This is a genomic window from Streptomyces sp. NPDC005811, assembly GCF_040630405.1.
In the GTDB taxonomy this organism is placed as follows: Bacteria; Actinomycetota; Actinomycetes; order Streptomycetales; family Streptomycetaceae; genus Streptomyces.
Window position 1 is genome coordinate 165,810 of sequence record NZ_JBEXXK010000009.1, and the last position, 57,274, is coordinate 223,083.

Annotated in this window: 50 protein-coding genes and 1 pseudogene (2 of these 51 only partly in view); 36 read left to right on the top strand and 15 right to left on the bottom strand. The window is 72.0% G+C overall.

Annotated elements, in window-relative coordinates:
• Window positions 1–1,357: the 3' portion of a recombinase family protein gene (locus ABZ490_RS12585; protein WP_358988528.1), read on the top strand. 107 nt of this gene lie to the left of the window's left edge; the window shows 1,357 of its 1,464 coding nt (coding positions 108–1,464); its start codon lies beyond the left edge, outside the window; it ends in the stop codon at window positions 1,355–1,357.
• Between the two features lie 373 nt (window positions 1,358–1,730).
• On the opposite strand, the gene ABZ490_RS12590 is transcribed toward ABZ490_RS12585, so the two are convergent.
• Entirely contained in the window at window positions 1,731–1,916 is a 186-nt protein-coding gene (locus ABZ490_RS12590) for a hypothetical protein (RefSeq protein ID WP_358988398.1), read from the bottom strand.
• A 705-nt stretch (window positions 1,917–2,621) separates the two neighbouring features.
• On the opposite strand from ABZ490_RS12590, the pseudogene ABZ490_RS12595 reads away from it, so the two are divergent.
• Window positions 2,622–2,983, top strand: a pseudogene (locus tag ABZ490_RS12595) (sigma factor-like helix-turn-helix DNA-binding protein); the annotation flags it as partial.
• Between the two features lie 36 nt (window positions 2,984–3,019).
• Here ABZ490_RS12595 and ABZ490_RS12600 read toward each other — a convergent pair.
• The 3 genes from ABZ490_RS12600 to ABZ490_RS12610 form a co-directional block, all read right to left on the bottom strand.
• Window positions 3,020–4,036 carry a Yip1 family protein gene (locus ABZ490_RS12600; protein WP_358988400.1) on the bottom strand — a complete coding sequence of 339 codons (1,017 nt, stop codon included), beginning with the start codon at window positions 4,034–4,036 and terminating at the stop codon, window positions 3,020–3,022.
• 100 nt (window positions 4,037–4,136) lie between these two features.
• On the bottom strand, window positions 4,137–5,507 hold the full coding sequence (locus ABZ490_RS12605) for an FG-GAP and VCBS repeat-containing protein (protein WP_358988402.1): 1,371 nt from the start codon (window positions 5,505–5,507) through the stop codon (window positions 4,137–4,139).
• Between the two features lie 103 nt (window positions 5,508–5,610).
• Entirely contained in the window at window positions 5,611–7,893 is a 2,283-nt protein-coding gene (locus ABZ490_RS12610; RefSeq protein ID WP_358988404.1) for a heterodisulfide reductase-related iron-sulfur binding cluster, read from the bottom strand.
• Between the two features lie 187 nt (window positions 7,894–8,080).
• Here ABZ490_RS12610 and ABZ490_RS12615 point away from each other — a divergent pair, with 187 nt between their 5' ends.
• From ABZ490_RS12615 to ABZ490_RS12635, 5 genes are all read left to right on the top strand, one after another.
• Window positions 8,081–9,310: an MraY family glycosyltransferase gene (locus ABZ490_RS12615; RefSeq protein WP_358988406.1), complete on the top strand. Its 1,230-nt coding sequence runs from the start codon at window positions 8,081–8,083 to the stop codon at window positions 9,308–9,310.
• A gap of 78 nt (window positions 9,311–9,388) precedes the next feature.
• Window positions 9,389–11,224 (top strand): molecular chaperone DnaK, encoded by a 1,836-nt coding sequence (dnaK, locus tag ABZ490_RS12620; protein ID WP_358988408.1) that lies wholly within the window; start codon window positions 9,389–9,391, stop codon window positions 11,222–11,224.
• Window positions 11,221–11,877, top strand: a complete 657-nt coding sequence (grpE, locus tag ABZ490_RS12625) for a nucleotide exchange factor GrpE (protein WP_358988410.1) — start codon at window positions 11,221–11,223, stop codon at window positions 11,875–11,877. Before dnaK ends, grpE begins: the two co-directional genes overlap by 4 nt.
• 42 nt (window positions 11,878–11,919) lie before the next feature.
• Complete coding sequence (dnaJ, locus tag ABZ490_RS12630) at window positions 11,920–13,092, top strand: molecular chaperone DnaJ (RefSeq protein WP_358988411.1); 1,173 nt, start codon at window positions 11,920–11,922, stop codon at window positions 13,090–13,092.
• A 5-nt stretch (window positions 13,093–13,097) separates the two neighbouring features.
• Entirely contained in the window at window positions 13,098–13,559 is a 462-nt protein-coding gene (locus ABZ490_RS12635; protein ID WP_358988413.1) for a helix-turn-helix domain-containing protein, read from the top strand.
• A gap of 58 nt (window positions 13,560–13,617) precedes the next feature.
• Here the strand turns inward: ABZ490_RS12635 and ABZ490_RS12640 are convergent, their stop codons facing one another.
• Complete coding sequence (locus ABZ490_RS12640; RefSeq protein WP_358988415.1) at window positions 13,618–15,318, bottom strand: PA14 domain-containing protein; 1,701 nt, start codon at window positions 15,316–15,318, stop codon at window positions 13,618–13,620.
• A 310-nt stretch (window positions 15,319–15,628) separates the two neighbouring features.
• On the opposite strand from ABZ490_RS12640, the gene ABZ490_RS12645 reads away from it, so the two are divergent.
• Window positions 15,629–16,738, top strand: coding sequence for a substrate-binding domain-containing protein (locus tag ABZ490_RS12645; protein ID WP_358988417.1), 1,110 nt, complete (start codon window positions 15,629–15,631; stop codon window positions 16,736–16,738).
• Window positions 16,739–16,766: 28 nt separating this feature from the next.
• Here ABZ490_RS12645 and ABZ490_RS12650 read toward each other — a convergent pair whose 3' ends face one another.
• The 3 genes from ABZ490_RS12650 to ABZ490_RS12660 are packed head-to-tail and all read right to left on the bottom strand — an operon-like array spanning window position 16,767 to window position 20,088.
• Entirely contained in the window at window positions 16,767–17,609 is an 843-nt protein-coding gene (locus tag ABZ490_RS12650; RefSeq protein ID WP_358988419.1) for a transglutaminase family protein, read from the bottom strand.
• A 2-nt stretch (window positions 17,610–17,611) separates the two neighbouring features.
• Window positions 17,612–18,544, bottom strand: a complete 933-nt coding sequence (locus ABZ490_RS12655; RefSeq protein WP_358988421.1) for an alpha-E domain-containing protein — start codon at window positions 18,542–18,544, stop codon at window positions 17,612–17,614.
• A complete protein-coding gene (locus tag ABZ490_RS12660) occupies window positions 18,541–20,088 on the bottom strand; it encodes a circularly permuted type 2 ATP-grasp protein (RefSeq protein WP_358988423.1) in 1,548 nt (515 codons plus the stop codon). Before ABZ490_RS12660 ends, ABZ490_RS12655 begins: the two co-directional genes overlap by 4 nt.
• Window positions 20,089–20,440: 352 nt before the next feature.
• Between ABZ490_RS12660 and ABZ490_RS12665 the strand changes: the two genes are divergently transcribed.
• Entirely contained in the window at window positions 20,441–21,583 is a 1,143-nt protein-coding gene (locus ABZ490_RS12665) for a LuxR C-terminal-related transcriptional regulator (protein WP_358988425.1), read from the top strand.
• Here the strand turns inward: ABZ490_RS12665 and ABZ490_RS12670 are convergent.
• From ABZ490_RS12670 to ABZ490_RS12680, 3 genes are read right to left on the bottom strand one after another with little or no spacing between them, the layout of a single operon-like run.
• Window positions 21,528–22,535: a helix-turn-helix transcriptional regulator gene (locus tag ABZ490_RS12670; protein WP_358988427.1), complete on the bottom strand. Its 1,008-nt coding sequence runs from the start codon at window positions 22,533–22,535 to the stop codon at window positions 21,528–21,530. The genes ABZ490_RS12665 and ABZ490_RS12670 overlap by 56 nt on opposite strands.
• Complete coding sequence (locus ABZ490_RS12675) at window positions 22,532–23,527, bottom strand: helix-turn-helix transcriptional regulator (RefSeq protein ID WP_358988429.1); 996 nt, start codon at window positions 23,525–23,527, stop codon at window positions 22,532–22,534. The genes ABZ490_RS12670 and ABZ490_RS12675 overlap by 4 nt, the downstream gene beginning before the upstream one ends.
• 25 nt (window positions 23,528–23,552) lie before the next feature.
• Window positions 23,553–24,539 (bottom strand): helix-turn-helix transcriptional regulator, encoded by a 987-nt coding sequence (locus ABZ490_RS12680; protein ID WP_358988431.1) that lies wholly within the window; start codon window positions 24,537–24,539, stop codon window positions 23,553–23,555.
• Between the two features lie 156 nt (window positions 24,540–24,695).
• Between ABZ490_RS12680 and ABZ490_RS12685 the strand changes: the two genes are divergently transcribed.
• The 4 genes from ABZ490_RS12685 to ABZ490_RS12700 all read left to right on the top strand — a co-directional run bounded on the left by ABZ490_RS12685 (window position 24,696) and on the right by ABZ490_RS12700 (window position 28,802).
• Window positions 24,696–24,857 (top strand): hypothetical protein, encoded by a 162-nt coding sequence (locus ABZ490_RS12685; protein ID WP_358988433.1) that lies wholly within the window; start codon window positions 24,696–24,698, stop codon window positions 24,855–24,857.
• 5 nt (window positions 24,858–24,862) lie between these two features.
• Window positions 24,863–25,201 carry a hypothetical protein gene (locus ABZ490_RS12690; RefSeq protein WP_358988434.1) on the top strand — a complete coding sequence of 113 codons (339 nt, stop codon included), beginning with the start codon at window positions 24,863–24,865 and terminating at the stop codon, window positions 25,199–25,201.
• 325 nt (window positions 25,202–25,526) lie between these two features.
• A complete protein-coding gene (gene clpB, locus ABZ490_RS12695) occupies window positions 25,527–28,136 on the top strand; it encodes an ATP-dependent chaperone ClpB (protein ID WP_358988436.1) in 2,610 nt (869 codons plus the stop codon).
• A gap of 126 nt (window positions 28,137–28,262) precedes the next feature.
• The gene (locus ABZ490_RS12700; protein ID WP_358988439.1) at window positions 28,263–28,802 is read left to right on the top strand and encodes a YbjN domain-containing protein; all 540 of its coding nucleotides are present in this window, start codon (window positions 28,263–28,265) and stop codon (window positions 28,800–28,802) included.
• 72 nt (window positions 28,803–28,874) lie between these two features.
• Here the strand turns inward: ABZ490_RS12700 and ABZ490_RS12705 are convergent, their stop codons facing one another.
• Entirely contained in the window at window positions 28,875–30,071 is a 1,197-nt protein-coding gene (locus ABZ490_RS12705) for a pyridoxal phosphate-dependent aminotransferase (protein WP_358988440.1), read from the bottom strand.
• A gap of 141 nt (window positions 30,072–30,212) precedes the next feature.
• Between ABZ490_RS12705 and ABZ490_RS12710 the strand changes: the two genes are divergently transcribed.
• From ABZ490_RS12710 to ABZ490_RS12815, 22 genes are all read left to right on the top strand, one after another.
• Window positions 30,213–30,599: a hypothetical protein gene (locus ABZ490_RS12710; protein ID WP_358988442.1), complete on the top strand. Its 387-nt coding sequence runs from the start codon at window positions 30,213–30,215 to the stop codon at window positions 30,597–30,599.
• 334 nt (window positions 30,600–30,933) lie between these two features.
• A complete protein-coding gene (locus tag ABZ490_RS12715) occupies window positions 30,934–31,491 on the top strand; it encodes a DUF2617 family protein (RefSeq protein ID WP_358988443.1) in 558 nt (185 codons plus the stop codon).
• A 68-nt stretch (window positions 31,492–31,559) separates the two neighbouring features.
• On the top strand, window positions 31,560–33,164 hold the full coding sequence (locus ABZ490_RS12720; RefSeq protein ID WP_358988444.1) for a polyamine aminopropyltransferase: 1,605 nt from the start codon (window positions 31,560–31,562) through the stop codon (window positions 33,162–33,164).
• Between the two features lie 87 nt (window positions 33,165–33,251).
• Complete coding sequence (locus tag ABZ490_RS12725) at window positions 33,252–34,526, top strand: SRPBCC domain-containing protein (protein WP_358988446.1); 1,275 nt, start codon at window positions 33,252–33,254, stop codon at window positions 34,524–34,526.
• 39 nt (window positions 34,527–34,565) lie between these two features.
• Entirely contained in the window at window positions 34,566–35,354 is a 789-nt protein-coding gene (locus ABZ490_RS12730) for an aldose 1-epimerase (protein ID WP_358988448.1), read from the top strand.
• Between the two features lie 10 nt (window positions 35,355–35,364).
• Window positions 35,365–35,919 carry an orotate phosphoribosyltransferase gene (gene pyrE / locus ABZ490_RS12735; protein WP_358988450.1) on the top strand — a complete coding sequence of 185 codons (555 nt, stop codon included), beginning with the start codon at window positions 35,365–35,367 and terminating at the stop codon, window positions 35,917–35,919.
• Between the two features lie 150 nt (window positions 35,920–36,069).
• Entirely contained in the window at window positions 36,070–37,092 is a 1,023-nt protein-coding gene (gene fbaA, locus ABZ490_RS12740) for a class II fructose-bisphosphate aldolase (protein ID WP_358988452.1), read from the top strand.
• A gap of 59 nt (window positions 37,093–37,151) precedes the next feature.
• Window positions 37,152–38,621 (top strand): MFS transporter, encoded by a 1,470-nt coding sequence (locus ABZ490_RS12745; protein ID WP_358988454.1) that lies wholly within the window; start codon window positions 37,152–37,154, stop codon window positions 38,619–38,621.
• A gap of 32 nt (window positions 38,622–38,653) precedes the next feature.
• Window positions 38,654–39,067, top strand: coding sequence for a DUF3151 domain-containing protein (locus tag ABZ490_RS12750; protein WP_358988456.1), 414 nt, complete (start codon window positions 38,654–38,656; stop codon window positions 39,065–39,067).
• 154 nt (window positions 39,068–39,221) lie between these two features.
• Window positions 39,222–40,061 (top strand): tryptophan 2,3-dioxygenase family protein, encoded by an 840-nt coding sequence (locus ABZ490_RS12755; protein WP_358988458.1) that lies wholly within the window; start codon window positions 39,222–39,224, stop codon window positions 40,059–40,061.
• Window positions 40,054–41,238, top strand: coding sequence for a kynureninase (gene kynU / locus ABZ490_RS12760; protein WP_358988460.1), 1,185 nt, complete (start codon window positions 40,054–40,056; stop codon window positions 41,236–41,238). The genes ABZ490_RS12755 and kynU overlap by 8 nt, the downstream gene beginning before the upstream one ends.
• 257 nt (window positions 41,239–41,495) lie before the next feature.
• Complete coding sequence (locus ABZ490_RS12765; RefSeq protein WP_358988462.1) at window positions 41,496–42,380, top strand: alpha/beta hydrolase; 885 nt, start codon at window positions 41,496–41,498, stop codon at window positions 42,378–42,380.
• Between the two features lie 222 nt (window positions 42,381–42,602).
• Window positions 42,603–43,562: an alpha/beta hydrolase gene (locus ABZ490_RS12770; RefSeq protein ID WP_358988465.1), complete on the top strand. Its 960-nt coding sequence runs from the start codon at window positions 42,603–42,605 to the stop codon at window positions 43,560–43,562.
• A complete protein-coding gene (locus tag ABZ490_RS12775; RefSeq protein ID WP_358988467.1) occupies window positions 43,555–44,769 on the top strand; it encodes an acyltransferase in 1,215 nt (404 codons plus the stop codon). The genes ABZ490_RS12770 and ABZ490_RS12775 overlap by 8 nt, the downstream gene beginning before the upstream one ends.
• A gap of 4 nt (window positions 44,770–44,773) precedes the next feature.
• Complete coding sequence (locus ABZ490_RS12780) at window positions 44,774–46,261, top strand: sensor histidine kinase (protein WP_358988530.1); 1,488 nt, start codon at window positions 44,774–44,776, stop codon at window positions 46,259–46,261.
• Complete coding sequence (locus tag ABZ490_RS12785; protein WP_358988469.1) at window positions 46,258–46,935, top strand: response regulator transcription factor; 678 nt, start codon at window positions 46,258–46,260, stop codon at window positions 46,933–46,935. Before ABZ490_RS12780 ends, ABZ490_RS12785 begins: the two co-directional genes overlap by 4 nt.
• Before the next feature lie 96 nt (window positions 46,936–47,031).
• Window positions 47,032–48,384, top strand: a complete 1,353-nt coding sequence (locus ABZ490_RS12790; RefSeq protein ID WP_358988471.1) for a histidine kinase — start codon at window positions 47,032–47,034, stop codon at window positions 48,382–48,384.
• On the top strand, window positions 48,381–49,046 hold the full coding sequence (locus ABZ490_RS12795; protein ID WP_358988473.1) for a response regulator transcription factor: 666 nt from the start codon (window positions 48,381–48,383) through the stop codon (window positions 49,044–49,046). The genes ABZ490_RS12790 and ABZ490_RS12795 overlap by 4 nt, the downstream gene beginning before the upstream one ends.
• A gap of 57 nt (window positions 49,047–49,103) precedes the next feature.
• Window positions 49,104–49,829: a response regulator transcription factor gene (locus tag ABZ490_RS12800; RefSeq protein ID WP_358988475.1), complete on the top strand. Its 726-nt coding sequence runs from the start codon at window positions 49,104–49,106 to the stop codon at window positions 49,827–49,829.
• A complete protein-coding gene (locus tag ABZ490_RS12805; RefSeq protein ID WP_358988476.1) occupies window positions 49,826–51,331 on the top strand; it encodes an ATP-binding protein in 1,506 nt (501 codons plus the stop codon). The genes ABZ490_RS12800 and ABZ490_RS12805 overlap by 4 nt, the downstream gene beginning before the upstream one ends.
• Window positions 51,332–51,512: 181 nt before the next feature.
• A complete protein-coding gene (locus ABZ490_RS12810) occupies window positions 51,513–52,847 on the top strand; it encodes a DUF3500 domain-containing protein (protein ID WP_358988478.1) in 1,335 nt (444 codons plus the stop codon).
• A 95-nt stretch (window positions 52,848–52,942) separates the two neighbouring features.
• Window positions 52,943–53,653 carry a leucine-rich repeat domain-containing protein gene (locus tag ABZ490_RS12815; protein WP_358988480.1) on the top strand — a complete coding sequence of 237 codons (711 nt, stop codon included), beginning with the start codon at window positions 52,943–52,945 and terminating at the stop codon, window positions 53,651–53,653.
• 2 nt (window positions 53,654–53,655) lie between these two features.
• Here the strand turns inward: ABZ490_RS12815 and ABZ490_RS12820 are convergent, their stop codons facing one another.
• A complete protein-coding gene (locus ABZ490_RS12820; protein WP_358988482.1) occupies window positions 53,656–54,171 on the bottom strand; it encodes a GNAT family N-acetyltransferase in 516 nt (171 codons plus the stop codon).
• A gap of 97 nt (window positions 54,172–54,268) precedes the next feature.
• On the opposite strand from ABZ490_RS12820, the gene ABZ490_RS12825 reads away from it, so the two are divergent.
• Complete coding sequence (locus ABZ490_RS12825; protein WP_358988484.1) at window positions 54,269–55,486, top strand: cytochrome P450; 1,218 nt, start codon at window positions 54,269–54,271, stop codon at window positions 55,484–55,486.
• 21 nt (window positions 55,487–55,507) lie between these two features.
• Here ABZ490_RS12825 and ABZ490_RS12830 read toward each other — a convergent pair whose 3' ends face one another.
• The gene (locus ABZ490_RS12830) at window positions 55,508–55,732 is read right to left on the bottom strand and encodes a hypothetical protein (RefSeq protein ID WP_358988486.1); all 225 of its coding nucleotides are present in this window, start codon (window positions 55,730–55,732) and stop codon (window positions 55,508–55,510) included.
• An 83-nt stretch (window positions 55,733–55,815) separates the two neighbouring features.
• Window positions 55,816–57,274 carry the 3' portion of an ABC transporter permease gene (locus ABZ490_RS12835; RefSeq protein WP_358988488.1) on the bottom strand. It continues 110 nt past the right edge of the window, so 1,459 of the gene's 1,569 nt are visible here — the last part of the coding sequence; the start codon falls outside the window, past its right edge — the gene reads right to left on this strand; its stop codon occupies window positions 55,816–55,818.

Consider the following 57,274-nt stretch of genomic DNA (forward strand, 5'->3'; position numbering starts at 1 on the left):
GGCGCGTCAGCGAGAGGACTGCGAGCGTCTGGCGGATCTCCGTGGCTGGGACGTCGCGAAGGTGTACGAGGACAACGACGTCTCAGCGTTCAAGCGCAACGTGCGGCGGCCCGAGTTCGAGCTGATGTTGAGTGACCTGGCGGCCGGCCTCATCGATGGCGTCGTGGCGTACGACCTCGACCGACTTGCCCGCCAGCCGAAAGACCTTGAACGGCTCATCGATCTGTACGACGCGCACGCTCGGCGGCTGTTCGCCACAGTCACCAACGATGTGAACCTCGCAACGCCGGACGGCCGAACCATGGCCCGGGTCATGGTGGCCTTTGCCAACAAGTCCTCGCACGATGCCTCGCGTCGGATCCAGCGCAAGCACCTTGAGCTGGCGAGACAGGGCAAGTCGAGCGGGGGGCCGGCACCCTTCGGATGGCTGAAGGGTGGGCTCAAGCTCGACCCCGAAGCTGTCGAGCACATCCGCGCGGCACAGAAGCAGCTACTGGCAGGCGTTCGCATCGGGACCATCCGTTCGGACTGGCAACGGCGGGGGGTGGCACACCCCAGGCGGGGGACCACCCGCCTGCCGCACCACCTTGTCGAGCAGATGCTGACCAATCCTCGGCTCTGCGGCTACCGCACCTACAAGGGTGAAGTCCTCTTCGAGGAGGACGGCCAGCCGGTCATCGGCGAATGGGAGGTGATCAACACCGTTGAAGAGTGGGAAGCGGTCTGCGCGGTGGTCGCGGAACGCAAGCGGAAGTACCCGGGCCGGTCGCTCGCGCGGAAGTATCTGCTGTCCGGCATCGCCCGCTGCGGGTTGTGCCATTCCAAGATCCGAGGTCACGTCAACAGCCGGCGGAAACCTGGATCCGACTCCGCCGCTTTCAAGTACCAGTGCTCATCTACGAACGGTGGATGCGGGAAGGTGGCCCGTGTGGGCGAACCCGTGGACGAATTCGTCATCAGTCTCGTCCTCGCTGAGCAGCGGCAGCGGGCTGCCGTCAGTGCCGTAGCCCCGGCTGACCAATGGCCGGGGGCGGACGAACTTGTCGGCGTTGAAGCCGACATCGTGGAGCTGACGCAGGCCGCGAAGGCGAAGGAGATCACCGTCTCGACCCTTCTCCAGCTTCTCCCGGATCTGGAGCGGCGGCGCGACGAACTGAAGCTGGAGCGCGGACGCTTCAATAAGCAGCGGCATCAGGCCGAGTCCCTGAGCGCCGACATCGACGAGGACTTCCGGAGCCTTCCCATCGAGCGCCAGCAAGCGCTGATCCTGCACAGCCTGTCGGCCGTGCTGATCCACCCGGTCGGGCGGGGGCGGCGCAAGTTCGACCCGAGCCTGATCGAACCGGTTTGGCGCTGACCTGCGGCGACATCGACAGTTGGTAGGCAAGGACCCGGCCTTCGTGCCGGGTCTTTCCGTTGCTCGGACGACGCGACGACCGAGTAACCCCATTGAGTCAACAAAGCCTGGAGCGTGCTGCCGCCGGTGCGGGCGGCCGGGGAGCCTGTTCCGCCGTCCACCGAAGCGCTCTGAGTCGTCTCCTTCTCAGTTGCCGGCCGCTGTTCGACACGGGATGGTCGGAGCGGGTGTAGACGACCAGGTTGCCGTCCGTTCAGGGGTTCCGGGGCGGTCTCGGGGCCGCCTGCTGGGTTTCCCGAGTGGGGGTGGGGCGGTGCGGTGATCGCCGTCGGCCAGGAGGAGGGGGCCGAGGAGGGGTGGAACACCGGCACATCTAACAGGACCAGGCCATCTGGTCCGCCGACACCAGCCACTGACCCGGCAGCCGGTCCGCCCGCCACGCGGCGAGCACCGCGGCCCGCGTCTCCTCGACCGACTCGGCCTCGACACCGACGCTCACGTCCGTGCCCACGCCGGCCCCGACGCCGTACTCCCCCTCGGTTTCCTTCTCCTCCGTCATGCTCCGCTCCGTTCCGTTCGACCCGTCACGATCACTCCGGGCGGCCGTCCCACCGGCCCCCCGGCCCAGCCGGTCCCGGCCCTGGGCAGCCGCGCCAGCTCGTCCACCGTGCTCTCGTCCAGCCACGAACAGGTATCCGCGCCGCCGCCACTTCATGCCGGTTCCTGCGGGAACAACTCCCGCATCAGGACCAGCGGACCGCGGCCCCCATCCGTCACCCGCACACACCAGGAACACCGGCACCCCCCTCCACCCCCCTGCACCCACCCCCGACACCGCCGTCCCCGCCCAGACCCCCCGCTCGGTGACGACCCGCCGCCCCCGGTACCAGCCCGCCCCCCGGCCGCCGCCGAGGACGTCTCCCGGCCCCCGCCAGGCCCGCAGCCCCGACGCCACGCACCGCGCGAACGGCAGATGCTCCCCCGCCTCGCCCCAGGGCAGCGTCTTGTTGAACCGGGCCATCCGGCCGACCACGGACGCGGCGTTCCGGAACCGCTCCCCGTACCGGGCCCCCACCCGCAGCCGGTCCCGGGCGATGCCGATCCCGCCCGTCGGCACGATCCGCGCCGCCGCCTCCGTCACCGGCTGTGCCCGTTACGCCGTAACGCCGTAACGCCATACGGACACGTACCGCGGACTGCTGCCCGGTCAAGGTCATGCCCCAACCCCAGGAACGCCCCGCCCCGACCAGGCCCCGCGCCCACCGACCGGGCCGCTCTCGACGCCCCGTTGCCGGCCATCCGCCCCGGAAGTGCCGCGCCGCCGCGGCCGTTTCCTGGCCTGCCGCGAGGACGCCGAGGAGGCCGCGCAGGACGTGCTGCTCCAAGTGGCGCGCCGGATCGGCATGTTCGAGGGCTGCAGCCCGTTCAGCACAAGGCGGTCGCCGACTGCACCCGGGAGAAGTACCGCGCGCTGACCCCGACCGTCCCGCCGGTCTACCGGGACATCTGCCAGCTGGCGTACGCCGAGACAGCCGAGCGCACCGGCCTGCCCCCCCCGGCACCGTCAAGTCCCGTCTGTACTCGGCCCGCCGGTACATACGGCAATGGCTGGCCCTCACGCCCTGAACGGACGCGGGAGGACCAGCCACGGATGCCGGAGAGCTAGAACGTGCCCAGCTTCACGATCGACAGCAGCGCGATCAGCTGGATCGCGGACGCGCCCAGCGCCTTCGGCCACGGCAGGTCGTGCGACCTGCTCACCATCATGGTCAGCAGCGCGCCCGCCGCGACCCAGGTCACCCACCCCAGGACCTGCACGAACGTCGCGTCGCCGCCCGCGAACATCGCGACGAGCAGCCGTGGCGCGTCGGTCAGCGACATGATCAGCATCGACAGCCCGACCGTCGGCTGCCACGCGCCGTTCCCGCCCAGCTGACGGGCCAGGGTGTGCGTGACCGCGCCCAGCACGAAGGAGCTGATCACCAGCGCGACGGCCGTCGTCAGGACGATCGGGATCGCGTTGGAGATGGTGGCCTTTATGGCGTCGTCACGGGTGTCGTCGAACCCGAAGACCGCGAGCAGGCCGTACAGGAAGGTCACGACGAGGGCGGGGCCCCACATCGTGTAGTCGCGCATCCGCAGGAAGGTCTGGTCGGGGGAGAGGACGATCCCGCGCAGCAGCTCCTTCCAGTGCAGCCGGGGCCCGACCGGCCCGGCGGGCGCGGCCGCACCCGCGTGGTACGTGTCGCCCTGGCTGTACTGCTGGTGGTCGTCGACCGAGAACGCCTGGGTGTGCCCCGGGTTGTTCGCCGCGTACGGGTCGTGCGGGGCGCCGCCGCCGAAGTACTCCGGCTCGTCGCTGCCGCCGCCGTTGCCCTGCGACGGCCACTGACCGCTGCCGCCACCGCCGTACGGCGGCTGCTGTCCGCCGCGGAACTGCGGCGGGTACGGCTGCTGCGCCGGCGGCGCGTAGCCGTGCGACGGCCCCGCGGGGCCCTGTTGGCCCTGCGGCGCCTGCTGCCCGTACGGAGGGTGTTGCGGTCGCGCTTGGGGGGCACGGTTGTCCCGGCCGCCACGTCCGATCCTGAATCCAGCCACGTCGTCGAACGTACCTGGTCCGACCGACGGACGTGCCGGAGCCGGCCTCGGGGACCCCCCTTTGCGGCCGAGCTGTGACATCCCCTAAGGGATGTCATGGTGCTGTGTCAGTGGTTCGTCAGGGGCCGCCGCGCAACCCCGGGTGGGGTACGGGAGTCCGGGCGGGAACGCGGGCGCCGGGTCAGTCGATGAGGTTCGAGCCGAAGTCCGGGAGCACGGTCGCGCCGGTCGCCGTCGGGACCGTGTTCGTGCCGGGCAGGAGTACGCCGCCCTCGTACGAGCCGATCGCCAGGTCCGCCCTGCCGTCCCGGTTCAGGTCGCGCAGCCGGACGGCGTAGCCGAAGGAGGCGAGGGCGGCGGCGGGGCCCTGGACGGTCTGCGGGATCCAGGAGGAGCGGGCGCCCGAGAGGCCGCCGGGGCCGCCGCGGAAGAGGGTCACCCCGCCCTGGTCGTTCCGCCCGCCGGCGCCGTTCTCGCCGGGGACGCCTACCGCGAGGTCGGCGTAGCCGTCGCCGTTGGCGTCCGCCGCCGACAGGCTCTGGCCGAAGACGTCGCCGGTCGCGGCGGTGCCGGGGACGCCGGTGGTGTTCTGGGTGTACGTCGCCGAGCCGCTCGGTCCGGCGGAGGTGCCGCGCCACACCGTGACCGCGCCCTTGTCGCCGTTCAGGCCCGGCAGGCCGATGGCGATGTCGCCGTAGCCGTTCTTGTCGAAGTCGCCGATGACGGCCTCCGGGTCGAGGCCGTTGTTCGCGTCGCCGAGGGTCTTGGCGGGGCCCGAGGAGAGACCGGAGGCGGTGCCCTTGAGGAACCAGGCACGCTCCTTGATCCTGCTGCCGTAGAACTGCACGCCGAGGACCACCAGGTCGGTCCTGCCGTCCCCGTCGACCTTGCCCGCGGTGAGCGCGGCGGAGTTCCAGTCGGGCTTGTCGATCTTGCTGAAGGTGCCGGTGCGGCCGGCCTTGGTGAACGGGCCGCGGTACAGCCAGGCCTCGTTGCCGCCGATGACGGCGAGGTCGGGCGAGCCGTCGCCGGTGAAGTCGCCGACGGCCAGGTCGGAGCCGAAGTACTGGCCGGCGCCGCTCCTCGGCGCGAGGTCGGTGCCGCCGGACAGGCCGGTGCGCGAGCCCCAGACGACGGTGACCGTGCCGCGGTAGGAGCTGCTGCCGCCCACCTGCTCGAAGGGGTTGCCGACGACGAGATCGGCGTACCCGTCCTTGTTGAGGTCACCGCTGGCCAGCGAGGCGCCCCACTGGTCGTCGTCCTCGCCCGTGCCCGGCACCCCGGCGCTGTCCTGGTGGACCAGCCGGCTGTGGGAGGTGTCCAGGCCGTGTGCGGTGCCGTACACGACCCTGACGGCGCCGCCCCAGTAGTCCTCGCCCTCCCCGCGGGAGCCCGAGTACGCGTTGGCGTACGCCAGATCCCGGTATCCGTCGCCGTTGAAGTCGTCGTAGTGCTTGGCGACGGCCGCCGAGGCGGGCGCGCTGAGCGCCAGCGGGGCGAGGCCGGCCGCGAGCAGGACGGTGGTGAGGGCGGCCGGGGTGCTTCTGCGCAACGGGTTCTCCTGGGGGCGACGGTGGTCGACGAACAGGAGACCCGTTGCAACAGGTAAGGGTTGTACGGGAGTTCGGTCAGTTCACTTCATGGTGCGCGGTCGGCTACTTCACCGGCTCGGGCTCCGGCTCGCTCTCCGTCTCCGCCGGGTCCTCCGGGTCGACCGGCGTCCTGACCGACTCCAGGAGGAGCTGGGCGACGTCCACGACCTGGATGGACTCCTTGGCCTTGCCGTCGTTCTTCTTGCCGTTCACGGAGTCCGTGAGCATGACGAGGCAGAAGGGGCAGGCGGTGGAGACGATGTCGGGGTTCAACGAAAGGGCTTCGTCGACGCGCTCGTTGTTGATGCGCTTGCCGATCCGCTCCTCCATCCACATCCGGGCGCCGCCGGCGCCGCAGCAGAAGCCGCGTTCCTTGTGGCGGTGCATCTCCTGCTGGCGCAGGCCGGGGACGGCGGTCATGATCTCGCGCGGGGGCGTGTAGATCTTGTTGTGGCGGCCCAGGTAGCAGGGGTCGTGGTAGGTGATGATGCCCTCGACCGGGGTCACCGGGATCAGCTTGCCCTCGTCGACGAGGTGCTGGAGCAGCTGGGTGTGGTGGATGACCTCGTAGTCGCCGCCGAGCTGGGGGTACTCGTTGCCGATCGTGTTGAGGCAGTGCGGGCAGGTGGCGACGATCTTCTTGGCCGACTTCGGCTTCGCGGACTCGGCGGTCACCTTGCCGTCGTCGTCCATCTCCTCGCCGAACGCCATGTTCAGCGCCATGACGTTCTCCATGCCGAGCTCCTGGAAGAGGGGCTCGTTGCCGAGGCGGCGGGCGGAGTCACCGGTGCACTTCTCGTCGCCGCCCATGATCGCGAACTTGACGCCCGCGATGTGCAGCAGCTCGGCGAAGGCCTTGGTGGTCTTCTTGGCGCGGTCCTCCAGGGCGCCGGCGCAGCCGACCCAGTAGAGGTACTCGACCTCGGAGAGGTCCTCGATGTCCTGGCCGACGACCGGGATCTCGAAGTCGACCTCCTTCGTCCACTCCAGGCGCTGCTTCTTGGCCAGGCCCCAGGGGTTGCCCTTCTTCTCCAGGTTCTTGAGCATCGTGCCCGCCTCGGACGGGAACGAGGACTCGATCATGACCTGGTAGCGGCGCATGTCGACGATGTGGTCGACGTGCTCGATGTCCACCGGGCACTGCTCGACGCACGCGCCGCAGGTGGTGCAGGACCACAGGACGTCCGGGTCGATGACGCCGTTCTCCACGGCGGTGCCGATCAGCGGGCGCTCGGCCTCCGCGAGGGCCGCCGCGGGGACGTCCTTGAGCTGCTCCTCGGACGCCTTCTCCTCGCCCTCCGCGGTCTTGCCGCCGCCCGCGAGCAGGTAGGGCGCCTTGGCGTGGGCGTGGTCCCGCAGGGACATGATCAGCAGCTTGGGGGAGAGGGGCTTGCCGGTGTTCCAGGCGGGGCACTGGGACTGGCAGCGGCCGCACTCGGTGCAGGTGGAGAAGTCGAGCAGGCCCTTCCAGGAGAACTGCTCGACCTGGGAGACGCCGAAGACGTCGTCGTCACCGGGGTCGGTGAAGTCGATCGGCTTGCCGCCGGAGGTCATCGGCTGGAGGCCGCCGAGGGCCGTCTCGCCGGTGGCGTTGCGCTTGAACCAGATGTTCGGGAACGCCAGGAAGCGGTGCCAGGCCACGCCCATGTTGGTGTTGAGCGAGACGACGATCATCCACACGAAGGACGTGCCGATCTTGATCGTCGCGACGAGGTAGACCAGGTTCTGGAGGGTGGGGACGCTCAGGCCCTTGAAGGCCAGGACCAGGGGGTACGAGGCGAAGTACGCGGCCTCGTAGTGCTCCACGTGGTGGATCGCGCCCTCGAGGCCGCGCAGGGTGTAGATCGCGAGGCCGATGGTGAGGATGACGTACTCGACGAAGTACGCCTGGCCGGCCTTGGAGCCCGCGAAGCGGGACTTGCGGCCCGGGCGCGAGGGCAGGCTCAGCAGCCGGATCACGATCAGGACGGCGATGCCGAGGACCGTCATCACACCGATGAACTCGATGTAGAGCTCGAACGGCAGGAACCCGCCGATCACCGGCAGCGTCCAGTCGGCCTGGAAGAGCTGGCCGAAGGCCTGCGCCAGGGTCGGCGGCAGCGTCAGGAAGCCGATCGCCACGAACCAGTGGGCGAAGCCCACGATGCCCCAGCGGTTCATCCGCGTGTGGCCGAGGAACTCCTTCACGAGCGTCACACTGCGCGCGTAGGGGTTGTCGGTACGGGACCCGGCCGGAACCGGCTGGCCCAGTTTGAAGTACCGGACGAACTGACCGATGGCGCGTGCGAGCAGCGCGACGCCGACCACGGTCAGGACCAGCGACACGATGATCGCGGCGAGTTGCATGAGGGGGCTCCTCGGGCCTGCGAGGGATCAAATTACTAAGCGGTAACTTATGCAGTCCGTCTGAGGCTACCCCCATCCTGCGCTGCACTGTAGCGGGCGGTGGGGTGATCTGGATCGCTGAGGGTCACCTCAGAGTCTGACCGTGTTATTCGTACCAAATTGGTACATTTGTTACTAACTTATATCCGTGCTCTACGGGATCGCCGCCGCCACCACCGCCCTCCTGCTCTCCGCCGTGCTCGCCGGACTGCTGCGCGTGCCCGCCCTGCGTCTCGGGCTGGTCGAGCGGCGGCAGCGACAGCGGCGGGTGCCGCTGTCCGGGGGCCTCGCCGTCGTCCTCACCACCTGCCTCGTCGCCCTCGCCGGGGACCGCTGGGGGTACGCCCCGCTCGGCGACGGCGTCGGGGCGCTGCTCCCGGCCGCGGGCGCCCTGGCCGGCCTGGGGCTGATCGCGGACGTGTGGCGGCTCAAGGCCCGCCTCCTCGTGCTCGGGACGGCGGTGGCGGCCGCCTTCGTCGTGCCCTACGGCGACACCGGCCCCTGGGCGGGGGCGCTCGCCGTCGTCTGGATCACGTGCGCGGCGCTCGCCTTTCGGTCCCTCGACCACGCGGACGGGGTGGCCGGCACGGTCGGGGTCGTGACCGCGTTCGGCGCGGCCGCGTGCGCCGCGCTGGAGGTGCTGGACGGGGTGGCCGTCCTGCTGAGCGTCCTCGCCGCCGCGCTCACCGGCTTCCTGATGCACAACTGGCCCCCCGCGCGCGTGGCGCTCGGCGCCTGCGGCTCGCTGTTCGCCGGCTTCCTGCTCGCCGCGGGCGCGGTCACCGTGCGCGCGGGCGGCGGGCCGGGCGAGGGGGCGGGGGTGCTGTTCGCCCTCACCGCGGTCGCCACCGCCGACGCCGTCCTGGTCGCCGTGGCCCGGCGGCTGGCCGGGCGGCCCCTGCTGCGCGGCGGCCCCGACCATCTCGCGCACCGGTTGCGCCGGCTCGGGCTGACCCCGCAGGGGGCGGTCGTGGTGCTCGGTACGGCGGCGTTCGCGGGGGTGCTCGTCGGGACGCTCGTGCACACCGGCTGGGCGGGGCCGCGGGCGGTGTGGTGGGTGGCGGGCGGCGCCCTGGCCGTCGTCCTCGGACTGCTGCGGGTCCCGGTGTACGGGCCGCCCCGCGCGCGGGGGAGCGCCCATGACGCCTCCCGCAGCCATGACGCCTCCCGCGCCCATGACGCCTCCCGCGCCCATGACGCCTCACGCGCGCGTGGCGCACGGCGTGATCCCCGGATGTCCCGGATGTACGGCCCCCGGCGTCAATCCGAGTCCCTTCCCGTACGCCCCGGATCGGGTGATCGCCGAGCCGGTCGGGATGCGTCCGCAGGTCAACGGCATCTTGCGTGTAAGGAACGGATAAGAGTTGAGTGGGTGTGACTCAGGTCTGTTGACCGAGCGGTGAGGGTCGTGCACACTTGAGTCCGTTCCACTCAAGTCAGCTGGAGGAAGATCACCATGGCACGTGCGGTCGGCATCGACCTGGGCACGACTAACTCCGTCGTCAGCGTTCTTGAAGGCGGCGAGCCCACCGTCATCACCAACGCCGAGGGTGCCCGGACCACGCCGTCCGTCGTCGCCTTCGCGAAGAACGGCGAGGTCCTCGTCGGCGAGGTCGCCAAGCGTCAGGCGGTCACGAACGTGGACCGCACCATCCGCTCGGTCAAGCGCCACATGGGCACCGACTGGAAGATCGAGCTGGACGGCAAGCCGTTCAACCCGCAGCAGATCTCCGCGTTCATCCTGCAGAAGCTGAAGCGCGACGCCGAGGCCTACCTGGGCGAGAAGGTGACCGACGCGGTCATCACCGTCCCGGCGTACTTCAACGACTCCGAGCGCCAGGCCACCAAGGAGGCCGGTGAGATCGCGGGCCTCAACGTCCTGCGCATCGTCAACGAGCCCACCGCGGCCGCGCTCGCCTACGGCCTCGACAAGGACGAGCAGATCATCCTCGTCTTCGACCTCGGTGGCGGCACCTTCGACGTGTCCCTCCTGGAGATCGGCGACGGCGTCGTCGAGGTGAAGGCCACCAACGGTGACAACCACCTCGGTGGTGACGACTGGGACCAGCGCGTCGTCGACTACCTGGTCAAGCAGTTCGCGGCCGGCCACGGCGTGGACCTCGGCAAGGACAAGATGGCGCTCCAGCGTCTGCGCGAGGCCGCCGAGAAGGCGAAGATCGAGCTGTCCTCCTCCACCGAGACCTCGATCAACCTGCCGTACATCACGGCGTCCGCCGAGGGCCCGCTGCACCTGGACGAGAAGCTCACCCGCGCCCAGTTCCAGCAGCTCACCGCGGACCTGCTCGAGCGCTGCAAGACCCCGTTCCACAACGTCATCAAGGACGCCGGGATCAATCTCTCCGAGATCGACCACGTCGTTCTCGTGGGTGGCTCGACCCGTATGCCCGCCGTCGCCGAGCTGGTCAAGGAGCTGACCGGCGGTCAGGACGCCAACAAGGGCGTGAACCCGGACGAGGTCGTCGCCATCGGCGCCGCACTCCAGGCCGGTGTCCTCAAGGGCGAGGTCAAGGACGTCCTGCTGCTCGACGTCACCCCGCTGTCCCTCGGCATCGAGACCAAGGGAGGGATCATGACCAAGCTCATCGAGCGCAACACCACGATCCCGACCAAGCGGTCCGAGATCTTCACCACGGCCGAGGACAACCAGCCGTCCGTGCAGATCCAGGTCTACCAGGGCGAGCGCGAGATCGCGGCGTACAACAAGAAGCTCGGCATGTTCGAGCTGACCGGTCTGCCGCCGGCCCCGCGCGGTGTCCCGCAGATCGAGGTCGCCTTCGACATCGACGCCAACGGCATCATGCACGTGACCGCCAAGGACCTGGGCACGGGCAAGGAGCAGAAGATGACCGTCACCGGCGGCTCCTCGCTGCCGAAGGACGAGGTCGACCGCATGCGCCAGGAGGCCGAGCAGTACGCGGACGAGGACCACCGCCGCCGCGAGGCCGCCGAGGCCCGCAACCAGGGCGAGCAGCTCGTCTACCAGACCGAGAAGTTCCTCAAGGACAACGAGGACAAGGTCCCCGGCGAGATCAAGGCCGAGGTCGAGGAGGCCCTCGTCGAGCTGAAGGAGAAGCTCAAGGGCGAGGACACCGCCGAGATCCGCACCGCCACCGAGAAGGTCGCGGCCGTCTCGCAGAAGCTCGGCCAGGCCATGTACGCCGACGCCCAGGGCGCCCAGGCCACCGCCGGCGGTGCCGGTGAGGCCAAGGCCGACGACGACGTCGTGGACGCCGAGATCGTGGACGACGAGCGCAAGGACGGTGCCGCGTGACGGAGGAGACCCCGGGCTTCGAGGAGAAGCCCGACGTCCCCTCCGGCGCCACCTCCGACGACGCCGAGCCGAAGGCCGCCTCCGAGGAGGGGGCGGCCCCGGCCGGGGACGCGAACCAGACCGCAGGCCTCGTGGCCCAGCTGGACCAGGTGCGTACCGCGCTCGGCGAGCGCACCGCGGACCTCCAGCGGCTCCAGGCCGAGTACCAGAACTACCGCCGCCGGGTCGAGCGCGACCGGATCGCGGTCAAGGAGATCGCCATCGCGAACCTCCTGACCGAGCTCCTGCCCGTCCTCGACGACATCGGCCGCGCGCGGGAACACGGCGAGTTCGTCGGCGGCTTCAAGTCGGTCGGCGAGTCGCTGGAGACCGTCGCGGCGAAGATGGGCCTCCAGCAGTTCGGCAAGGAGGGCGAGCCCTTCGACCCGACGATCCACGAGGCCCTGATGCACTCGTACGCGCCGGATGTCACCGAGACGACGTGCGTGGCGATTCTGCAGCCCGGGTATCGGATCGGCGAGCGCACCATCCGCCCCGCGCGGGTGGCCGTCGCCGAGCCCCAGCCCGGCGCCCAGGCGGCCAAGGCCGAGTCCTCGGACCCGGCCACCGCCGAGGCGGCGGACGAGAAGGACAACGGCCCTGAGGAGGGCTGACGTAGACAGCCAGCGGATCACCGGAGAGGGGGCGCGTCGAGGATGAGCACCAAGGACTTCATCGAGAAGGACTTCTACAAGGTCCTCGGCGTCCCCAAGGACGCCACCGAGGCCGAGATCAAGAAGGCGTACCGGAAGCTCGCCCGCGAGTTCCACCCGGACGCCAACAAGGGCAACGCCAAGGCGGAGGAGCGCTTCAAGGAGATCTCCGAGGCGAACGACGTCCTCGGGGACCCCAAGAAGCGCAAGGAGTACGACGAGGCGCGCGCCCTGTTCGGCAACGGGGGCTTCCGTCCCGGGCCGGGCGCCGGCGGCAACTTCAACTTCGACCTGGGCGACCTCTTCGGAGGCGGCGCCCAGGCCGGGGGCTCCGGCGGCTTCGGCGGCGGCATCGGGGACGTCTTCGGGGGCCTGTTCAACCGGGGCGGGGGCGGTACGACCCGCACCCAGCCCCGGCGCGGCCAGGACATCGACACCGAGGTCACCCTGACCTTCACGGAGGCCATCGAGGGCGCGACGGTTCCGCTGCGCATGTCCTCGCAGTCCCCGTGCAAGGCATGCTCCGGCACCGGCGACAAGAACGGCACACCGCGCGTGTGCCCGACCTGCGTCGGCACCGGTCAGGTGGCGCGGGGCTCCGGCGGCGGGTTCTCCCTCACCGACCCCTGCCCGGACTGCAAGGGGCGCGGTCTGATCGCGGAGCACCCCTGCCTGGACTGCAAGGGCAGCGGTCGTGCCAAGTCGTCCAGGACCATGCAGGTCCGCATCCCGGCCGGGGTCACGGACAACCAGCGGATCCGGCTGCGGGGCAAGGGCGCGCCGGGCGAGCGGGGCGGTCCGGCCGGCGACCTCTACGTCGTCGTCCATGTCGGTACCCACCCGGTGTTCGGCCGCAAGGACGACAACCTGACGGTGACGGTGCCGGTGACGTTCACCGAGGCGGCCCTGGGCGGGGAGATCAAGGTGCCCACCCTCGGCGGCCCGTCCCTGACCCTGAAGCTGCCGCCCGGCACCCCCAACGGCCGCACCATGCGGGCGCGGGGCAAGGGCGCGGTCCGCAAGGACGGCACCCGCGGTGATCTGCTGGTCACCGTCGAGGTGAGTGTGCCCAAGGACCTGCCGGGGAAGGCTCGTGAGGCGCTCGAGGCGTATCGCGAGGCGACCGCGGACGAGGATCCGCGGGCGGAGCTGTTCGAGGCCGCGAAGGGAGCCTGACAGAGATGGACGGCCGTCGGCGCAGTGACAATTTTCGTGGGCCGTATGAACTGACCGAGGAGACCCCGGTCTACGTCATCTCGGTGGCGGCCCAGCTCTCCGGCCTGCACCCGCAGACACTGCGTCAGTACGACCGGCTGGGCCTGGTCTCCCCCGACCGCACCGCCGGCCGGGGCCGGCGCTACTCGGCCCGCGACATCGAACTGCTGCGCACCGTCCAGCAGTTGTCGCAGGACGAGGGCATCAACCTGGCCGGCATCAAGCGGATCATCGAGCTGGAGAACCAGGTCGCCGCCCTCCAGTCCCGGGTCGCGGAACTCCAGGACGCCCTGGAGGGCGCGGCGACGGCCATGCAACAGCGCGAGGCAGCGGTCCACGCTTCCTACCGCCGGGACCTGGTCCCGTACCAGGAGGTCCAGCAGACCAGCGCGCTGGTGGTCTGGCGCCCGAAGAAACCCAAGGACTGACCACGCGCCCGAAGGGGCCCGGAGCCTGGCTCCGGGCCCCTTCGCCGTGCCGTGGGCCCTACGGCGCGGTGACCGTCCAGTCCGCCGCCGGGGCCGACTGGGTGCCGTCCGTCGTGAGGGCCGTGACCCAGTAGAAGGACGTCGTGCCGCGGGGGGCGCCGGTGTCGGTGTAGGACAGGGTGCCGCTGGGGAGGGCGGCGATCGGCTCGTAGGCGGAGGTCTGCGGGTTCCAGCGCAGGACGCGGTAGCCGCCCGCCTGGAGGGGATCGGAGTCCTCGAGGCCCTCCCAGGTCAGCAGGTTGCCCTCGTCGCCTTCCGCGGCCTCGGCGGTGAGGGACAGCGGCGACCCCTCGGGTGTCTCGACGCCCGGCGTCACATCGAGCTCGGTCGCCGTCACGAGGTCGGCCTCGCCGGTCCACTTCCAGGTGGACAGCCAGTTGTCGTCGACCGCGTCCACGAAGAGGCAGGCCTCCTCGCCGTCCGGGAGGGTGGCGTAGTCGTACGACGTGGTGTCGGCGAACAGCCACTTCACCTCGTGGGCGACGCAGACCCGTTCCTCCTCGTCACCGTGGAACTCGCCCCGGTAGACGACATAGCGCGCCAGGTCGGGGGTCGGGTTGGCGTCCCAGGCGAGATGGAAGCCGTACCCGGTCGGCGTGACGGTCAGACCGGTCACCGGATCGGGGGCGGTGCTGTCCCATTTCTTCTCGGAGACGGCGGCGGAGCGCGCGGACTCGTTGCCGGCCGCGTCCAGGGCGGTCACCCGGTAGAAGTACGTGCTGCCCTCGACGGTGTCGGTGTCCGGGTACGAGGGCGTGGTCACCGTGCCGACGGTGGTGTACGTGCCGGTCGCGCCCGTCGCCCGGTGGACGCGGTACGACGAGGCGCCCGCGACCGCGCTCCAGCTGACGTTCAGGCCCGCGAACCCGTTGCTGACGTCGAGGTCCTGGGGCACGGCGGGGGCCGTCCGGTCCGCCGTGGTGACCGTCCTCGGGGCCGTGGCCGCCGACTCGTTGCCCGCCGTGTCGTAGGCCCGCAGTGCGTAGACGTAGGCCGCGCCGGTCACCGGGAGCGTGGTGTCGGTGTACGTCGTGGAGGTGGTCGAGGTCAGTCGGGTCCAGGTGGAGCCGTCGGCGGGGCGCCGGTAGACGCGGTGGCCGGCGAGGTCCATCTCCTTGTTCTTCGTCCAGCTCAGGTTCGCCCGGCCGGTCGCGGGGTCGTAGGCGACCGCGAGGCCCGTCGGGGTGAGCGGGGCGACCTTGTCGACGGTCGCCGACGTGCGGGGCGTGTAGGCGAACTTGACGTTCGCGCCGCCGGTCCAGTTCACGTAGTCCACGCGGACGGTGTGCCTGCCCTGCGGGACGGTGAGGTTCACGTTCTTCGTCACCGTGGTGGAGACGTTCTTCCAGACGTCGACCTTGCGGGCGCCGTCGAGATAGACGCGGACGCCGTCCTGGGCCGACACCGAGAAGGTGAAGGGGCCGCCGGAGCCGAAGTCGCGGGTCACCGTCCAGCGCACGCCGAAGTTGTTCGTGGGAAGGCCGGTGGCGGGGGCCCTCGTGCCCCAGTTCTCGCCGACCGCCGTGTCGCAGTCCGTCTTCTTCGGAGTGCCCGAAAAGGTGGTGTTCGCGAAGAATTGACGCTTGTACACCGGGGAGGTGCAGCTCGTCGCGGCCGAAGCGGGCGTCGTGGCGAGGGTGGTGAGGAGACCGCCGGTCGTGGTGAGCACCACGGCCGTCGCGAGTCTGGCTGGCTTCATTCGATCCTCTGGTCGGGAAGGGCAGGCGGGTACGGGAACCGCCTGTCGTGATCACGACTCGCGAGAACTGGCCTTGGTTGTACGGCTCTTTGCCGGCGCATGGAGCCGGCTTGGGGAGAGAGCGTAAAGGGAGGTCCGTACCCTCTTCGCTCCGTCTCCATGCGTCTTCACCCGCTAAGCGGAGGGTGATGTTGTTACTTCGTTAAGTAGTTCGGCTTGACTCCGGTGGCAGCCGCCGCGTTGGCTTTTGAGACAACTGGGTCAACATGTCGCACCCAGGTACCGGAACGCACCTGAAGTGAGCCCCTCCATGCGTCGTATCGCCATAGCTGTGGTCGCCTCCACGATGTCCCTCTCGCTCGCGGGATGCGGGATGCTGGGGGCCTCGGAGGACAGCAGCTCAGCGACACCGACCCGCACGAACGACATCACCGTCGGCGTGCTGATGCCGGAGACGACGAACACCCGGTACGCGGAGTTCGACTACCCGATCATCAAGCAGAAGATCGCCTCCCTCACCAGCAACAAGGGCAAGACCCAGTACGCCAACGCGGGATCCAGCGTCAGCAAGCAGAACGCCCAGATGCAGAAGATGATCGACGAGAAGGTCGACTGCATCCTGCTCGACGCCGTCGACTCCAAGAAGATCGCTCCCATGGTGAAGAAGGCCAAGGAGGCGAACATCCCGGTCATCGCCTACGACCGGCTCGCCGAGGGCCCCATCGACGCGTACGTCTCCTTCGACAACGAACTCGTCGGCGAGGTGCAGGGCCGCGCCATCACCGAGGCGCTCGGCTCGGCCGACACCTCCGACCAGATCGTCATGATCAACGGCTCGCCCACCGACCCGAACGCCGCCCAGTTCAAGAACGGGGCGATGGACGAGCTCAACGGCCGGGTGACCATCGCCGCGACCTACGACACCGCCGGCTGGAAGCCGGAGATCGCCCAGGCCAGCATGACCAAGGCGATCGAGAAGATCGGCAAGAACAACATCGCGGCCGTCTACTCCGCCAACGACGCCATGGCCGGCGGCATCATCAAGGCCCTGGAGGCCGCGGGCGTCAGCGGCAGCAACCTGCCCCCGATCACCGGCCAGGACGCCGAGCTGCCGGCCGTCCAGCGGATCGTCAGCGGCGAGCAGTACATGACCGTCTACAAGCCGTACGCCGGTGAGGCCGAGGCCGCGGCCGAGGCGGCCGTCGCCAAGGTCCAGGGCCGTGAGCTCCAGTTCGAGGCGCTCACCCGCGACAAGGTCGACAGCCCCACCAACAAGGCCATCCCGGCCAAGCTGGTCACCGTGGTCGCGCTCACCAAGAGCAACATCAAGTCGACCGTCATCGCGGACGGCATCTACAAGGTCTCCGACATCTGCACCGCGCAGTACAAGGCGGCCTGCGCCGCCATCAACCTGAAGTAGCCGCGGGGGCTCGCGCCCCCGCGGGCCGTCACCCCACCCGGGTGAACTCCACCGTCACCTCCGGCGGGCCGCCGGCCACCCCCCGGTAGACCCCCTTGTGCGGGGTGACGTCGTCGTAGTCGCGGCCCCGGCCGACCACCACGTGGGACTCGTCCGCGCGGGTCCGGTTGGTCGGGTCGTAGCCGTACCAGTCGCCCGCCCAGTACTCGATCCAGGCATGGCTCTGCCCGGCCACCGGACGGTGCAGCTCCGCCTCCCGCTCGGGGTGGAGATAGCCCGAGACGTACCGGGCGGGCAGTCCGAGGCCGCGCAGCAGCGCGATCGACACATGCGCGATGTCCTGGCAGACGCCCGCGCCCTGCTCCCAGGCCTCCGCCGCCGAGGTGTTCACCCCCGTGGTGCCGGGGAGGTACGCGACCCGGTCGGCCACCAGGGCGGAGACCGTCACCGCGGTCGCGTGCGGGTCCAGGCCCGCCGCGGCCCTGCGGGCCTTCTTCACCAGCTTCGGCGGGACCGTCGTACGGACCGTCGGGGCGGCGAACTCCAGCAGCCGGGAACCGGCCACCCGGCCGGCGATCTCCGGCCAGCCGGGCGCCGGGGGCAGCTCCTCCGGCGGGGCCGTCTCGACCAGGCTGGAGGCCGTGATCGTGAGATCGGCGTGCGGGTCCATCAGCTCGAAGGCGGTGACCTGCGTGCCCCAGTAGTCCCAGTACGACCAGGTGGAGGCCGCCGGACGGATGGTCACCCGGGAATCCAGCGTGGTCTGCCCGGGCAGCGTCAGGGGGGTCATCCGGACCTCGTTGTGCGAGGAGACCGCGGCCTGCGCGTAGGAGACGCGGGTCGTGTGCTCGATGCGGAGCCTGCGGGCCATGCTCACACTCCTTCCTGGGCCCATACGACGGGCCCCTGGTACGGGAAGAACCGCTCGGCGACCGCCTCCGCCGAGGCCATGCAGGCGGTCTGGAGATCCCGCAGGAGCAGCGGCAGCTGCTCCTCCAGGCCCTCGGTGTCGAGGTACTCCAGGCGGGTGCGCAGCCCGCCGATGGGCCGGCGTGCCGGATCCTGGCGGGGCCGGCCGAGGGCGGACAGACACTCCTCCGCCGTGGTCAGCGCGTGCAGCGCCGAGCGCGGGAAGTCCCGGTCGAGCAGCAGGAACTCGGCCACGCGCGCGGTGTCCCCGAAGCCGCCGCGGACCCGTGCGAACGCCTCGTCGGCGCCGGACGCGCTCAGCAGCGTCGGCCAGTCCGGCGCGTGCGCGGCGTCCAGGACGCGCACCGACAGCAGCCGTACGGTCATGTCCACCCGCTCCAGGCTCCGGCCCAGGACGACGAACCGCCAGGAGTCGTCCCGGCTCATCGTGGAGTCGGCCAGGCCGAAGAAGAGCGCGGCGCGGCTGCGGACGAGTTCCAGATAGCCGTACGGGCCCGTGCGGCGGGCGGCGCGCCGCTGGTCGGCGAGGGCGTGCCAGGTGGCGTTCAGGCACTCCCACATGGCCGAGGAGACGGCCTCACGGGCGCTGCGGGCGTTGAGCCGGGCGGCGCCCAGGGCGCCCTCGATCGAGCCGGTCGAGCGGGCGTCGAACGCCAGCTGGTCGAGGACCTGCTGCATGTCGACCGGTGCGTGGCCCGCGTCCATGCCGAGGATCGCGTACAGCGACCGGCAGGCCAGGTCCTCGTCGCGCCAGGGGTCCTCCAGCATGCGGTGGAGGTAGGCGTCGAGGATCCGCGCGGTGGCGTCGGCCCGTTCGACATAGCGGCCGGTCCAGGTCAGTGCCTCCGCGATGCGGGAGAGGATCACGTCGTTCACTGCTGCTGCGCCCCTTCCGGTACGAGGGTGGGGGTCCCGTCGGGGCCGAGCTGGCGGGGGACGACGGACGGGAGCGTGCCGTCCCCGGCGCCGGGCGAGGGGCCGTCTACGGGCCCTTCGGCGAGCACCCAGGTGTCCTTGGAGCCGCCGCCCTGGCTGGAGTTGACGATCAGGTTGCCCTCCTGGAGGGCGACCCGGGTCAGCCCGCCGGGCAGCACCCAGACCTCGTCGCCGTCGTTGACCGCGAACGGGCGCAGGTCGATGTGGCGGGGGGCCATGCGTTCGCCCGCGAGGGTGGGGGAGGTGGACAGGGCGACGGGCCGCTGGGCGATGAACCCGCGCGGGTCGGCGGCGACCGCCCTGCGGGTCCGCTCCAGGGTCTTCGCGTCGGCCTTCGGGCCGATGACGATGCCCTGCCCGCCCGCGCCGTCGACCGGTTTGACGACGAGCCGGTCGATCTGGTCGAGGACGGCCTCCAGCTGGCCCGGTTCGTCGGGCCGGTACGACTCGACGTTGGGGAGGATCGGTTCCTCGCCGAGGTAGTACCGGATCAGGTCCGGGACGTACGTGTAGAGCAGCTTGTCGTCGGCGACGCCGTTGCCGACCGCGTTGGCGAGGGTGACGTTCCCGGCGGTGGCCGCGCTCAGGATGCCCGGGCAGCCGATCACCGAGTCGGGGCGGAAGTGGAGCGGGTCGAGGAAGTCGTCGTCGAGCCGCCGGTAGACCACGTGGACGGGCACCTCGCCCCGGGTGGTGCGCATCCACACCCGGTTGTTGCGGCAGACCAGGTCGTGTCCCTCCACCAGCTGCACGCCCATCAGCCGCGCCAGCAGCGCGTGCTCGAAGTACGCGGCGTTGCTGGGGCCCGGGGTGAGGACCACGACCCGGGGGTCGGTGGTCCGGTCGGGCGCGGCGGCCCGCAGCGCGGCCAGCAGCCGCGCCGGGTAGCCGTCGACGGGCACGACGTGCTGTCCGTCGAAGAGCGAGGGGAACACCCGGGTCATCGCCCGCCGGTTCTCGATGACGTACGACACCCCGCTGGGCACCCGCACATTGTCCTCGAGGACCCGGAAGTCGCCGGCCTCGTCGCGCACCAGGTCGATGCCCGCGACATGGATGCGGACCCCGTTGGGGGGCTCCACGCCGTGGGCCGCGCGGTGGAAGTGCGGGGAGGTCAGCAGCAGACGCCAGGGGACGACACCGTCCTCGAAGGCCCGGCAGGGCCCGTAGGCGTCGGCGAGGTAGGCCTCCAGGGCCCTGACCCGCTGCCCGACCCCGCGTTGTATGAAATCCCACTCGAGTGCGTCGAGGATCCTCGGCACGAGGTCCAGCGGCCAGGGCCGCTCCTCGCCCGCGAAGGCGTAGGTCACGCCGCGATCGGTGAACGCACGGGCCATCTGGTCCGCCCGGAAGCGCAGTTCACCTGGTTCGATCGGCTGGAGCGCCGCCAGTACCGGCTCGTAGGCGGTCCTGACCTCACCCGGCCGTTCGAACATCTCGTCCCACGCGTCGGCCAACGCGTACGCGTCAAATATGTCCGCCATGGCCCGACGTTAAGTGCGGGACGTAACAGGGCGATCACCCGGTCGTTTCCGGGAACGCACGCCTCCGCAAAGGGGTTCCCCGGGTCCGGCCGGGCTCCCCCGTCGTCCGGCCGGACCGACCCGGGTGGGAAGCACCCGGGGGGAAGTGGATTCAACGATGCCCGCCTCCTGCGGCCCGCGCCACCATCAGCTTGTTGCAGTGCGAGGGGCGGAGGCCGGGAGAAACCCGGGTATATGAGGGGTTTTCCGCTGCCGTGGCCGGGGGAGCCGTGTTGCGGAGCGGGTCCGCGCCGCGCATAGTGGCGTCCCGGAAGGCGCGTCAGAGAGGTGTCAGGCGGGGGTGGGATGGGCGATGGCCGGGCACGGGACGGAGGAGCATCCTCACGGTGCTGACCGACTGTGCGAGGCCGGGGATCGCGTGTATTCCCGGGCCGTACGGCGCGGACGCGTGCAGCGCTGCGACGCCGAGCAGGTTCCGTGTCTGCTGGAGCTGGCCCTGCTGCACCCCGATCCCGACGACATGGAGTGGCTGGTGCCGACCTCCCCGCAGGAGGTCATGACCCGGCTGTTGCGCGGGCTGCACGACGAGGTGAGCGCCAGTGAGCGGCGGATGGGCTCGGCCGTCGCCGCCTTCGAGTGGTACTCCGGTCTCGGCGGCCCCACGCCGGGCGCGCGGGCCCAGGAGGGCGCGGCGATCCGGGTCCTGGACGGCCCCTCGCGCATCCAGGCGGCGCTGGACCAGGCGACCGAGGCGTGCACGACCGAGGTGCTGACGGTGCAGCCGGGCGGGATCCGGCGCGAGCACGAACTGTCGGAGGGTCTGCACCGGGCGCTGGAGCTGCGCGGCCGGGGCGTGCGGATGCGCGACCTGTACAACCATGTGGCCCGGCACGGCCAGGGCCTGCTGAACTACCTGGAGCTGATGGGTGACGCGGTGGAGGCCCGGACCCTGGACGAGGTCGTCGACCGGCTGATCCTGTTCGACCGCAAGGTGGCCTTCATCCCGGCGAACGCCGACCGCACGATGGCGCTGGAGCTGCGCCATCCGGCGCTGGTGGCCTATCTGGTGACGGTCTTCGAGCGGCTGTGGCGGCTGGCGATCCCGCTGGGCGCGCAGCTTCCGGAGACCCGGGTGGAGGGCGTCTCGCACCGCGAGCAGTCGATCGCCGCGCTGCTGGCGGAGGGGCACCAGGACGCGGTGATCGCCGAGCGGCTCGGGATCAGCGTCCGTACCTGCCGGGCCCATATCGCCCGGCTCTCGGAGACGCTGGGCGCGGCGAGCCGGACCCAGTTGGGGGTGCGGATCGCGCAGGTGGGACTGGACGGGCCGGTGGAGCCGAGCGGGCCCCTCGCCCCGGTGGAGAGCGGGGTGCCGGGTGCGGTGCCGGGTGCCGTGCCGGGGCAGGTCTCCGGGCCGGGGCCCGGGGCCGGGGCCGGGGTCACCGGGGCGCTTCCGGATGCCCTTCCTGGTCGAGGATCCCCGACCGCCCGATGAGGTAGCCGAGCTGGGCGCGGCTCTCGCTGCCGAGGCCGGCGGCGAGTTTGGCGATGTGGACGCGGGCGGTGCGGATGTTCATGCCGAGGCGGGCGGCGATCACGGAGTCGGTGTGGCCCTCGACGAGGAGGGTGGCGATGGCCCGCTGACGGGGGGTCACCCCGTTGAGCGAGGGGCGCTGCACGGCCTGGGGGTACATCGGGGTGGCCAGCCGCCAGAGGCGGTCGAACGCCGTGGCCAGGAAGGCGATCAGGGCGGGCTGGCGGATCTCCAGGGCGAGGGTGCCGTCCTCGTTGGCGGGGAGGAACGCCGCGGTGCGGTCGACGACGAGCAGGCGGTCGGTGACCTCGTCGAGGCCGCGCGCCTCGGCGTCGCCGCTCAGCAGCTCGTAGTGGCCGATGATGACGTGGATGTGCCGGGTGGTGTGCTGGTAGAGGGTGCGGATCCGGCAGCCGCGGTCGAGCACGGCCTGGTCGCGGCGGCGGGCGATCTCCATGGCGGCGGCGGCCCGTTCGGTGTCGAGGCCGGTCCGCGGCTGGATGCAGAGCAGTTCCTCGCGCATCTCGTCCATGGCCTCGCTGATGGCCTCGTTGATCTGCTCGTTGCCGCTGAGGATGCGCAGGGAGGCGGACTCCGCGGGGGCGGTGTGGCTGCCGGCGAGCCGCATGAGGGGTTCGAAGAGCGTGACCAGCCGCTCCTCGTGGCGCCGTTCCTCGGCGATCCGGGCCGCGGAGGCGTTCAGCCTGCGGTGCAGGGCGACGGCGGGGGCGACGGGTTCCAGCCGGCGCAGATCGTCGACGGCCGGATGGAGGAGACCCAGGTCGAGCAGACAGGGGGCGGTCTCGGCGTCGCCGGTGGTGAGGTGGCCCTCGCGCAGGGCCCGTTCGTAGAGGCGGCTGCCCTGGGCACAGAGTTCTGCCACGCCGTGGGGGGAATGCGGCGGCGCGTTCACGTCGGGTCTCTTTCCTGGTCGAGGATTCCTGAGCGTGCGATGAGGTAGCCGAGCTGGGCGCGGCTCTCGCTGCCGAGGCCGGCGGCGAGTTTGGCGATGTGGACGCGGGCGGTGCGGACGTTCATGCCGAGGCGGTCGGCGATCACGGTGTCGGTGTGGCCCTCGACGAGGAGGGTGGCGATGGCGCGCTGCCGGGGGGTGACACCGTCGGGGGTGGGCCGCTGGACGGTGCCCAGGGGTTTCAGGGGCACGGCCAGCCGCCACAGCTGTTCGAAGGTGGTGGCCAGGTAGGCGATCAGCGCGGGGTGGCGGATCTCCAGGGCGAGGGTGCGGTCCTTGCTGGCGGGGACGAAGGCGACCGTGCGGTCGAGCAGGATGAGCCGGTCGGTGACCTCGTCCAGGGTGCGGGCCTCGACGTCGCCCCTCAGCTTCTCGTAGCGGGCCACGACGGTCGGCGCGTAGCGCAGCGTGTGCTGGTAGAGGGTGCGCATCCGTCCGCCGCGGTCGAGGAACGCCTGGTCGCGGGCCATCGGCACGATGTGTTCCGTCGGGGGCTTGCCGACGTGGGTGTCGTAGGGCTGGATGCACAGGATCTGCTGGTGCGTGTCGGTCATGGCGGAGGTGATGGCGTCGTTGATGGCGGCCATGCCGCTCAGGACGCCGACGGACGGCGGCCTCGGGTCGGCCGAGCCGTCCCGGCGGAGCCGCAGGAACGGCTCGAAGGTCTCGGCCAGCCGGGCGCCGAGCCGGCGTTCGTCCGCGACGCGTTCCGCCAGGGCGCGCAGCCTCCGGTGCAGGGCGACGGCCGGGGCGACCGGTTCCAGCAGGTCCGGAGCGTCGGCGACCGGCCGCAGCAGGCCGCCGACCAGCAGACAGGGCAGGTCCTCGGTCTCGGTGTGCGGGACCCGGCCCTCCCGCAGGGCACGCGCGTAGAACGTGAGCCCGGCCTCGCACAGTTCTTCCGCGTCATGGCGGTGCACTTTGCTCGTCACCCGTTTCCCCTCGGCCGCCGTCAGCTCACTGGTCCCGGTCCAGGATCCCGGACTGCGCGATGAGGTAGCCGAGTTGAGCCCGGCTGCCGCTGCCCAGGGCGGTGGCGAGCTTGGCGATGTGGGCGCGGCAGGTGCGGACGTTCATCCCCAGCCGGCGGGCGATGGCCTCGTCGACGTGACCCTCGACGAGGAGTTTGGCGATGGAGTGCTGGATGTCGGTGAGGCCGTCGGCGGCGGTCTCGTAGGGCGCGCCGGCGCTGAGCGGCACGGCCCGGTTCCACATGAACTCGAACACTTTGATCAGGTAGGCGACCAGGCCCGGGTGGCGGAGTTCCAGGGCGACCTGACGGTCGTCCCGGATGGGGATGAACGCCACGGTCTCGTCGCAGACGATGAGCCGCTCCACCAGTTCGTCGATGGTGCGGTACTCCACCTTCCCGTTGGTGAACTGGTCCACGTAGGCCAGCCGGTCGGGGCTGTACCGGGCCGTGTGCTGGTACAGGGTGCGGATGCGGACCCCGCGCTCGATGAGCGGCTTGTCGCGTTCGAGGGCCTCCATGAGGCGGTTCTCGGGGCTGCGGCGGCCGCCGGGCTGGACGGTGCGCATCTCGGTCTGGCACTGGACGGTCGCGAGGTCCAGCGCGGCGTTGATGCGGTCGAGGCCCTCCAGCACGGTGATCGAGTGGGTGGGCGCGGTCTCCTGGGCGCTGAGGGCCATGAAGGGTTCGAAGACCTCGGTGAGCGCGATGGACAGGCGGCGGTTCTCGGTGATCTCCCGCTCGATGGGGTGCAGCCGCTGGGCCAGGGCGATGGAGGGTGCAACCGGACGCAGCCAGCTCGCGTCGTCAGGGTCGGGGTGGAGCAGGGCGAACTCCATCAGGCAGGGAGCGGGCTCGACATCCGCCCGCAGGATGCGACCGGTGCGCAGGGCGTTCGCGTAGAGGCGGTTTCCCTCCTCACACAGTTCGGTCACCGCATGGGGATGTGTCGCGTTAGTCCCATTTGTTACCAAATCTCCACCCCCCAGGGTCCTGAACGTGCAGGAACATGATGCACCGATCGTGTGGCCATGACGTGCCCGAATGAGCCATCGTCTTACTCGACGGGGGAATGTGGGGACCTTCAAGTGAGGACGAAGCCGACTATGAGTAAGAGATTGCTTCGCTCGGTGCTTGTCGCCGCCTTCTCCGTCGCCGTGGCTGCCGGAACCCTGGTCGGCCTCTCCGATGCGAAGAGTGACACGCACAAGACGGGTGGTGCCCAGGCCGTGGTCTCCGCGGCCGAGGTGGACGACACGTCGGTCGGCCCGCTTGACAGCCGGTGGGACTGATCGAGATGACCACACCACCCGACGACCGCTCCTTCCGCCGCGAGATGGCCACCGCCTACCGCTCCGGCTGGCACTTCATCGACCTGGTCACCGCCATCCCCCACAGTGGTGACTCGTTGATGGTGACCGTGTTCGGAGAACCGGTGGTCGTCACGCGTGACGAGGAGGACGACGTCCGGGCCTATCGGTGCCTGCGGCGGCCCCGGGGGGCGCCGCAGCCCGTACGGTGCGCGATCCGGTACGGAATGATTTTCGTGAACCTGGATCGGCGTGACCACCAGTTGTCGGAACCGGCTCCCCAGGCCGCTCCGCACACCATCTCAGCCACCCCCCGCAGTGCCTGACGCGATTCCCCCGTCGTAACAGATCGCCTCAGGTGCTTCCCCCCGCAGCGGCGTCACCGTGACCTGAACACGGTGACGCCGCTGCAGTTTTGTGGGGACATTTCCCCGTATCGACGTGTTCCGGAGCCCTTGTGCCGTGGCCGGAAAACGCCGCACGGTGCGGATGCCGGGTTTGGATCAGCCCCGGCCGGTCGTTCCGCCGTTTCCTGCCGTCGCCGCACGCGGGCGAAGCCCTGCCCCGACCTTGAGCGGAATAGACTCAACTTTGTGTACGCTGGAGCAGTCAGACAAGGGAGACGGCTGACGCAAGGAGGAGACTGCGAACGTGGACGCCGAGCTGACCAACCGGAGCCGGGACGCGATCAACGCGGCCAGTAACCGTGCCGTGTCGGGGGGACACCCCGACCTCACCCCTGCCCACCTGCTGCTTGCGCTGCTCCAGGGGCAGGACAACGAGAACATCGTCGATCTTCTCGCCGCCGTCGGCGCCGACCAGGCCGCCGTCCGCGCGGGCGCCGAGCATGTGCTCGCCGGTCTGCCCAGCGTGACCGGCTCCACCGTGGCGCCCCCGCAGCCCAACCGTGAGCTGCTCGCCGTGATCGCCGACGCCCAGGCGCGGGCGAAGGAGCTGGGCGACGAGTTCCTCTCCACCGAGCACCTGCTGATCGGCACCGCCGCGAAGGGCGGCCAGGCCGCCGACGTGCTCGGCCGGCACGGCGCGGGACCGGACCGGCTCCAGGACGCCTTCCGCAAGGCCCGCGGCGGCCGCCGGGTCACCACCGCCGACCCCGAGGGCCAGTACAAGGCCCTGGAGAAGTTCGGCACCGACTTCACCGCCGCCGCCCGCGACGGCAAGCTCGACCCGGTCATCGGCCGGGACCAGGAGATCCGCCGCGTCGTACAGGTCCTCTCCCGCCGCACCAAGAACAACCCCGTCCTCATCGGCGAGCCCGGCGTCGGCAAGACCGCCGTCGTCGAGGGCCTCGCCCAGCGCATCGTCAAGGGCGACGTACCGGAGTCGCTGAAGGACAAGCGGCTCGTCTCCCTCGACCTCGGCGCCATGGTCGCCGGCGCCAAGTACCGGGGTGAGTTCGAGGAGCGCCTGAAGACCGTCCTCGCCGAGATCAAGGAGAGCGACGGCCAGATCATCACCTTCATCGACGAGCTGCACACCGTCGTCGGCGCGGGCGCCGGCGGCGACTCCGCGATGGACGCCGGCAACATGCTCAAGCCGATGCTGGCCCGCGGTGAGCTGCGCATGGTCGGCGCGACCACGCTCGACGAGTACCGCGAGCGGATCGAGAAGGACCCCGCCCTGGAGCGCCGCTTCCAGCAGGTCCTGGTCGCGGAGCCCACGGTCGAGGACACCATCGCCATCCTGCGCGGTCTGAAGGGCCGCTACGAGGCCCACCACAAGGTCCAGATCGCCGACAGCGCCCTCGTCGCGGCCGCGACCCTCTCCGACCGGTACATCACCTCCCGCTTCCTGCCCGACAAGGCCATCGACCTCGTCGACGAGGCCGCCTCCCGCCTCCGGATGGAGATCGACTCCTCGCCCGTCGAGATCGACGAGCTCCAGCGGTCCGTGGACCGGCTCAAGATGGAGGAGCTGGCCATCGGCAAGGAGACCGACGCCGCCTCCCGCGAACGCCTGGAGAAACTGCGCCGCGACCTCGCCGACAAGGAGGAGGAGCTGCGCGGCCTGACCGCCCGCTGGGAGAAGGAGAAGCAGTCCCTCAACCGGGTCGGCGAGCTGAAGGAGAAGCTCGACGAACTGCGTGGCCAGGCCGAGCGCGCCCAGCGCGAGGCCGACTTCGACACCGCCGGCAAGCTGCTGTACGGGGAGATCCCGGCCCTGGAGCGCGACCTGGAGGCCGCCACCGAGGCCGAGGAGGTGGCCGCCAAGGGCACCATGGTCAAGGAGGAGGTCGGCTCCGACGACATCGCCGACGTCGTCGCCGCCTGGACCGGCATCCCGGCGGGCCGCCTCCTGGAGGGCGAGACGCAGAAGCTGCTCCGCATGGAGGCCGAGCTGGGCCGCCGGCTGATCGGCCAGTCGGAGGCCGTCCAGGCCGTCTCGGACGCCGTACGGCGCTCCCGCGCGGGCATCGCCGACCCCGACCGCCCGACCGGCTCCTTCCTCTTCCTCGGCCCCACCGGCGTCGGCAAGACCGAGCTGGCCAAGGCGCTCGCCGACTTCCTCTTCGACGACGAGCGGGCCATGATCCGCATCGACATGTCGGAGTACGGCGAGAAGCACAGCGTCGCCCGGCTCGTCGGCGCGCCCCCCGGCTACGTCGGCTACGAGGAGGGCGGCCAGCTCACCGAGGCGGTCCGCCGCCGCCCGTACAGCGTGGTCCTCCTGGACGAGGTGGAGAAGGCCCACCCCGAGGTCTTCGACGTCCTGCTCCAGGTCCTCGACGACGGCCGCCTCACCGACGGCCAGGGCCGCACCGTCGACTTCCGCAACGCGATCCTCGTGCTGACCTCGAACCTGGGCAGCCAGTACCTGGTCGACCCGGTCTCCACGGAGGCGGAGAAGAAGCAGCAGGTCCTGGAGGTGGTCCGGGCGTCCTTCAAGCCGGAGTTCCTCAACCGCCTCGACGACCTGGTCGTCTTCTCGGCCCTGTCCAAGGACGAGCTGGGCCGGATCGCCCGCCTCCAGATCGACCGCCTCGCCCGCCGCCTCGCCGAGCGCCGCCTCACCCTGGAGGTCACCGACGCGGCCCTCGCCTGGCTCGCCGACGAGGGCAACGACCCGGCCTACGGCGCCCGCCCGCTGCGCCGCCTGGTCCAGACGGCCATCGGCGACCGCCTCGCCCGGGAGATCCTCTCCGGCGAGGTCAAGGACGGTGACACGGTGCGCGTGGACACCTTCGGCGAGGGCCTGATCGTCGGCCCGAAGCCGGGGCCGTCGACGGGCAAGACGCTGTAGTGCCCCGGCGGGGCGAACGCTCTCAGCGGAATTGCGCCAAGCGGAGGTGAACCCTGGGGGGCGGGGCTTGCCACCCCCCTCCCCGGATGGGGGAGGATGGCGGGATCCGTACGAAGGGAAATTTCGGTGAGCATCGACCCGTCCTCGATTCCGAACTTCGGGGGCCAGCAGCCCGAGCCGCAGCCCCAGGGACCGGCGGGCCCCGTAGTCCCGGATCAGGACCTCGTGAAGCAGCTCCTCGACCAGATGGAGCTGAAGTACGTCGTCGACGACGAGGGTGACCTCGCGGCGCCGTGGGAGGAGTTCCGTACGTACTTCATGTTCCGCGGCGAGGGTGACCAGGCGGTCTACTCGGTGCGGACGTTCTACGACCGGCCCCACCAGATCGACGACAAGCAGCCGCTGCTGGAGGCGATCGACGACTGGAACCGGCGCACCCTGTGGCCCAAGGTCTACACGCACACCCACGACGACGGCACCGTCCGCCTCATCGGCGAGGCGCAGCTGCTGATCGGCGCCGGGGTGAACATCGAGCTGTTCGTCTCCTCCACGGTGAGCTGGGTGCGCGCCGCCATCGAGTTCGACAAGTGGCTGGTGGAGCAGCTGGGCCTGGAGAAGGACGTCGACGGCACGGACGGCGAGCCCGAGGAGGGCGACGACGCGTAGGTCCCCCGACCGGCCCGTCCGTCATGGCGGGGCCCCGTCCACAGGCTGTGGACGCGGCCCCGTCTGCCGTTTTCAGCCCGCGAGCCCCTTCAGCCGGGTCACCGCCTCCTCCAGCACCCCCACCTGCTTGCAGAACGCGAACCGCACGAACGGGGCGCCCGCCTCGCGGTGGTCGTAGAAGACGGCGTTGGGGATGGCGACCACGCCCGCCCGCTCCGGCAGGGCGCGGCAGAAGGCGAAGCCGTCGCTCTCGCCGAGGGGGCGGATGTCGGTGGTGACGAAGTAGGTGCCGGCCGGGCGGAACACCGAGAAGCCCGCCTCCGCCAGCCCCGTCGCCAGCAGGTCGCGCTTGGCCAGCATGTCCGCGCGGAAGCCGTCGAAGTAGCTGTCCGGGAGGGCCAGGGCCTCGGCGACCGCGTACTGGAACGGTCCCGACGACACGTACGTCAGGAACTGCTTCGCCGAGCGCACCGCCGTGACCAGGCCGGGGGCCGCGGTGACCCAGCCGACCTTCCAGCCCGTGAACGAGAACGTCTTGCCGGCCGAGCCGATCGTCACCGTGCGCTCGCGCATCCCGGGCAGGCCGGCCAGCGGGATGTGCTCCGCCCCGTCGAACACCAGGTGCTCGTACACCTCGTCCGTGACGACCAGCAGGTCCCGCTCCACCGCCAGCTCGGCGATCGCGGTCAGCTCCTCGCGGGTGAGGACCGTGCCGGTCGGGTTGTGCGGGGTGTTGATCAGCAGCAGCCGGGTGCGGTCCGTGACCGCGTCGCGCAGCTCGTCCAGGTCCAGGCGGAACCGGGCCCGCTCGGGGTCCGGGCGCAGCGTGACCGGTACGCGCGAGGCGCCCGCCATGGCGATGCAGGCGGCGTAGGAGTCGTAGTACGGCTCCAGGGCCACCACCTCGTCGCCCGGCTCCAGCAGGGCCAGCAGGGTGGCCGCGATGGCCTCCGTGGCGCCCGCGGTGACCAGGACCTCGGTGTCGGGGTCGTAGGACAGCCCGTAGCGGCGTGCCTGGTGCAGGGCGATCGCCGTGCGCAGCTCGGGGACGCCCGGGCCCGGCGGGTACTGGTTGCCGCGCCCGTCCCGCAGCGCCCGCACCGCCGCCTCACGGACCTCCTCGGGGCCGTCCTGGTCGGGGAAGCCCTGCCCGAGGTTGATGGACCCGGTCGCCACCGCCAGGGCGGACATCTCGGCGAAGATCGTCGTCCCGAACTCGGCGAGACGGCGGTTGAGGAAGGGGCGTGAGCTGGAGGTCATGCCGGTCATCCTGCGCCGAAGCTCTGGACTTCCTCAAGTGTGCTTTGGCAGGTGAGACGGGCGGGCATCCCCCGTTCACGCAAGCGCTCGGGCGCTGCGCGAGGCGCCCACGGGGGGCCGCTTCGGGGGATTCGGAAGGAGGGTGACGCCATGATCGTGGGCATCATCCTGGCGGTGATCGCCGTGCTCTTCGTGACGGTGCTCGTCGTCAGCGCGCGCCGCAGGAGCCTCAGGCACACCTACGGCCGTCCGGTGCCGTCGTACCGCGGCTCGGCGGGCCGCGGCCACCACGGCGGCAGGTCAGGCAGCGGCTCGGGCAGCGGCGCCGACACGGCCGCCGCGAGCTGGTGGGTGTTCGGCAGCGACAGCGGCTCGTCGTCCGGCGGCCACTCGGGCCACCACGGCCACTCGGGTGACTCCGGCGGCCACTCGGGCCACTCCTGCGGTGGCGGTTCGTCGTGCGGCGGCGGGTCGTCCTGCGGCGGGGGCGGCGGCGGGTGCGGCGGAGGAGGCGGCGGATGCGGTGGAGGCAGCTGACACGGGGCAGCTGAGCTCCCCGAGGGGGAGCCGCATCCGGACCGCGGGGCCTGCCCCTGACCAGGGCGCCCCGCGGTCGCACCATGTTTTCCGGGTTTTCGGGCCCGTTGTGGTTGAACAATTGAGCTGTGGAGCCCCCTGAGGGATGGAAACCCCACGAAGTTGGGTAAAAACGCTGTGGCGTCGCCACCGTTCATGATTCCCTCTAAATCACCAACGCAGCCCCTCGGACCCCTACGGACGTCCCGTGCGGACGTCCCCCCGTGGACGTCCTTCCCGGACCTGGCCGGCCGGGGCCGATCTCTCCCTCCTCGCGTCTTCGCGGAGCCGATCCATGCTCACGACCCTGAACACCTCCTACACCGACACGCGCGCGGCCGATCTCGCCTGGGCCCTGGGGCGTGAACCGCTGCCCGCCCTCGCCACGCTCGACCTCGAACTGTCCGGCGCCAAGCTCCAGTTGAGACTGCTGGGCGCATCGCACCAGGTGCTGCTGGAGGAGGAGCAGGGCTGTTGTTCGGAGACGGTGGCCTGCCTCCCCGGCAGCAGCACCCCGCTCCCCCTCGGAGTGGCCAAACGCGTGGGCGACTGGGAGTACGAATTCGCCGCCCGCGTCGAGGTGCTGACGCCAGGTCAGTTCGCCGGCCGCGCCCAGGAACTCCTCGCCCTGGTCGCCGACCACCCCCACGGCCTGGCCGGTGTCTTCCCGGGCAGCCCGCACGCCTTCACCGCCCTCCTCGCCCAGCGCCACGAGGGCCACGTCCACTGGCGCACCTGGCACGCGTACCCGCAGGACGGGCAGTTGGTGGCGACGCGGACCCGGGTCGGGGTGCGGGCGGGCGCCGACCGGGACAGCCCTTCGGGGAGCCTGAGGAGCCCGGCCGGGACGTGAGGTTTGAGGCACGACTTCCACACGTGTGGGTGACGTTGCGTCTCCGGCCCGTGACGTAACGTCGCACCGTGATCGAACCGCACGCACCGGCCCCGCCCGGCGCCCCACCGCCCTGGCGCGGCCCCGCGCGGCTGCCCGTCCGGCCGGACGTCGGGCGGTTCCTGGTCCTCGCGTGCGTGTTCGTCTGCGCGGCCTGCGGTCTCGTGTACGAGCTGGAACTGGTCGCCCTCGCCTCCTACCTGATGGGCGACTCGGTCACCCAGGCCTCCGTGGTGCTGTCCGTGATGGTCTTCGCGATGGGCATCGGCTCCCTCGCGGCCAAACGGCTGCGCCGGTTCGCCGCGGCCGGCTTCGGCGCCCTGGAGGTGGCCCTCGCGCTGGTCGGCGGATGCAGCGCGATGGTCCTGTACGCGGTGTTCGCCTGGACGGGCGACTGGGGCGGTCTGTGGGCCGACGGCCCGCGCATCCTGCTGGTCGCCTTCTCCCTCGCCATCGGGCTGCTCATCGGCGCCGAGGTGCCCCTCCTCATGGAGCTCATCCAGCGCGTCCGCCGCCAGGACGCGGGCGGCGCCGTCGCCGACCTGTTCGCCGCGGACTACGTCGGCGGGCTCGTCGGCGGCCTCGCCTTCCCCTTCCTGCTGCTGCCGTTCTGCGGCCAGCTGACCAGCTCCCTGCTGACCGGCGCGGTCAACGTCATCGCCGGGGGCGCCCTGGTGCTCGGCCTGTTCCGCCGCGACCTCGGCCGCCGCGCCCGCTGGCTGCTGCCGGTCGCCGGCGTCACCGTGATCGTCGTCCTCGGCTCCGCCGCCGTCCTCGCCGACGACTTCGAGCGGGCCGCGCGCCAGGCGGTCTACGGCGGTGACGTACGGGTCGCCCTGCGGACCGGCGTCCAGGAGGTCGTCCTCACCGGCGGCCGCCACGGCCGCCCCCTCGACCTCTACCTCGACGGCCGGCTCCGGGTCGGCGGCGACGAGCGCCGCTATCACGAGGCCCTCGTCCACCCCGCGATGCACGGCCGCCACGCGCGCGTGCTCGTCCTCGGCGGCGGGGACGGCCTCGCCGCCCGCGAGGCCCTCACCCACCCCGGCGTGCGCCGCGTCGACGTCGTCGAACTCGACGCCGGCCTGGTCCGCCTCGCCCGCACCGACCCCGGCCTCTCCCGCCTCAACGCCCACGTCTACGACGACCCCCGCGTCCATGTCGTCACCGCGGACGCCTTCCACTGGCTGCGCGGGGCGCCCAAGGCGGTGTACGACGTCGTGCTCACGGACCTGCCCGACCCCGATGTCACCGCGAGCAGCAAGCTGTACTCCCAGGAGTTCTACGGCCTCGCCCTGCGTGCGCTCGCCCCCGGCGGGCGGCTCGCCGTGCACGCCGGTCCGGTCACCGGGCGGCACCAGGCGTTCTGGACCGTCGAGGCGACCCTGCGGGCGGCCGGACTGCACACCGTCGCCTACCGCGTCGACGTCCGCGCCCCCGGCCGCCATGAGCGCGCCCCCGCCGACTGGGGCTTCGTCCTGGCCGCCCCCGGCCGCCGCCCGTCCCTGCGCCTCGACCCCGGCGAGCGGCTCCGCACCCTCACCCAGGCGGGCCTCCTGGCGGACGCGAGGGCGGCGTGGCGGACGCGGGTGGGTGGCGTGCCGCCGTCGACGCTGGTGCACCCGAGGTACTGACGGTACTGACGGTCCGACGGCCAATCGCTGTTTCACCGGGTGCGCACCGGCGGCCGCTGGGTAGGCTCCGGCCCTATGGAGCAAGAGGTGTTCGTTCCCGTTCCCGCCGAGCGGCTGAGGGCGGCCCTCGCCGACCCCGCCCAGGTGGCCCGCGCGGTGCCCGGCCTCCAGCAGGACGCAGGCACCGCGCCCGTCGCCGGCCGGCTGAAGGTCCGGATCGGCGGCCACACCATCACCTACCGGGGGGCCGTACGACTCTCCGCGCGCGCGGACGGGACGTACGCCGTGGAGGGCGACGCCACCGAGGCCCGCGGCGGCGGCACGGTGAAACTCACGCTCCTGCTCCGCCTCCAGGAGACCCCCGCCGGCACGACCCTCCACATCGAGGGCACGGCGACAGCGACCGGCCGAGCCACGGAACTGCCCGAGGACCAGGTACAGGGTGCGCTGTCCCGCCTGCTGAACCGCTTCGCGGAGAACTTGGGGACGGGGGCTGCGGGGGCCGCTGAGGCTGCGGGGGCCGCTGGAGCAAGGGCGGCCGAGGGAGCGGTCGGGGACAAGCGGGAGGGGAAGGCCGTAGGGGAGGGGCCGGGGGAGAACGCCGTATCGGAGGGGCTGGAGAAGCCGGAGGGGCCGGCAGAGCAGGAGGGGCCGGAGGGGCTGGAGAAGCCCGAGCAGCCGGCAGAAGCCGAGCAGCCCGAAGAGCCCACCGGGCCCACGGTGTCTGCCGAGGGGTCGGCGACGACCGTGTTCGAGAGCGGGGACCCCGACGGGCCGGACGAGTCCGCCGAAGCCTCCGAAGCCTCCGAGTCCGCCGAGGCCGCTGAGTCCGCCGAGCCCTCCGACTTCGGTGAGCGCGCCGAGTCCGCGGAGTCCGCTGAGCGCGCCGAACCCGCCGAGTCCGCCGAACGCTCCGAGCCCTCCGAGTCCGCCGAAGCCGCCGAACCCTCCGAAGCCGCCGAACCCTCCGAGCCCGCCAAGTCCGCTGAGTCCGCCGACTCCCCCGACTCCCTCGACTCTGCCGAGCCTTCCGAGTCCGCTGAGCCGCTCGACCCCGCCCAGCCCGCCCAGCCCGCCCAGCCCGCCCAACCCGACGAGTTCCTCGACCCCGGCCAGGTCGGTGAAGGTGTTGATGGTCTTGGAGCCGGTCAGCCTCCCGCCGAGGCCGCTCATGCGCGGCGGACCATGATCGGGCGTAGTGCCGAGGAGGTCGATCACGCGCCGCCGCGGGGGCGGTACGCGCCCGTGCCCGCGCCGCAGACGGTCGCCCCGAACAGCACCCTGCGCTGGGCGGCCCCCGCCGCCGCGCTGGTCGTGGCGTCGGCGATCGTCGTGGGGCGGGCACTGCGCCGCCGCCGGTAGCCGGGACCGCCCTCTTGATCGGCCCAGTAGGGTCGTCCCGTGAGTGACGAAGAGATCACGCTGACCGCGGGCGACGCGGAGGTGACCGTGCAGCCGGGCAACGGCGGCCGGGTCGGTGGACTGCGCGTCGACGGGCGTCAGCTGCTGCGGCAGGGCGAGCGTTTCGGGTGTTTCCCGATGGTTCCCTGGTGCGGGCGGATCCGCGACGGCCGGTTCCTCGACGGCGCGACCGTCCGCCAGATGCCGCTGAACGCCGCGCCGCACGCCATCCACGGCACCGCCCGCGACGGCGCCTGGAAGGTCGCGCGGGTCTCGGCCGACGAGACCGTCCTGACGTACGACCTGGTGGAGCCCTGGCCCCATCCCGGCCGGATCACCCAGATCGTCCGGCTGGCCGAGGACTCCCTGACGCTCACCATGGGCGTGGAGACGCACGGCTCGTCCTTCCCGGCGCAGATCGGCTGGCACCCCTGGTTCAACCGCACCCTGGGCGGCCCGGACGTCGAGGTCGCCTTCGAGCCCGCCTGGCAGGAGGAGCGCGGCGAGGACCACCTGCCGACCGGCAACCGCGTCGAGCCGAGGCCCGGCCCCTGGGACGACTGCTTCGGGATGCCCGGCGGGGTCGACGTCACCCTGACCTGGCCCGGACAGCTCGCGGTGCGGGTGACCAGCCCGGAGAAGTGGGTCGTCGTCTACGACGAGCAGGACGCGGCCGTGTGCGTGGAGCCCCAGACCGGCCCGCCGAACGGGCTGAACACCCTCCCCCGGCTGGTCACGCCCCTGGAGCCGCTGGAGGCCACGACCACCTGGTCCTGGACCCGCCTCTAAGCTGTTCGGCATGACGGACGTGGATGTACGCGGCGCGCTGCTGCAGCAGATCAAGGACAAGGCCGTGGTGCACGGCAAGGTGACCCTGTCGTCGGGTCTGGAGGCGGACTACTACGTCGACCTCCGCCGAGTAACCCTGGACGGCGAGGCCGCCCCGCTGGTCGGGCAGGTGCTGCTCGACCTCACCGACGGCCTGGAGTTCGACGCGGTCGGCGGGCTCACCATGGGCGCCGACCCGGTCGCCGCGAGCATGCTGCACGCGGCCGCCGCGCGCGGCCGCCGGCTGGACGCCTTCGTCGTCCGGAAGGCGGCGAAGGCGCACGGCCTCCAGCGGCGAGTCGAGGGCCCCGAGATCAAGGGCCGCCGGGTCCTGGTCGTCGAGGACACCTCCACCACCGGCGGCTCCCCGCTGGCCGCCGTCGAGGCCGTGCGCGAGGCCGGCGCCGAGGTCGTCGCCGTCGCCACCATCGTGGACCGCGCGACCGGCGCCGACGAGAAGATCCGCGAGGGCGCGGGCGTGCCCTATCTGTTCGCCTTCTCGAAGGACGAGCTGGGTCTGGACTGACCAGCGCGTGGACCAGGCATGGACCATCCGCGCATCTCTGGAAAGATGGGGACGACGATGACGTCGCACCCAAGGTCTAGGTCAGGGCCGTAGCACTACGCGTACGCGTGTACGCACATCGCCAACCCGCAGATACCAAGGAGCGGACAGATGCCCATCGCAACCCCCGAGGTCTACAACGAGATGCTCGACCGGGCGAAGGCAGGCAAGTTCGCCTACCCGGCCATCAACGTCACCTCGACCCAGACCCTGCACGCGGCGCTGCGCGGTTTCGCCGAGGCGGAGAGCGACGGCATCGTCCAGATCTCCACGGGTGGCGCCGAGTTCCTGGGCGGCCAGTACAGCAAAGAGATGGTCACGGGTTCCGTGGCCCTCGCCGAGTTCGCGCACATCGTCGCCGAGAAGTACCCGGTCACCGTGGCCCTGCACACCGACCACTGCCCGAAGGACAAGCTCGACGGGTACGTCCGTCCGCTGCTCGCGGTCTCCGAGGAGCGCGTGAAGGCCGGCCGCAACCCGCTGTTCCAGTCGCACATGTGGGACGGCTCCGCCGAGACCCTCGCCGACAACCTCGCGATCGCGCAGGAGCTGCTGGCCCGCGCCGCCGCCGCGAAGATCATCCTCGAGGTGGAGATCACCCCGACCGGCGGCGAGGAGGACGGCGTCTCCCACGAGATCAACGACTCGCTGTACACCACGGTCGAGGACGCGATCCGTACGGTCGAGGCGCTGGGCCTGGGCGAGAAGGGCCGCTACCTGCTGGCCGCGTCCTTCGGCAACGTCCACGGTGTGTACAAGCCGGGCAACGTCGTCCTCCGCCCCGAGCTGCTGAAGGAGCTGAACGACGGCGTCGCCGCCAAGTTCGGCAAGCAGTCCCCGTTCGACTTCGTCTTCCACGGCGGCTCCGGCTCCAGCGAGCAGGAGATCGCGACCGCGCTGGAGAACGGCGTCGTCAAGATGAACATCGACACCGACACCCAGTACGCCTTCACGCGTCCGGTGGCCGCCCACATGTTCAAGAACTACGACGGCGTCCTCAAGGTCGACGGCGAGGTCGGCTCCAAGTCGACCTACGACCCGCGCACCTGGGGCAAGCTGGCCGAGGCGAGCATGGCCGCGCGCGTCGTCGAGGCCACGCAGAACCTGCGCTCGGCGGGTCAGAAGATCAAGTAAGCCCGCCTTCGCGGTCGAGCCCGGTGCTTCGGCGCCGGGCTCGCTGTATACCTGGGGGCATGCCCGATGTCCGGATGGCCTCCCCCCAGGGCAAGTGGATCGTCTTCACCACGGTCCTCGGCTCCAGCATGGCCCTGCTGGACTCGACCGTCGTCAACGTGGCCCTGCCCCGGATCGGGGAGGACCTGGACGCCGACCTCGCCGCGCTCCAGTGGACCGTCAACGCGTACATGCTGACCCTGGCCGGTCTGATCCTGCTGGGCGGCTCCCTGGGGGACCGCTACGGACGCCGGAAGGTCTTCGTCGTCGGGGTGGTGTGGTTCGCCACCGCCTCGCTGCTGTGCGGGCTCGCGCCGAGCGCGGGGGTGCTGGTCGCGGCCCGCGCCCTGCAAGGGGTCGGCGGCGCGCTGCTGACACCCGGCTCGCTGGCCCTGATCCAGGCCTCCTTCCACAAGGACGACCGGGGGCGGGCCGTCGGCCTGTGGTCCGGTTTCGGGGGCATCGGGGCGGCCGTGGGGCCCTTCGTGGGCGGCTGGCTGGTGGACGGTCCGGGCTGGCGGTGGGTGTTCCTGCTGAACGTGCCGCTGGCGGTGGTGTGCGTCCCGGTGGCGCTGCGGCACGTACCCGAGTCCAGGGACGACCAGGCGCACGGCCGGTTCGACGTGCTCGGGGCGGTGCTGGGCGCGCTGGCCCTGGGGCTGGTGACGTACGCGCTGATCGCGGCGAACGAGGGCTCGCTGCTGGTGGGCCTGGCGGCCGCCGCGGGGATCGCGGCCGCGGTGGCGTTCGTGGTGGTGGAGCGGCGCCGGCCCGATCCGATGATGCCGCCGGACATCTTCGCCTCCCGCCAGTTCACCGCCGTCAACCTGGTCACCCTGTGCGTGTACGCGGCGCTCGGCGGCTTCTTCTTCCTCTCGGTGGTCCAGCTCCAGGTCGTCGCCGGGTACTCCGCGCTCGGCGCCGGTACGGCCCTGCTGCCGACCACCCTGCTGATGCTGCTGTTCTCCTCCCGCTCCGGCGAGCTGGCGGAGCGGATCGGGCCGCGCATCCCGCTCACCGTGGGGCCGCTGCTGTGCGCGGCGGGGATGCTGCTGATGCTGCGGGTCGGCCAGGACGCCTCGTACGCCGCCGATGTGCTGCCCGCCGTCCTGGTGCTCGGCGTCGGCCTGGTCACCCTGGTCGCCCCGCTGACCGCGACCGTGCTGGCCTCGGTGGAGGTCACCCGGGCCGGGCTGGCCAGCGGCATCAACAACGCGGCGGCGCGGGCGGCGGGCCTGATCGCGATCGCCGCCCTGCCCCTGCTGACCGGCATGGGCGCGGAGTCGTACCGCTCGGCGGACGCCTTCGAGGGACCGTTCCGGCGCTCGATGCTGTGGTGCGCGGCCGTCCTCGTCGTGGGCTCGGCCCTCGCCTTCACCACGGTCCGCCGGCCGCCGCCGGACTGCGACCACCCGGAGTGCCGGACGCACTGCTGTGTGACGGCGCCGCCGCTGGAGGGGGAGAGGCGGGCGCCCCGCGAGCTGGGGTGAGCGAGACTGCTCGGGTGAGCGAGACTGGGGGCATGTCCCTTCACGAAAACCTTCTCGGGGGCCCGCCCCCGACCCATCTCCCCGACGAGCCGGAGCCCCGCGACCTCCTGGCGAACGGCACGGCGCCCGCCGACGTCGCCGCGAAGTACCCGACGTCCTCGCTGGCCTGGGCCCGCCTCGCGGACGACGCCTTCGAGCGGGGCTCGGTGGTGGAGTCGTACGCGTACGCCCGTACGGGGTACCACCGCGGTCTGGACGCCCTGCGCCGCAGCGGCTGGAAGGGCCACGGCCCGGTCCCCTGGGAGCACGAGCCGAACCGCGGCTTCCTGCGCGCCCTGCACGCCCTCGCCCGCGCCGCCCAGGCGATCGGCGAGCAGGAGGAGTACGAGCGCTGCTCGCAGTTCCTGAAGGACTCCTCCCCGACGGCGGCCCAGACCCTGGGCTAGCCCCTGCCGCGTCCCCTGGTGCACGGGCCCGTCCGTGATGCGGGCGGGCCTTGCGGGATCGGCTCCCGATGCGGAAGATGCGGGTGGGGACCGGGGCCCCCGTGTCGGCATCGGCAGGGGCGGACCGCTACCCGGAGTACAGCAGGAGACAGCGATGTCCCATGAGGCTCACGAAACTCAGGAGCCCGAGACTCCGCATCTCGACTTCGACGGCACCACCCCGTACGAGGACTACGTCAGGGCAGACGTTCTCACCCACCTCCAGCACACCCTCTCCGACGATCCCGGAGAGATGGTCTTCCTGGTCACGACCCAGGTCATGGAGCTGTGGTTCACGGTCATCGTCCACGAGTGGGAGACGGCGGCCGGCGCACTGCGCGCGGACGACGTGCAGGTCGCGATCGACGCGCTGAAGCGTTCCGTACGGGAGCTGGAGGCGCTGAACGCCTCCTGGCGGCCGCTCGCCCAGCTCACCCCCGCCCAGTTCAACTCCTACCGGGGTGCCCTCGGCGAGGGCTCCGGTTTCCAGTCGGCGATGTACCGGCGGATGGAGTTCCTCCTCGCCGAGAAGTCCGCGTCCATGCTGGTCCCCCACCGCGGCGCGCCCCGCGTCCACGCCGAGCTGGAGAAGGCGCTGCACGAGCCGTCCCTCTACGACGAGGTGCTGCGGCTGCTGGCCCGCCGGGGCCACCCCGTCCCGGACGCCGTCCTGACGCGGGACGTCTCGCAGCGCTACGAGCCCTCCGCCGAGGTCGAGGCCGTGTGGACCGCCCTGTACGCCGGTGACGGCTCCGACGAACTCGCCCGTCTCGGCGAGGCGTTGACCGATGTCGCCGAGCTGGTGTGGCGCTGGCGCAACGACCATCTGGTCGCCACCCGGCGCGCGATGGGCGCCAAGGCGGGCACCGGCGGCTCGGCCGGTGTGGCCTGGCTGGAGAAGCGCGCCCAGAAGAACGTCTTCCCGGAGCTGTGGACGGCGAGGTCGTATGTCTGACCTCGCCCTCAAGGCACGGGAGCTGGACTCCGGTGACCAACTGGCCGACAAGCGGGACGAGTTCGTCCTCGACGACGCCGTCTACCTCGACGGCAACTCGCTCGGCGCGCTGCCCGCCGCCGTCCCCGGACGCGTCGCGGACGTGGTCCGCCGGCAGTGGGGCGAGCTGCGCATCCGCTCCTGGGACGAGAGCGGCTGGTGGACCGCGCCCGAGCGGATCGGCGACCGGATCGCCCCGCTGGTGGGCGCGGCCGCCGGGCAGATCGTCGTGGGCGACTCGACCAGTGTCAACGTCTTCAAGGCACTGGTGGCCGCCGTGCGGATCGCGGGGGAGGGGCGCGACGAGATCCTCGTCGACGCGACCACCTTCCCCACGGACGGCTACCTCGCCGAGTCGGCGGCCCGGATGACCGGCCGCACGCTGCGTCCGGTCCTCCCCGCGCAGGTGCCGGACGCGCTGTCGGACCGTACGGCGGCCGTCCTGCTCAACCACGTCGACTACCGCACCGGCCGGCTGCACGACCTGCCCTCGCTCACCGCCGCCGTGCGCGCGGCGGGCGCGGTCTCCGTCTGGGACCTGTGCCACAGCGCGGGCGCCCTGCCCGTCGGACTGGACGAGCACGGCGTGGACCTCGCGGTCGGCTGCACCTACAAGTACCTGAACGGCGGCCCCGGTTCACCGGCGTACCTGTATGTGCGCGGCGGGCTCCAGGACCGCTTCGACTCCCCGCTGCCCGGCTGGAACTCGCACGCCGAGCCGTTCGGGATGCGCGGCGACTACGAACCGGCGGACGGCGCGGTGCGCGGCCGGGTCGGCACCCCGGACATCCTGTCCATGCTCGCCCTGGAGGCGGCACTCGACGTCTGGGAGGGCGTCTCGATCGAGACGGTCCGGGCCAAGTCCCTTTCCCTGACCGACTTCTTCCTGGAGTGCGTCGGGGAGTACGTCCCCGAGGGGCGCGTCGAGTCGCTGACTCCGGCGCGTCACGAGGAGCGCGGAAGCCAGGTGGCGCTGCGCTGCCCGGACGCCGGCGAGGTCATGCGGCAGCTGGTCGAGCGCGGGGTCGTCGGTGACTTCCGCCGCCCTGACGTGCTGCGATTCGGTTTCACCCCGCTGTACGTCGGCTTCGCGGACGTCGAGCGGGCGGCCCGTGTGCTGGGGGAGATCCTGGGCTGACGGACCTCGAACCCCTGTGCCGACCACCGGTGTGCTGAGTGAAGCCGGTGGTCGGCTGCGTATGGGGGTGGGGTGTGCGGCGGGTACGGAGACGGGGGCGAGGCGGTGCGTACAGAACCGTTTTCCCTCACCGAGCGTGACATCCGCGTGTCCGCGCACGTCACGGGCCTGATACCGTCCCCGCCAACGGCCGAAATTCTCACCTGGTCCGCCACCCCGTACCGTCCAAAACCGTTTCGTCGCTGAGAGGTTGGAGCATGCCGGACGACGTCGTCGCTGCCCGGGCCGTTGCCGAGGAGAAGTCGGCCTTCTCGCACCCGCCCGTCGACCCCGACGCCACCGCCGCGTACGGCGACCACCCCGACCAGGTGATCGACTTCTACGCCCCCAAGGTCCAGGTCGGTCCGGGCGGCCCCGTGCCCCTGGTCGTGGTGCTGCACGGGGGCGCGTGGCGGGCGCCGTACGACCGGCGGCACATCACGCCGTTCGCCGACTATCTGGCGCACCGCGGGTTCGCCGTGGCCAACGTGGAGTACCGGCGGGGCGCGGAGGGGGCGGCCGGGCAGGGCACACCCCCGGTCGCGGGGCGCTGGCCCGACACCTTCGACGACGTCGCCGCGGCCCTCGACGCGCTCCCCGCGCTCGCCCGGCAGGCGCTGCCCCAGGCCGACGCCCGCCGGACCGTGCTCACCGGCCACTCCGCGGGCGGCCACCTCGCGCTGTGGGCCGCGGCCCGGCACGTCCTGCCCGCCGACTCCGCCTGGCGCACCGCCGGATCCACCGCGCTGCGCGGGGTCGTCGCGCTCGCCCCGATCGCGGACTTCACGGTCGCGGAGAAGCTGGACGTGTGCGGGGGTGCGGCCCGGCAACTCCTGGGCGGCGAGGAGCTGTTCACCGAACGCCGGCCGTACGCCGACCCGGCCCTCCTGCTGCCGACCGGCATCGCGACGACCCTCGTCCAGGGCCGTACGGACCTGGTCGTGCCCCAGCCCGTCGCCGAGGCGTACGCGGACGCCGCGGCCAAGGCGGGCGAGGTGGTGGGGCTGACCCTGCTGGAGGACGTGGGCCACTTCCCGCTGATCGATCCGGTGGCGGACGCGTGTGCCGTGGTGGCGGAGGAGATCGCGCAACTGGCGTGGTGAGCGTGGTGCGCCACCCGGAGAGGGCGCGCCTGTCGTACCCGTAGTACCTGAGAGCTACGGCGGAGGACGGCTCCGCAGCGGGACGCGGACGACGCGCGCGCATCCGTAACTTCCAAGTCCGGCAGGCCCGATGACGGGCCGACGGGCACGGAGGGGTGGGCATCGGGTATGCGCGGGTGGGGGCGACGGAGTGCGGAGCGTGCACAGCCGCGTGAGCGGGCAGTGGGGCGCGGGCGGCGTCGGCTGCGGGTGCTGTCGGCCGCTCTGGTCACCGCCGCCGTGGTCGTCCCGCTCACCGCGGCGGCCCGGTCCGCCGTCCCCGCGCCCGCTCCGGCGCTCCTCGCCCCGCCGACGGCGGCGACCCTCGACGAGACCTACGCCGCGAACCGGGCCAACGCGGCCCTCGCGTCCCGGATGGCCGCGGCCCACGGCGACAGCCACCGCGCGGCGGCCGACCAGGACATGGCCGCCCCCTCGCGCACGTTCCTCGCCTTCGACGGCCGCGGCGAGGGCCGGGCCACGGAGGTGTTCGGGGACCTCGCCCACGCCGGCCGGGTCGCCGTCCTGATCCCGGGCTCCGACACCACCCTGGACACCTACGGCCGCTTCCGCGCGGGCGCCTCGGCACTGTACGAGCGGCTCTCCCACGAACACGGCGGCAGCCGCACGGCGGTGGTGGCCTGGCTCGGCTACACCACCCCGGCCACGGTCAGCACGACCGTCCTCACCCCGACCCGCGCCGAGGAAGCCGCCCCCCGGCTGCGGGAGTTCCTGCGCGAGCTGCGCGCCGTCACCGGCCCGGCCGCCCACGTCTCCCTCCTGTGCCACTCGTACGGCTCGGTCGTGTGCGGCCGTTCGGCCGCCCGCCTGGACGTGGACGACCTCGTCCTGCTCGGCAGCCCCGGCACCGGCGCGGACACGGCGGCCGGGCTGCACACCCGGGCGCGGGTCTGGGCGGCCCGGGGCGCCGACGACTGGGTGGCGCATGTGCCGCACGTCAGCGCCGACCTGTTCGGCACGACGGTCGGCTTCGGCACCGACCCGGTCTCCCCGGCCTTCGGCGCCCGCGTCTTCCGCGCAGGCGACGGCGGCCACAGCGACTACTTCTCCCCGGGCTCGGCCTCTCTGGCCAACCTCGCCCGGATCGTGCTCGGCGAGACGACGGAGGTGACCCGTGTCTGACATCCGCGCGACCTCGGGCGTACGGCGTGCCGCTGCCCGGATCCACGACGCCACACCCCCGCACCGCGACCGTGCCGTGGACGCCCTGCGGGCCCTGGCCATCCTCGGGGTGGTCCTCGGCCACTGGCTGGTGACCGCCCTCGTCGCCGACGGCGACACCCTGCGCGCGGCGAGCCCGCTCGGCACCATGCCCTGGCTGGCCCCCGTCTCCTGGGCGTTCCAGACGCTCGCGGTGTTCTTCATGGTGGGCGGCCATGTCGCGACCCGGGGCCTCGCCTCGGCCCGCGCCCGCGGCACGGCCTACGGCACCTGGCTGCGGGCCCGGCTGTCCCGGCTGTTCCTGCCGGTCACGGCGGTCCTGGCGGTGTGGGCGGTGACCACGGCGGGCCTGCTGCTCGGCGGCGCCTCCTTCGTCACCGTGCACACCGTGGTGAAGCTCGCGCTGTCCCCGCTGTGGTTCCTGCTGGTGTTCGCCGCGCTCACGGCCGCGACCCCGCTGCTGACCCGGCTCAGCCCGCTGTGGCCGCTGGCGGTCGTCCTCCACGTGGACCTGGTGCGGTTCGGCCTGGGCGGCCCGTCCTGGCTCGGCTGGGTGAACCTGGCCGCCGGCTGGCTGGTGCCGTACACCCTGGGCGCGGCCTGGTCCCGGGGCGAGCTGGAGCGCCCGCGCGCGGGCTGGACCCTGCTCCTCGGGGGCGCCGCGGCGACGGTGTTCCTGGTGGCCTTCGCCGGCTACCCGGCGTCGATGGTGGGCGTGCCCGGCGCGGCGGTCTCCAACCTAGACCCGCCGACCCTGGCCGCCGTCACCTTCGGCCTCGCCCAGTGCGGACTGGCCCTGCTGCTGCGCGGCCGGCTGCGCCGCGCGATGCGGCGGCCGGTGGCCTGGGCCGCGGTGGCGCTGGTCAACCTCTCCGCGATGACGGTGTTCCTGTGGCACCAGACGGCGATGATGGCGACCACCGCGACAGGCCTCCTGGCCGGCCGCCTCCCCGGTCTGCACACGCGGCCCGACGGCCTGGAGTGGGTCGCGGCCCGGCTGCTGTGGCTGCCGGTGTTCGCCCTGGTGCTGGGGGTGTGCCGGGCGGCGTTCCACGGCTTCGAGTCGGCGTCCGGGAGACCCGCCGCCGGACGGCGCGGGCGGACGCGTGTGGTGCGGGCCGGTGGGCCGCCGGAGCCTTCGGCCCTGCGCGAAGCGCACCGTGTCTAGGGTGGTGCGGACGAACGGGGTGGAGAAGGTGCTGACCAGGGTGCAGAACCGGGGGATCCGCGCACTGCGGACGCTGCGCGAGGACCTGTGGACGGCTGGGGCGGACCCGCTCCCGCCCTCCGTCTGGCTGCGCTGGCTGCCGCACGGGCTGGTCTGGCTGGTCGCGTTCGGCACCACGGTCGCCAACTTCGACCAGATGATCGACCGTTACCGGCTCGGTGTGCCGTACGGCACGGTGTGCGCGCTGGTGCAGGGAGTGGCGGTGGCGCTGGCGCTGTGGCGGCCGGTACCGGCGTGGTGGCTGTCCCTGACGGTCACGGTGGTGGCCGCGGTGGGCGCCCGCAGCGTGATGCTCGCCGACCTCGACTTCGATGCCCGGCAGTGGCCGTTGGGCACGCCCCGACCGGAAACGGCCACACACCTCCCCGGCTGGCCCTGGGGCCCGCCCGGGCTGATCGCGCACTGCCTGGTGCTGCTGCTGCTCGCGCTGCGGCTGCCCACCCGGGTCGCCGTCGAGGTGCTGGCCCTGACGGCACTCGCCACCTACCTGGTCCAAGGGGTCCTGGGCGGCGCGAGCTACACCCCGACCGGAGTGCTCGCGGTGATCCTGTTCGCCGCCGTCGTCCTCGTCGGCACCGCCCTGCGCGGCCGCCGCGTGGCCCGCACCCAGCTCGTCGAGCAGGCCGGCATCACCGCCGAGGAACGCGCCCGACGCACCCTCCTGGAGGAGCGCAACCGCATCGCGCGCGAGCTGCACGACGTGGTCGCCCACCACATGTCGGTCATCTCCATCCAGGCCCAGGTCGCCCCGCACCTGGTGGAGAACCCGTCCGAGGAACTCAAGGAGAACCTCGCCGGCATCCGGCAGAACGCGCTGGAGGCGCTCACCGAACTGCGCCGGGTGCTCGGCGTGCTGCGCTCGGAGAACCCCGAGGACCCCTACGGCCTCGGCGCGGCCGGCACCGGCAGCGCCCCGGACACCCCGCAGCCCACGCTCGACCGCCTCGACGCCCTCCTGGAGAACACCCGGGCGGCAGGGCTGGACGTCGCCGCCACCGTCGAGGGCGAGCCGCCCGCCTACTCACCGGGCGTGCAGCTGTCGGCGTACCGGATAGTCCAGGAGGCGCTGAGCAACGCCCTGCGGCACGCGCCGGGTTCCCAGGTCCGGGTCCAGGTCGTCCACCAGGCCCGGGGCCTGTCCCTGGAGGTCACCAACGGCCGCCCGGACGGCCCCGTCCGGCCCTCGCCCGGCGCGGGGCACGGCCTGCTCGGCATGCGGGAGCGGGCGGCGATGCTCGGCGGCCATGTCGTGGCCCATCCGACCCTGCAAGGCGGGTTCTCGGTCCTGGCGTTCCTCCCGAGGGACGGCGTCGCCGTCCCCGACCCGGACCCCGGGACCCTTGAGGACCTGGAACTCGTCTTCCCGGACGACCCGCCCCCGACGGGAGAATCCCCCGCAGGCGGTTCCCCGGCAGAAAAAGGTGAACGATGACGAGCGGTGGCACCATCCGCGTACTGATCGCCGACGACCAGCAGATGGTCCGGCAGGGCTTCACCGTGCTGCTCAACGCCCACCCCGGCATCGAGGTGATCGGGCAGGCGGTGAACGGTCTGGACGCCATCGCCCGGGTCGCCGAACTCGTCCCGGACGTCGTCCTGATGGACATCCGGATGCCCGAGCTCGGCGGGGTCGAGGCCACCCGCCACATCACCCTCGCGCACCCCGCCGTCAAGGTGCTGGTGCTCACCACCTTCGACCTCGACGAGTACGTGTACGAGGCGCTGTCCGCCGGGGCGTCCGGCTTCCTGCTGAAGGACGCCTCGGCGGACCAGCTCGCGGAGGCCGTCCGGGTCGTGGCGGCCGGCGACGCCCTGCTCGCCCCCGGCATCACCCGCAAGCTGATCGCCGAGTTCTCCAGGCTGAACAGCACCCCGCGACCCCCGCAGAAGGAGCGCGTCGGCGATCTCACCGAACGCGAGACGGAGGTGCTCGCCCTGATCGCGCAGGGCCTGTCCAACGCGGAGATCGCACGGCGACTCGTCGTCGCCGAGCAGACCGTGAAGACGCACGTGGGCCGCATCCTGGTGAAACTGGGCCTGCGGGACCGCACCCAGGCGGCGGTGTTCGCATACGAGTCGGGGCTGGTCCGGCCCTCCGGGTACTGAAACGGGCAGGCGGACCCGTAGTACTTGAGGGGGATGCGTCGGAACCCCCCTCCATGGTGACGACCGCGACCCCTCCGCCCGCCTACCGTTTTGACCGTGACCGAGACGACGCAGACCCATCTGCCGCCCCAGGACGACCCGTACGGCGCCTATCAGCCGAAGAGCCCGGAGGTCCGGGCGGCCATGGACGCGCTGCGCGGGATGAGGCACGACCTGTTCGACGATGTACTGGCCTACCGCCCGCTGCCCCCGAGGGAACCCACGGGCCGCTTCACGAGGGGACTGCGGGGCCGCCGACGGGAGTACGCGACCTACTCGCGGCACATCCTGGTCGGGGCGGCCGGCGCGGTGGCGGTGCTGGCCTCCGTGATGCCCGCCGGCGGCGACTCGGTGTCCGTGCTGAGCGGCCTGCTGGTCCTGGCGCCGGTACTGCTGACGCTGGTCCGGCCGGCCGCCGCGTTCTGGGCGTCGCTCGCCTCGACCACGGCGGTCGCCCTGCTCGGCGAGACGTACGGCAACTGGCCCTGGCTGCCGCCCAGTTTCATCTCCCACCTCGTCGTGCTCACGGTCGTGGCGATCCGCACCCGCCCGCGCACGGCCGCCTGGATGTGGCTGCTCACGGCCGTCTACGGCTTCCTCGCCGAGGCGGTCTTCGGCCGGTACCACTACGGCACGAACGTCGGACCCATGCTGATCACCTCCGCGCTGGTCCTGCTCGGCGTCACGGTCCGGCACATACGCCGGGAGGCCGAGGAGGAGGTGACGGCCCAGCAGACCGTGACCGCCCACGAGCGCTCCCGGCGCACCCTCCTGGAGGAGCGCACCACGATCGCCCGCGAGCTGCACGACGTGGTCGCCCACCACATGTCGGTGGTCGCCATCCAGGCGGAGGCCGCCCCCTACCGGGTGGAGAACCCGCCGGAGGAGCTGGAGAAGGCCTTCGTCACCATCCGGGAGAACGCGGTGGCGGCCCTCACCGAGCTGCGCCGGGTCCTGGGCGTGGTCCGCGCCGAGGACTACGAGGCGCCGGACGCCCCCCAGCCCACCCTCGCCGACCTGGACGCGCTCCTCGCCAATGTGCGCGAGACCGGCCTGGACGTCGAGAAGGTGATCACGGGCGCGGCCCGGGAACTCCCGCAGGGCGTGGAGCTGTCGGCGTACCGCATCGTCCAGGAGGCTCTGAGCAACACGCTGCGGCACGCCCCCGGGGCGAGCGCCCGGGTGGAGATCGGGTACGTGCTCGGCGGGCTGGGGCTGCGCGTGGTCAACGACCCGCCGCCCCATCCAGCCCTGGTGAAGCCCTCGCCCGGTACCGGGCACGGCATCACGGGGATGCGCGAGCGGGTGACCATGCTGAACGGCGAGATGACGGCGGAGCCGACCCCGGCCGGGGGCTACGAGGTGACGGTGTTCCTGCCCGTGCCGGCCGCGAGCGAGAGTGGCGCATGACGATCCGGGTGCTGATAGCCGACGACCAGATGATGGTCCGCGAGGGCTTCTCGGTCCTGCTGAACGCGATGCCGGACATCGAGGTCGTCGGCGAGGCGGTCAACGGCCGCGAGGCGGTGGACCGGGTCCGGGAGCTGTCCCCCGACGTGGTCCTGATGGACATCCGGATGCCCGAGCTGAACGGCATCGAGGCGACCCGGGAGATCGTGGCGGCGGACGGCACGGCGAAGGTCCTGGTGCTCACCACCTTCGACCTCGACGAGTACGTGTACCAGGCCCTGCGCGCGGGGGCCTCGGGCTTCCTCCTCAAGGACGCCTCGGCCCGCCAGCTCGCGGACGGGGTCCGTGTGGTGGCGGCCGGCGAGGCGCTGCTCGCCCCCTCCGTCACCAGGCGGCTGATCACCGAGTTCTCGAAGCTGTCGAACAACCCCGTGCTGCCCCGCGCCGCCCAGGCCGCCTACGGTGATCTGACCGACCGGGAGACGGAGGTCCTGGTGCTGATCGCGCAGGGACTGTCGAACGTCGAGATAGCGGGCCGGCTGGTCGTCGCGGAGTCCACCATCAAGACCCATGTGAGCAGGATCCTGGTCAAGCTGGGGCTGCGGGACCGGACGCAGGCGGCGGTGTTCGCGTACGAGGCGAGACTGGTGACACCGGGCTGACACGGGTCCGCTGGCTACCATGGCCGACCGAGAGCGAGAGCGAGAGAAGGGCAACGCATGTCCGGCGCTTCCGAGGCGCGTGGCGGCGCGGTGCGGGTACTGATCGTCGACGACGAGCCCGAGCTCACCGAGCTGCTGTCCGCGGCCGTGACCGAGGCGGGCTGGCGGCCCTTCGCGGCGGGCGACGGACGCGGCGCGCTGCGGCTGGCGCGGGACTGCGCCCCGCATGTCGTCGTCCTGGACGGAATGCTGCCGGACCTGGACGGGATCCAGGTGCTGCGCCGGCTCAGGAGCGAGAACCCGCGGCTGCCGGTGCTGATGCTCACCGCCCGTGACGCCCTGGAGCACCGGCTGGACGGACTGTCGTCCGGCGCGGACGACTACATCACCAAGCCGTTCTCGCTGGAGGAGGTCATGCTGCGGGTGCGCGGGCTGCTGCGCCGGGCCGGGCTGCCGGAGGACGCGGGCGACGGGTCGGTGCGGACCCTCGGGGACCTGGTGCTGGCCGAGCGGACCCGTGAGGTGCAGCGCGGCGGGACGCCGATCGCGCTGACGACCAAGGAGTTCGACCTGCTGCGGTTCCTCATGAGCCATCCGCACCAGGTGCTGAGCAAGGCGCAGATCCTGGACCATGTGTGGAACGCGTCGTTCGACGGCGAGGGGAACCTGGTCGAGGTCTACATCCACGGCCTCCGGGCGAAGATCGACAAAGGGCGGGTCCCGATGATCCGCACGGTCCGCGGGGTCGGGTACGCGATCCGGGCCGCGGACGACGGGGCATGAGGTTCCTCCGGCGCGCGGCGGGCTCCGGGGCCCGTCCGGGGTGGCGTTCGCTCCGGGTCCGGCTGGTGCTGTTCGTGTCCGTGACGCTGGCGGTGGTGTGCGCGGCGATGGCGCTCACCACGGTGTACGTGCAGCGGGTGTATCTGCTGGGGGACCTGGACCAGCGGGTCACGAACGCGGCGGAGCGCAGCCAGGGCGGACTGCAGCGCCGGACCGGCGGGGCCACGGACCTGGGGTTCCTCAACGAACGCGGGCAGCCCACCGGCACCCTGGCGGCGCGGTTCGCCGACGGGAAGGTCAACGCCGCCGAGGTGGTGACCGAGGACGGCCGTCAGCAGGTGCTCGGCGCCGCCCAGCGGGCCGCGCTGACGGGGATCGGCCCGGACGGCTCGCTGCACACCCGCACGATCCCCGGTCTGGGCACCTACCGGGTGACCGCGATCGGCGGCGACGGGGTCCCCGTGCTGGCCGGGCTCCCGATGGACGGGATCCAGCAGGTGATCGACCGGCTGGTGGTGCTCGAGTCGGTGATCGCGGGGGTCGGTCTGACGGCCGCGGCCTGCGCCTGCGCGGTGGTCATCCGGCGCCAGCTGCGTCCGCTCGGCCGGGTCGCGGCCACCGCCGCCGAGGTGGCCCGGGTGCCGCTGAACCGTGGCGAGGTCACGGACCTGGCGCGGGTCGCGGCCCGGGACACCGACCCCGGCACCGAGGCCGGCCAGGTGGGCGCGGTGCTCAACCGGCTGATCGACCATGTCGAGGCCTCGCTGGCCGAGCGCCAGGCCACCGAGCAGCGGATGCGCCGGTTCCTCACCGACGCCAGCCATGAACTGCGCACCCCGCTCGCCTCGATCGCGGGCTACGCCGAGTTCATGAACGGCGGCAGCACGACCATCGAGCCGGAGCTGGCCTGGCACCGGGTCTCGGCGCAGTCGGCGCGGATGACCGACCTCGTCGAGGATCTGCTGCTGCTCGCCCGGCTCGACGAGGGGCGGCCCCTGCGGCGGGCCGAGGTGAACATCGCGACGCTGGTGGCCGAGGCGGTGTGGGACGCGCAGGCCGCGGGCGGCGACCACGACTGGCAGCTCGCGCTGCGCCTGGACACCCCGGTGACGGTCGTCGCCGACCCGTCCCGGCTGCACCAGGTGATCGCCAACCTGCTGGCCAACGCCCGGATCCACACCCCGGCGGGCACGAAGACCACGGTGATCGTGGAGGCCGACACCGACCCGGACACCGCCTCCGGGAAAGCCCCGCACTGTGTCGTCCGCGTCCGGGACGACGGCCCCGGCATCCCGCCCGAGCTTCTTCCCACCGTCTTCGAGCGCTTCACCCGCGCCGACGCCTCGCGCTCCCGGGCGGCCGGTGCGCAGGGCGGTTCCGGGCTGGGCCTGGCGATCGCCGCGGCGATCACGGAGGCGCACGGCGGCCGGGTCGAGGTGGTGAGCGAGCCGGGGTGCACGGAGTTCTCGGTGACGCTCCCGCTCGGCGTGCGGGGGGTCTAGTGCGAGGAGTCTAAGGACTCTCACAGAACACCAGGTCAGACGCTGTTCCATGGCCTTCCGCAGGTCCCATTCGACGGGCTTGTCCCCAGTGCTTAAGGCCTGCCTAAGTTGGCTGCTCCAGAGTCTTCGGCAGGCGGCCGGTCCAGTCGGGGCGGGCTTCTGGAGAAGGGGATCAGGGACGATGACCGAGCTCGACACCGGTGAGCCGACGGCCCGCGAGCCGCAGTCCGAAGCCGGCGGCCGTGCTCACGCGAGCCGCCGCAACTTCATGCGCAAGGTGTTCTTCGCGTCCGGGGCCACGGCCGTCGCGACCATGGCCGGCGCGGGCGCCTGGGCGGCGATGGCGGACGACGCGACGCCGACCGCCGACGCCTCCGCCGCCCCGAGCGGCGCGCCCAGCGGCGGCCCGGGCGGCGGGGCCGGCGGACCGGGCAACCAGTCGATCACCGAGGACTTCTTCGGCCTCACCACCGACGGCAACCGGATCGACGACCTGTTCACGATCCACTCCACCAAGGTGGCCACCGCCCCGGTGATCTCCGCGGCGAACGCCTTCCTGGCCGGTCTCACCGACACCCAGAAGACCTCGACGCAGTTCACGGTCCACTCCACCGAGTGGCGGCTGTGGAGCAACATCGACTCCTACGAGCGCCAGGGTGTCTCCCTCGCCGATCTGAGCGACGACCAGAAGGCGCTGGGCACGGCCCTGCTGAAGGCGGCTCTGAGCGCGGACGGTCTGGAGACGACGGAGAAGATCCGGAAGATCAACCAGGCGGCCGGCGAGGCGATCGGCAACACGAACTCCTTCAACGAGGACGCCTACTACTGGACCGTGATGGGCACCCCCTCGGACAGCGAGCCCTGGGGTTTCCAGTTCGACGGCCACCACCTGGTGATCAACTACTTCGTGCTCGGCGACCAGGTCGTCATGAGCCCCTGCTTCTGGGGTTCGGAGCCGACCTCGATGGAGATCGACGGCGAGACGGTGACCGTCTGCCACGAGGAGGTCGTCGCCGGCCTCGCGTTCATCAACTCCCTCACCACCGCCCAGCAGGCCGTGGCGATCGAGTCGACGACCAAGTCCAACGAGTCGATGAAGGCGGGGGCGTTCTCCGACAACACCGTCCAGGCGTACACAGGCATCCGGGGCAACGCCCTGACCGCCGCGCAGAAGAAGAAGCTCCTCGGGATCGCCGAGGCGTTCGTGGGCCGCGCCAAGGCCGACGCCGCGAAGGTGCGCATGGCGGAGATCCGCAAGTACCTCGACGACACCTACGTCACCTGGGCCGGCGGCACCGGCGACGACGACGCCTTCTATGTGCGCGTCCACAGCCCGGTCGTCTGGATCGAGGTCGACTGCCAGGCCCCCGGCCCGCTGGCCGGCGCGTACGGCGCGACCCAGGGCAGCGGTGCCACCCAGAAGCACGTCCACTCGATCATCCGCACGCCCAACGGCAACGACTACGGAAGGGAGCTCCTCAGGCAGCACTACCTGACGTCGCCGCACCACCGGTGACCTCCCTCGCATGACAAACCGGGCCGGGGCCCCCGTCATTTCCCGGCCCGGTTTCCCCATGGCCCCGATCCGGGCCGCTCGGTAGGTTGTGCGCCATGACCGAGGGCGGGGAAGAGGGCGGGGAAGAGCGGGCGCGGCAGTGGTGCGGGTGCGCGTGGCCGCGGACGGACGTCCCGGCGCCGGCCGGGACCCGGATCCACACCGAACAGCAGGACACCTCGGCGCCGGGCTGGCTGCGGCTGCTCGACCTGGTCGAGGAGGCGGCCGCCGACGGGCGCGAGGAGTTCGCACCGCTGCGCGGACTCCCCTTCGAGCACCGGCAGCAGATCGTCACCCTCCCGCCGACCATCGCCGAACTGACGGCGGTACGGCATCTGATGCTCTACGGCAGCAACCTCGTCCGGATCCCGCCGGAGATCGGCGCCATGGAGAGCCTGGAGGAGTTCACCCCGTACACCTCCTACCGGCTGCACTGGTTCCCGTACGAACTGACCCGCTGCCGGAAGCTGCGCGACAGCACGGTCAGCACGCGCGCGCTGTACGGCAACTTCAAGAACCGCATGCCGTTCCCCGCCCTGCGCGCCCCGGCCCTGCCCGCCCGGGCGTGCAGCGTCTGCGCCGGGCCCCTGCCCCCGACGGGCCCCGAACAGCTCTGGATCTCCCTCGGCGTCGCCACGGACGTCCTGCCCCTCCTGGTCGACGCCTGCTCCCAGGCCTGCGTCGACGCGCTGCCCGCCCCCGCCGCCCACCACGTCCCCACGCCCCACCGGGGCGGCCCGTCGATCGCCCAGCCGCCCACCCGCTGACCTCACATCGGCAGGGACAGCAGCCGCACGGACCCGGAGGGCCAGGTCGCGTCCTCGGCCAGCGGCGTCCACATCGTGCGCAACGGCATGTCGACGGCGCCTCCCGGCTGCTCGACCCGCGTCCCGCCCGCCGACACCCGCCAGCCGAGACGCTCGTAGACGGGGACGAGCCGCGGCCAACAGAAGAGCAGCCCGAACTCCGCCCCGGTGCGGCGGGCGTGCTCCGTCGCGGCAGTCACCACCAGCCGGGCCAGCCCCTGCCCCCGGACCTCGGGCGCCACGACGACACCACCGAGGCCGGCCACCCGGACCGGGTCACCGTCCCCGGCCGACACCGATGTCTCCACCAGCCCCGCGTGCGCCACGAGCCGGCCGTCGTGCCGGACCCCGAAGTGCACGTCCTTGTCCCGCCAGATCAGGCCCGTCCCCGCGGTCCCGAAGGGGTCGGCGGCACGTCCGGTGATCTCGTCCCGGTCCGCCGGCGTGTACCGGGCGAGCCGGATGACGGACATCGGCATCACGGTCACCTCCTCTCGGTCGACTGACCATCGCCTCCCCACCCCGGCCGGGCGGCAACCCCTGGTCAGCAGGGCGATCAGCGGTTAGCGTCCGTGCATGGCAGCAGCTGACGACCTTCGTTTCGACCCCTGGGACACGGCGTTCCTCGCCGATCCCTACCCCGCCTACGCCGAGCTGCGGAAGCGGGGGCGGGTGATCCACTACGCGCCGACCGACCAGTGGCTCGTACCGCATCACGCGGATGTGTCGGCGCTGCTGCGGGACCGGCGGCTGGGGCGGACGTATCAGCACCGGTTCACCCACGAGGACTTCGGGCGGACGGAACCCCCGGCCGCGCACGAGCCGTTCCACACGCTCAACGACCACGGGATGCTGGACCTGGAACCGCCGGACCACACCCGGATCCGGCGGCTGGTGTCGAAGGCGTTCACCCCGCGCACGGTCGAGCAGCTCAAGCCGTACGTCACCCGGCTCGCCGGGGAGCTGGTGGACCGGCTGGTGGAGGCGGGCGGGGGCGATCTGCTCGGCGAGGTCGCCGAGCCGCTGCCCGTCGCCGTGATCGCCGAGATGCTCGGGATACCGGAGGCCGACCGCGCGCCGCTGCGGCCCTGGTCGGCGGACATCTGCGGGATGTACGAGCTGAACCCGTCCGAGGACACCGCCGCGCGGGCGGTCAAGGCATCCGTCGAGTTCTCCGCCTATCTGCGGGAGCTCATCGCCGCCCGCCGCGAGGAACCCGGCGACGACCTGATCTCCGGGCTGATCGCCGCGCACGACGAGGGCGACCGGCTCACCGAGCAGGAGATGATCTCCACCGCCGTGCTGCTGCTCAACGCGGGGCACGAGGCGACCGTCAACGCCACCGTCAACGGCTGGTCGGCCCTCTTCCACAACCCCGGGCAGCTCGCCGCGCTCCGCGCCGACCACACGCTCGTCCCCGCCGCCGTCGAGGAGCTGATGCGGTACGACACCCCGCTCCAGCTCTTCGAGCGGTGGGTGCTGGACGACATCGAGATCGACGGGACGACGATCCCCCGGGGCGCCGAGGTCGCCCTGCTCTTCGGCTCCGCCAACCACGACCCGGAGGTGTTCGCGCACCCCGAACGGCTGGACCTCACCCGGACGGAGAACCCGCACATCTCGTTCTCCGCCGGCATCCACTACTGCATCGGCGCGCCCCTGGCTCGGATCGAACTGGCCGCCTCGATGACGGCCCTCCTGGAGAAGGCCCCGACACTGGCGCTCGCGGAGGAACCCAAGCGCAAGCCGAACTTCGTGATCCGTGGCTTGGAGGGCCTGAGCGTCACCCTCTGACCTGCCCTGACCTGACCCGCCTCAGCGGCGCCCGGCGAGTCGGCTGATCACCGCCCACAGGACCAGCCCCGCCGCCGTTCCGGCCAGCAGGGCGAGCGGCAGTTCCGCGTAGAGGACGCTCAGGTCGGGGGCCTGCTCGAACCGCCAGAGCCGGGAGCGTACGCCGACCGACCACACGGCGAGACCCGCCCCCGCCCCGAGGCCAGCGCTCAGACATCCGGCGGCCGCCTGCGTACGTTGCCCCATGACCACCAGGGACGCGCGCGGACTCCTGCGGGGTTCCGGGGCACTGAGGGGTCCTGGGGCGGCGCTCCGCTCCCGGGGTGGGCTCAGGTGGTCATGTCTCGGTGTCGGAGACCTGCCAGCCCCCCGGTCACCAGCGTCGCCGCCAGGGCCGTCAGCAGGGTCGGCGGGAACCAGGTCATCTCGCCGCCGGGCAGCTTGGGGAGGTGGCCGAAGGGGGAGAGGTCCAGGACGAGTTGCGGGGCGTCCAGGGCCGGGCCGATCCAGCCGATGAGCAGGACCGCGACCGCCACCCCCCACGCGGCGGGCGCCAGCCGGGGGGCCATGCCGTACAGCAGGACCGCGAGGCCGCCGACCACCCACACCGCCGGGAGCTGCACCAGGCACGCGGCCAGGATGGGGGCCGCTTCCTTGCCGTAGCCGGCGATGAAACCGAGGCCCGCGAGCAGCATGATCAGGGCCGAGCCGCCGAAGGCGATCAGCAGATGGCCGCCCGCCCAGCGCAGCCGGCCCACCGCGTTCGCGAGGACCGGTTCCGCCCGGCCCGAGGTCTCCTCGCCGTTCAGCCGCAGCACCGAGGCGACCACGTACAGGGAGGCGATCAGGCCCAGCATGCCGATCATCGCCGCGAGGAACGCGTCGGTCAGTCCCGACTGGCCGCCCATCCGTTCGAAGATCTCGCGCGCCTTGGCGTTGTCGGCGACGAGGTCGGCCGCGCCGTCCGTCAGCCCGCCGTAGACGACCCCGGCGAGGAAGAAGCCGACGCCCCAGCCCACCACCGCGCCCCGTTGCAGGCGCAGGGCCAGCGCGCCCGCCGAGGCCAGCCGGCCGGAGACGGGTCCCGGGCGGGTCGGCAGGAAGCTCATGCCGACGTCCCGGCGCCCCGCCAGCCCGTAGGCCACGGCCGCCTGGACGGCCACCGCGCACGCGAACAGGCCCAGCACCCACCACCGTTCGCCCGCGAACGCCCGCAGGTTCTCCAGCCAGCCCAGCGGGGACACCCACGTCAGCACCGAGGAGCCCCCATCGGTCGCCGAGTCGCCCGCCGCCCGCAGGACGAAGGCCGCGCCCAGCACCGCCGCCGTCAGCCCCCGGGCCAGCCGCGCGCTCTCGGTGAGCTGCGCGACGATCGCCGCCATGGTGGCGAACACCATCCCGACCCCGCCCAGCCCGAGGCCGAACGCGACCGCCCCCGCCACCCCCTGCCCGGCCAGGCCCACCGCCACCAGCAGCGCGAGGACCCCGCTCGCGACCCCCGCCGCGAGCAGCGCCGCCGTCAGCGAGGCCCGCCGGCCGACCGCGCCGGACGCGATCAGCTCCTGCCGCCCGCTCTCCTCCTCGTCCCGGGTGTGCCGTACGACGATCAGCAGGGCGGTGACGGCGGCGAGCGCACCGGCGTAGACGCCGACCCGCCAGGCGGTGAGCGCGCCGAGGGAGTCGTCGAAGACGGGGCCGATCAGCGCGCGCAGGGAGGCGTTCGTGTGGAGCTGACGGAGCAGGTCGGCCCGGTCGGCGGGGGTGCCGTAGAGGCTCTTCAGGGTGTTC

Excerpts from the sequence above, each read along its gene's own strand:
- ABZ490_RS12710 (WP_358988442.1), top strand. The coding sequence starts at position 30,213 with ATGATCGTGGGCATCATCCTGGCGGTGATCGCCGTGCTCTTCGTGACG.
- ABZ490_RS12665 (WP_358988425.1), top strand. The coding sequence starts at position 20,441 with ATGGCCGGGCACGGGACGGAGGAGCATCCTCACGGTGCTGACCGACTG.
- ABZ490_RS12805 (WP_358988476.1), top strand. The coding sequence starts at position 49,826 with ATGAGGTTCCTCCGGCGCGCGGCGGGCTCCGGGGCCCGTCCGGGGTGG.
- ABZ490_RS12715 (WP_358988443.1), top strand. The coding sequence starts at position 30,934 with ATGCTCACGACCCTGAACACCTCCTACACCGACACGCGCGCGGCCGAT.
- ABZ490_RS12795 (WP_358988473.1), top strand. The coding sequence starts at position 48,381 with ATGACGATCCGGGTGCTGATAGCCGACGACCAGATGATGGTCCGCGAG.
- ABZ490_RS12635 (WP_358988413.1), top strand. The coding sequence starts at position 13,098 with ATGGACGGCCGTCGGCGCAGTGACAATTTTCGTGGGCCGTATGAACTG.
- ABZ490_RS12650 (WP_358988419.1), bottom strand. The coding sequence starts at position 17,609 with ATGGCCCGCAGGCTCCGCATCGAGCACACGACCCGCGTCTCCTACGCG.
- ABZ490_RS12660 (WP_358988423.1), bottom strand. The coding sequence starts at position 20,088 with ATGGCGGACATATTTGACGCGTACGCGTTGGCCGACGCGTGGGACGAG.
- dnaK (WP_358988408.1), top strand. The coding sequence starts at position 9,389 with ATGGCACGTGCGGTCGGCATCGACCTGGGCACGACTAACTCCGTCGTC.
- ABZ490_RS12820 (WP_358988482.1), bottom strand. The coding sequence starts at position 54,171 with ATGCCGATGTCCGTCATCCGGCTCGCCCGGTACACGCCGGCGGACCGG.
- ABZ490_RS12705 (WP_358988440.1), bottom strand. The coding sequence starts at position 30,071 with ATGACCGGCATGACCTCCAGCTCACGCCCCTTCCTCAACCGCCGTCTC.
- ABZ490_RS12765 (WP_358988462.1), top strand. The coding sequence starts at position 41,496 with ATGCCGGACGACGTCGTCGCTGCCCGGGCCGTTGCCGAGGAGAAGTCG.
- ABZ490_RS12815 (WP_358988480.1), top strand. The coding sequence starts at position 52,943 with ATGACCGAGGGCGGGGAAGAGGGCGGGGAAGAGCGGGCGCGGCAGTGG.
- ABZ490_RS12785 (WP_358988469.1), top strand. The coding sequence starts at position 46,258 with ATGACGAGCGGTGGCACCATCCGCGTACTGATCGCCGACGACCAGCAG.
- ABZ490_RS12750 (WP_358988456.1), top strand. The coding sequence starts at position 38,654 with ATGTCCCTTCACGAAAACCTTCTCGGGGGCCCGCCCCCGACCCATCTC.
- ABZ490_RS12830 (WP_358988486.1), bottom strand. The coding sequence starts at position 55,732 with ATGGGGCAACGTACGCAGGCGGCCGCCGGATGTCTGAGCGCTGGCCTC.
- ABZ490_RS12610 (WP_358988404.1), bottom strand. The coding sequence starts at position 7,893 with ATGCAACTCGCCGCGATCATCGTGTCGCTGGTCCTGACCGTGGTCGGC.
- ABZ490_RS12640 (WP_358988415.1), bottom strand. The coding sequence starts at position 15,318 with ATGAAGCCAGCCAGACTCGCGACGGCCGTGGTGCTCACCACGACCGGC.
- ABZ490_RS12600 (WP_358988400.1), bottom strand. The coding sequence starts at position 4,036 with ATGTCACAGCTCGGCCGCAAAGGGGGGTCCCCGAGGCCGGCTCCGGCA.
- ABZ490_RS12645 (WP_358988417.1), top strand. The coding sequence starts at position 15,629 with ATGCGTCGTATCGCCATAGCTGTGGTCGCCTCCACGATGTCCCTCTCG.
- ABZ490_RS12745 (WP_358988454.1), top strand. The coding sequence starts at position 37,152 with ATGCCCGATGTCCGGATGGCCTCCCCCCAGGGCAAGTGGATCGTCTTC.
- ABZ490_RS12590 (WP_358988398.1), bottom strand. The coding sequence starts at position 1,916 with ATGACGGAGGAGAAGGAAACCGAGGGGGAGTACGGCGTCGGGGCCGGC.
- ABZ490_RS12810 (WP_358988478.1), top strand. The coding sequence starts at position 51,513 with ATGACCGAGCTCGACACCGGTGAGCCGACGGCCCGCGAGCCGCAGTCC.
- ABZ490_RS12800 (WP_358988475.1), top strand. The coding sequence starts at position 49,104 with ATGTCCGGCGCTTCCGAGGCGCGTGGCGGCGCGGTGCGGGTACTGATC.
- kynU (WP_358988460.1), top strand. The coding sequence starts at position 40,054 with ATGTCTGACCTCGCCCTCAAGGCACGGGAGCTGGACTCCGGTGACCAA.
- pyrE (WP_358988450.1), top strand. The coding sequence starts at position 35,365 with ATGACGGACGTGGATGTACGCGGCGCGCTGCTGCAGCAGATCAAGGAC.
- ABZ490_RS12755 (WP_358988458.1), top strand. The coding sequence starts at position 39,222 with ATGTCCCATGAGGCTCACGAAACTCAGGAGCCCGAGACTCCGCATCTC.
- fbaA (WP_358988452.1), top strand. The coding sequence starts at position 36,070 with ATGCCCATCGCAACCCCCGAGGTCTACAACGAGATGCTCGACCGGGCG.
- ABZ490_RS12690 (WP_358988434.1), top strand. The coding sequence starts at position 24,863 with ATGACCACACCACCCGACGACCGCTCCTTCCGCCGCGAGATGGCCACC.
- ABZ490_RS12825 (WP_358988484.1), top strand. The coding sequence starts at position 54,269 with ATGGCAGCAGCTGACGACCTTCGTTTCGACCCCTGGGACACGGCGTTC.
- dnaJ (WP_358988411.1), top strand. The coding sequence starts at position 11,920 with ATGAGCACCAAGGACTTCATCGAGAAGGACTTCTACAAGGTCCTCGGC.